The organism is Pseudomonas sp. D1-36, assembly GCF_051132205.1.
In the GTDB taxonomy this organism is placed as follows: domain Bacteria; phylum Pseudomonadota; class Gammaproteobacteria; order Pseudomonadales; family Pseudomonadaceae; genus Aquipseudomonas.
Genome location: NZ_CP071674.1, coordinates 57,672 through 114,262 on the forward strand (window position 1 = coordinate 57,672; position 56,591 = coordinate 114,262).

Sequence of the window (56,591 nt, forward strand, 5' to 3'; positions counted from 1 at the left end):
GTGTCTGGAGTCGTTATAACCCCACTGCTCTTGTGGCGAGGGAGCTTGCTCCCGCTGGGCGCGCGAAGCGGCCCTAAAAATCTTGCGGTCGCTGCGCAACCGAGCGGGAGCAAGCTCCCTCGCCACAAAAGCCTTCGCGCCGGCCTGCTGTTATAGGGCGAACGGCAACAACGCATGAACCGTCTGCCGCTGCGCCAAGCGCTGCTGGAACTCCATGGGATCGTGAATCAACACATCCTGCCCGGCAAACGATTCGGCGGCGATCAACCGCGACAACCAGAACCGCACGCACGCCACGCGCAGCATGGTCGGCCACAGCTGCGCCTCGGCGGCGGTGAACGGCCGTAGCGCGGCGTAGGCCCCCAGCAGTGCTCTTGCCCGGGGACCGTCGAGCACGCCGTCATCGTCCGAACACCAGTCATTCAAGGCGATGGCGACGTCATAAAGCATCGGCCCGGAGCAGGCGTTGTAGAAATCGATCAATCCGGTCAGGTGCGTGCCTTCGAACATCGCGTTGTCGCGGAACAGGTCCGCGTGGATGTTGGCGCGAGGCAGCGCGAGGATGCCGACCTTTTGCAGCGAGATCTCGTCCAGCGCTGTTTCCAGCAGCCGATGGGCTTCGGCATCGAGGCGCGACAACAGCTTGGCACCCTCCTCCTGCATCCAGTCGAGGCCGCGATCGGTCTTGCGCTTGATCATTTTGTCGCGTGTCGCCAGGTGCAGGTGTGCGAGCAATTCGCCGACCTGCGCGCAATGCTGCGAATTGGCCTGCTTGATGTGCTTGCCGGCCAGGCGCGGTTGCAGCAGTGCCGGTTTGCCGGCCAGTTCACGCAACGCAACGCCGTCGGTGGTGCGCAGTGCGTAGGGCACCGGCAGGTTGGCGTCGTGCAGCACGTCCAGCAGCTCGATGAAGAACGGCATTTCCTGCACCGGGCCGCGCTCGACCAGGGTCAGGACGAATTCGCCCCGCTCAAGGCTGATGAAAAAATTGGTGTTTTCGCTGCCAGCGGCGATCCCCTGGAAGTCAAGCAGGCGGCCGAGCCCGTAAGGGGCGAGAAAGGTTTCCAGCTCGGGCCGAGCCAGGGGCGTGAACACAGACATGGTTAAAACTGCCAGTACGGGCGCTCTGCAGCGAGCGCCGGTTGAAGTCGAGAGCGGCATTACCACTCAAAGATTTTCCACGAAGGGATCAGCATATCCGGCTGGTCCGAGCGGATGAAATTTGCATCGGTGCCGTCGGCGCGTACCAGGAAATAAGGCTTGCCGTTCTTGGGCGTGACCTTGATCGCGTACAAAAAGCCGTTTTGCCGATATTCCTGGATGGTTTTATCGCCTTCGGTGCGGATAGTGACATCCGGGTCCGCCGAGGGAGCGTCATCCGCTGCCATGACGGCTATCGGGGTGAATGCAAACAAACCAGCGAGTAACAGGCGATTTAGTGTACGCATGATAACCTTGTCCCTTTGTCGTCAACGGTCCCGCTATTCTAGCCCCGGACCCGCCGAAAAGGTTGATCCTGCTCATGAGCCAAGCCCCCCTCGTCCTGGTGGACGGTTCTTCTTATCTGTACCGCGCCTTTCACGCGCTGCCACCGCTGACCACCTCCAAAGGCCTGCCGACCGGTGCGGTCAAGGGCGTGCTGAACATGCTCAAGAGCCTGCGCAAGCAGTATCCGGACAGCCCATTCGCGGTGGTATTCGACGCAAAGGGTGGGACATTTCGCGATGCGCTGTACGCTGAATATAAAGCCAACCGCCCAAGCATGCCCGACGACATGCGCGTGCAGATCGAACCGCTGCACGCCAGCGTCAAGGCCCTGGGTTTCCCACTGCTGTGCGTGGACAACGTCGAAGCCGACGACGTGATCGGCACCCTGGCCCGTAGCAGTGCCGCCGCCGACCGGCCTGTGGTGATCTCCACTGGCGACAAGGACATGGCGCAACTGGTCGATGGGCACATTACCTTGGTCAATACGATGACCGGTAGTGCGCTGGACGTGGCTGGCGTGAAGGAGAAGTTTGGCGTCGCTCCAGAGCAGATCATCGATTACCTGGCGTTGATGGGCGATTCTTCCGACAACATCCCGGGCGTTCCGGGTATCGGACCGAAGACCGCGTCCGGCCTGTTGGTAGGCGTCAACGGCGGCCTGACCGAGCTGTATGCGCAACTGGACATCGTTGCCACGCTGCCGATTCGCGGCGCCAAGACGTTGGCTGCCAAGTTGGAAGAACACAAGGAAATGGCGTTTCTTTCCTACGAACTGGCGACCATCAAGACAGACGTGCCCCTGGATATCGGCCTTGACGACCTGCAGATGGGCTCGCCGGATCACGAAAAGCTCGCCGAGTTGTATACGCTGCTGGAATTCAAGAGCTGGTTCGAAGAGAACCAGCGCGACGCCAAGCGTGCCGGCCAGGATATCGTGGAAGTCAACGAAGAGCCGGCGGCGGGTATCGAGAAGAAGTACGAGGTCATCCTTGATCAGGCCAGCTTCGATGCGTGGCTGGCGAAGCTGGAGCAGGCGCCGCTGTTTTCCCTGGTGACACAAACCAATGGTGGGGATGCGCAGCACTCTCAACTGGTGGGGTTGTCGTTCTCCGTGGCCCCTTTCGAGGCGGCCTACATCCCGCTGACCCATTCCTACATGGGCGTGCCGGAGCAATTGGATCGTGACACAGTGCTCAAGGCGCTCAAGCCTTTGCTGGAAAATCCGCATAAGCTCAAAGTCGGTCAGCATGCCAAGTTCGAAACCAACATCCTGGCTAATTGCGCCATCGATGGCGACCAAAACAACGGCATCCTGGTGCAGGGCATCGTCTTCGACACCATGCTGGAGTCCTACGTACTGGATTCCACGGCGACCCGTCACGATATGGACAGCCTGGCGCTGAAATATCTGGGGCAGAGCAAGACCGATATCCAGGACATCGCCGGCAAAGGCGTCAAACAGCTGAGCTTCGACCAGATTTCACTTGAGCTGGCGGGCCCGTACGCGGCCGAAGACGCCGACGTGACCTTCCGCCTGCACCAGGCCTTGCAAGAAAAACTGGCCGTCACGCCAAGCCTGGGCAAGGTGCTCAACGAGATCGAAATGCCGTTGATGCCGGTCCTGGCGCGCATCGAGCGCCAAGGGGCGCTGGTGGATGCCAACCTGCTCGGCGTACAGAGTGTCGAGCTGGGTGACAAATTGGTGGCGCTGGAGCGTGAGGCGTTTGCCATTGCCGGTGAGGAATTCAACCTGGGCTCGCCCAAGCAATTGGGCGTGATCCTGTACGAAAAGCTCGGCTTGCCGGTGCTCAGCAAAACCGCCAAGGGCCAGGCATCGACCGCCGAAGCAGTGCTTGCCGAGCTGGCGGAGCAGGATTACCCGCTGCCCAAGGTGCTGATGCAGTACCGCTCGTTGAGCAAGCTCAAGAGCACCTACACCGATCGCCTGCCGGAGCAGATCAACAGCCGCACCGGACGCGTCCATACCAACTACCAGCAGGCCGTCGCCGCGACCGGGCGTTTGTCATCCATAGACCCGAACCTGCAGAACATTCCTATCCGCACCGCGGAAGGCCGTCGGATTCGTCAGGCATTCGTCGCGCCCAAAGGCTACAAGCTGTTGGCGGCGGACTACTCGCAGATCGAGCTGCGGATCATGGCGCACCTGGCTAAGGATGAAGGGTTGCTCCATGCCTTTCGCAACGACCTGGACGTGCACCGCGCCACTGCTGCCGAAGTATTCGGCGTAGAGCTGGAGGCGGTGACCCATGATCAGCGACGCAGCGCCAAGGCAATCAATTTCGGTTTGATCTACGGCATGAGCGCCTTCGGCCTGGCCAAGCAGATCGGTGTCGATCGCAAGCAGTCCCAGGCTTACATCGATCGCTACTTCACCCGTTATCCCGGTGTGTTGGAGTACATGGAGCGCACCCGCGCACAGGCCGCCGAACAAGGTTTCGTCGAAACCATTTTCGGTCGCCGGTTGTACCTGCCGGACATCAACGCGAAAAACCCGGCCCTGCGCAAAGGCGCCGAGCGCACCGCCATCAACGCGCCGATGCAAGGCACGGCGGCCGACATCATCAAGAAAGCCATGGTTGCCGTGGATGGCTGGCTGAGCGCGTCAGGGCTGGATGCGAAAGTCATCCTGCAGGTCCACGACGAACTGGTTCTGGAAGTGCGTGAAGACCTGGTCGACCAGGTGAGTGTGGAAATCCGCCAGCACATGAGCGCCGCGGCTAAGTTGGACGTGCCGCTGCTGGTGGAAGTGGGCGTGGGCAATAACTGGGACGAGGCACACTGATTCTTTCGTGCTGAGACCTCCGAGCTCTTGTGGCGAGGGAGCTTGCTCCCGCTCGGCTGCGCAGTAGTCGTAAACCGGGCGATGCGGTCTACTGGAAAATGCACGGGCCTGCGGCGCAGGCCAGCGGGAGCAAGCTCCCTCGCCACAGGGGATTGGTGTCAGGATAGGGATATGGCTATCGCGAGCAAGCTCGCGATAGCGTCAGCCCAGGCAATCGATACCGCATTGCATCACCGCAAACCCAGGCGTGGCCTCGTTAGCTCTGAAATTTCCTACAGTTATTTCCAAAATAATCTGAACTAAAGTTGTGAATTACCACTCAGAGATTCTGAATGGCTGGTGAAGCCCTTCAATGCTCCTATGTTGTGTTAAGTGTTGGCAGATATCTGGACCCCGCCCTAGCGGTCCGGAACTTGGACCCCGAACTTCCCCCTCCCCATACGAAGTCCGGGGTTTTTTTTGCCTGCGATTTGGCTATTCAGCCGCCTCGCCGCCCTTGTCCGCCAGCTCCATCCAATCGGCCAATACCGTGTAGGCCTCTTCCAGCCCCATGCGCTTGGGGGCAGAGAACAACTGGATAGTAATCGTGTCGCCCCAACCCTTACGGATCTCCGATTGCACTTTGAGAAGGGTGTTCTTTGCCGCGCCGTAAGTGAGCTTGTCGGCCTTGGTCAGCAAGATGTGCATCGGCATGCCGCTGGCAACGGCCCAATCGAGCATCAGCAGGTCGAAGTCGGTCATCGGATGGCGGATATCCATCATCAGAATCAGGCCTTTCAAACTCTCGCGGCTACCCAGGTAAGCTTCCAGGTGACGTTGCCAGTGCTGTTTGAGCGGGATTGGCACCTTGGCATAACCGTAGCCCGGCAGGTCGACCAAACGGCGTTCATCGTCTAGCTTGAAGAAGTTCAAGAGCTGCGTGCGACCTGGGGTTTTCGAGGTGCGCGCCAGGCTTGCATGGGTCAGGGTGTTCAGCGCGCTGGACTTGCCAGCGTTGGAACGTCCGGCGAAAGCCACTTCGAAACCTTCGTCGTCAGGGCATTGATCGACTTTGGCAGCGCTGAGCATGAAGGTGGACTGTTGGCACAGGCCAAGGATGGGGTTCTTCAGTTGCATGGGATTTCCGATGTGGGCGGCGTCGGGAATGGACGCGGCAAGCTGTGTCGTTTCCGTTTCAGTGACGCCAGTATATAATGCCGCAGATTTTGTGTGCGCTTTGTCCCAGCGTAGGATGAAGCTCACGGGAGCGATAGAACTGAATTGCGCATCAGAACGCAGCTCGTTCCCAACCCTGAAAAGGTCGTTTTATGACGAAATGGCTGCTAGCTGCCGGTGTCTTGATGCCGCTTTACAGCGCTCAGGCTACACAGGATCCGGAAGCTGTGTACAACCGTGTTTGTGGTGCCTGTCATTCCGGCCAACTACCCATGGCGCCTCGCAAGGGTGACCAGGAAGCTTGGACGCCGAGGTTGGCGAAAGGTATGGGGACGCTGGTGCAACACGTGACCCAGGGTTTCAAGGCGATGCCGCCGCGTGGTTTGTGCATGGACTGCAGTGCCGAGGATTACCAAGCCATCATCCAGTGGATGAGCGAGTAAGCCCGGTCCATAACTCTTAACCCTTAGCCGTAGTTGGATTAGCTGATGAACAAACTGATCGTGAGTCTGCTGTTGACCTTGGGGATATCCGGCGTAGCCCACGCCGCTGGCGATGCCGCCGCCGGTCAGGCGAAAGCGGCCGTATGCGGGGCCTGCCACGGTCCGGATGGCAATAGCATGGCGCCCAACTTTCCAAAACTGGCGGGCCAGGGTGAGCGCTACCTGACCAAGCAGCTGAAGGAAATCAGGGATGGCAAGCGTGTCGTCCTGGAAATGACCGGCCTGCTGAACAACCTGAACGATCAGGATCTGGCGGACCTCGCGGCGTATTTCGCCAGCCAGAAGGGCAGCGTTGGCGCCGCCGATCCAAAACTAGTGGCTCGCGGCGAAGCGCTGTTCCGCGGTGGCAACCTGGAAAAAGGCCTCCCAGCCTGCACCGGGTGCCACTCCCCTGACGGCAAGGGCAACGCCGCTGCCGGTTTCCCACACCTGGGCGGCCAGCATGCCCAGTACATCACCAAGCAACTCACCGATTTCCGCAAGGAAGAAGGTGGTCGCGCCAACGATGGCGACGCGATGACCATGCGTACGATTGCTCGCAAGCTGAGCGACGAAGACATCGCGGCCGTTTCCAGCTACATCCAGGGCCTGCACTGAGGCCGTTGCAAGGGGGACATCTCTTGCAACGTTAACGCCCGATTAATCTATCGATGCAAAAATCAAAAGGGTGGCTTTGGCCGCCCTTTTTTGTGGCCGCTGCCGTTACACTAGCGAAACTGAACCCGCCGGGCCCTGTCTGAAAAACACGCCTCGCGAGGCCACCTCATTTGTCCAGGAGTAAAGCATGCGTAATCTGATCATCAGCGCCGCGCTCGTCGCCGCCAGCCTGTTCGGCGTGACTGCCCAAGCAGCTGAAGCACCCGCCGCGCCTTATGTCGAATTGGCCAACCCCGTGCCGGTAGCAGTGCCTGGCAAGGTCGAGGTCGTGGAGCTGTTCTGGTACGGCTGCCCGCATTGCTACGCATTCGAGCCTGTGATCAATCCATGGGCTGAAAAGCTGCCTTCGGACGTGAATTTCGTGCGCATTCCCGCCATGTTCGGCGGCCCATGGGACGCTCACGGCCAGATGTTCCTGACCCTCGAGGCCATGGGCGTCGAGCATCAGGTTCACGCTGCAGTGTTCAACGCGATCCAGAAAGAAGGCAAGAAGCTCACCAAGAAAGAAGACATGGCTGAGTTCCTCGCAACCCAGGGCGTCGACAAGGATAAGTTCCTGGCCACGTTTGATTCCTTTGCTATTCAGGGACAGATCAAGAAGGCCCGTGAGCTGGCGAAGAAATACGAAATCACCGGCGTACCGACCATGGTCGTCAATGGCAAATACCGCTTTGACATCGGCTCCGCTGGCGGCGCGAACGAAGCGCTGCAACTGGCGGACACGCTGATCGCCAAAGAGCGAGCGGCCACCAAGGCTGCTGCCAACTAAGCCCGGCCCACGGCCATGGCCCGCTGGAGTACCGAGCGCATCGTTGGCCTGCACGAACCGCGGGTCAACGAGCACCATGTCGCCTCCACGGGCCTGCCGGCGGACAGCCGCCTGCGGTTGCTCAGTTTTAATATCCAGGTCGGCATCAGCACCGAGCGCTACCGGCACTACCTGACCCGGGGCTGGCAACATCTGCTACCCCATACGGGACGCGCCGGTAACCTGCAAAAGATAGGCGACCTGCTGAAAGACTTCGACCTGGTTGCCTTGCAGGAAGCCGATGGCGGAAGCCTGCGCTCCGGCTACATCAATCAAGTCGAACACCTTGCCCATCTTGGTGCGTTCCCCTACTGGTACCAACAACTCAATCGCAACCTCGGCCGGCTCGGCCAGCACAGCAACGGCGTGCTGAGTCGCCTGCGACCGTGGGCGATCGAAGACCATCCGCTACCAGGCCCCAAGGGGCGTGGAGCGATCCTGGCGCGCTTCGGCGAAGGTCCGGAGGCGCTGATTGTGGTGATGATGCACTTGGCTCTCGGGGCTCGCACCCGAACGATGCAGTTGGCCTACATTCGCGAACTGATCGGCGGCTACAAGCACCAGGTGCTGATGGGCGACATGAACACCCACGCCAATGACTTGCTCCAGACGTCGCCACTGCGCGACCTTGGCCTGCTCGCCCCGCAGCTCGAAGCCACGTTTCCCAGCTGGCGCCCCCAGCGCTGCCTGGACCATATCCTGCTGAGCCCGACCTTGACCCTCGAACGCGTCGAAGTATTGGCCCAGCCCATTTCCGATCACCTGCCGGTCGCGGTCGAAATACGTCTGCCGGGTTCGCTCACGGCCGACGCATTCCCTGCGCTGAGTCCTTCCCCTTGCGGACCCGATGAATGAGCGACGACGCCGAACGCTGGAGAGAGAAGTACCTCAAGAGCATCGAACAACAGGAAAAGCTTGAGCGCCGCTGGGACGCTCGGCTCGACTTGCTGCGTCGAGGCCTGGTGCGCAGCACCTTGGCCGCCGAGGGTACCGACCGGGCCGTAGACCAGTGCATGAAAGAGATGCGCGAGGTGGTGCGCACCGACGACATGGACGCCGCCCTCGCCGCCTTGCTGCCGCGCCTGGAGAAAGCCGTACTCGATTCCGAACAGCGCCGCGAGACGCGTGTGGACCAAATGAGCGCCGCGTTGACCGCGTTGGTCGCCCAGTTGCAATCCTTGCCGCTGCCGAAGGAAGTCAGCCGGCCATTGAAGAAGTTCTCCAAGCAATTGGATGCCCGGGTCGGCCAGGCGCGGGAAATCCCATTATTGCTCAGCGAATTGAGCGGCTTGCAGGGCAAGGCGCTGAGCGCGCTGGAAACGCCGGATCAGCCGAGCCGGCCCGGTCTGCTGCAACGGCTGTTCGGTGGGCACGGTCACGATGAGGTGCCCGTCCAGCCCCAGCCGTCCGAGCCGGCCCGGTCCAGCCCGACGCCTGAGACGGATGCCGCGGCGCTGGCGCCTGCGCAACCGGCAGTCGAGACGGTATCCATCGCACCTGCCCCCACCCCATTAGCGGAGCAAGACCACGCAGCCACCGTGCCAGAAACGGGGCCGGTCGCGGTAACGGAGCCGGCAGATGAACCGCAAGACGAGCCTGCACCGCAGCCCGAGCCGGAAGCCAGCACCCAGGTAGCCCAGGCCGCCGTCGAACCATCCCCGGTCCTCGCCGAGCACGCCGAACCCGGTACCGTGCTGGAAAACCCGGACGAGCTGGTGCCAGAGGCGTCAACGCAGCCGCTTGAGGAAATACCCCTTGCTGTCGAAGAGCCCGTCGAGCTCCCCGCATCGGTCGATCCCGATGAGGCTCATTACGCCCTGCCAGACTCGCCGGAACCCTCCTACAGCTCGGTCGCCAGGCATATCGAAGACACCCTGCTGGGCTTGCTTGGCGATCTGACGTTGCCCGAGCGTCATCGGCCCCAGGCGGAAGCCATGCGAGAGCGTTTGCGCAACGGTTTGAACTGGTATGAGTTGTTGCCGATCCTCGACGATCTGGCGGTGCTTATGTTGGCGATCACTGACAGCGGCCAGCACGAGTTTGAAGCTTATCTGCAACGACTCAACGATCGTCTGGAGTCATTCCAAAGCACGCTGCAAGCCGCCAGCGATGACCATGCCGACAATCTTTCGGCCTCCAGGGAAATGGACTCCCAGATCCGCGAGCAAGTGGATGGCCTGCAGAGCAGCATGCAGCAAGCCGATGACCTGGAAGGCCTCAAGCAAGTGCTGGAAAACCATTTGGAAGGGCTGCTGGGTACGATGGATGAACATCGCAAGCAGCGTGACCAGCGTGAGAAGGACGTTTCGATTCGCCTGAAAAGCCTGGCCGAGCGCGTTGCGTTGATGGAGCAGGACGCTCTGATCGTGCGCGAGAACCTGGAGGAGCAGCGGCAAAAGGCCTTGATCGATCCGCTGACCGGCCTGCCCAACCGCGCAGCCTGGAGCGAGCGTCTCGAACGGGAAGTCGACCAGTGGCAGCGGCACGGCAATAGCCTGTTGATCGCCATGCTCGACCTCGATCACTTCAAGCGGATCAATGACAACTACGGTCACTTGGCCGGCGACCGGGTACTCAAGCTCATTGCCTCGGTCCTGCGCAAGCGTATCCGCGGCAGTGACTTCATCGCCCGCTTTGGCGGCGAGGAGTTCGTCCTGCTGGTGCCAGACACACCTCTCGCGGCCGGCGCAAAACTGGCCGAGGTATTGCGCGCGGCCATCGAGGCCTGTCCGTTTCATTTCAAGGGCGAGCCAGTGACAATCACGGTGTCGATGGGCATGACGGCCTTCAAGCCGGGGGAACGCAGCGAGCTGGTGCTCAAACGAGCCGATGAGGCGTTGTATCGGGCAAAAAATGCCGGGCGTAACCGAGTGGAGCTAGGCTGAGCAATTGTTCCATTTTATTAAGGGCATCGGATCATCCTAGGTGATACGTTACACTGTTGCATTATCTTCCTGCGTGCATGTTCTTTGCCATGAAACTTATCCCGCTTCTTGCTTCGCTGCTCCTACTGGCCGGTTGTGCGAGCGGCCCCCGGCTCGATACCAGCCACCCATCGGTCAACCACGACAGCCGTGCCCAATACATCGTGGTGCACTACACCTCGGCTTCGCTTGAACGTTCGTTGTCCCTGCTGACCCACGGCGAAGTCAGCGCTCACTACCTGATAGGGGACGATAAGGACGCGACCATCTACAAGCTGGTGGACGAAAACCGGCGCGCCTGGCACGCCGGGGAAAGCGAGTGGCAAGGCCGGACCTGGCTCAACTCCAGCTCCATTGGGATCGAGATCGTCAATCCGGGCTATATCGACACGGCCACCGGCCGCCTCTGGTACCCCTACAGCGAAGCTCAGGTGCAATCGTTGATCGCCTTGCTCAAGGATATTACTCGGCGTAACGCGATCAACCCGGTCAATATCATTGGCCATAGCGACATTGCCCCCAACCGCAAGCTGGATCCCGGTCCGTTGTTTCCCTGGAAGCGACTCGCGCAGGCAGGCCTGGGCGTCTGGCCGGACGAGGGGGCGGTCGCGCGCCAGCAGGCTGCCTATGGCGCTGAGTTGCCGGCCGCCAGTTGGTTCCAGGCCGAGCTGGCCCGCCTTGGCTACCCGACACCCCGCACCGGTGAATGGGATGTCGCCACCCACCAGGTACTGGCCGCCTTCCAGATGCGCTACCGGCCGGCCCGGTTCGATGGCTCGCCAGACGCGCAAAGCGCGGCGATTTTGCAGGTGCTCAATCAGACAAAATAATGACGCTCGTCTGACTAATCGAACCAAATCCAAAACAGAAGCTATAACTCATTGGTAACTTTCGGATTACTGATGATGACGGCTGCGCGCGAAACCCTGCAGAGCTGGCTCCATCGCCCTATTTTCCTGGCGATGACGGCGGCTGCCCTAAGTACCGTGTTGTTGCTGGCGGGCAGCCTGTTTGTCGTCATGCAACAGATCCAACAGCGTGAAAGCGATCAGATGAATGCCCAAGGCGAGCGTTTCCTGCAGCGCCTGGAACAACTTTTCGGCCAACTGCGCGAAAGCCTCGATGACCTGCAGGCACAACCGCTGCGTGGCTGTAACGACGACATGATCGCCACCTTGCAGCAGGTGAGTTTCAATTATCGGTTCGTCTACGAGGCGGCTTATATCGACAGCTCCGGCATGTGCTCCAGTCGTCCGCGCCAGAGCGCTTTGTCGCTGGCACGAGCGCCTGACTTGCGGGGCCCCGCCTACAGCTATTGGCTCAATACCACCACGGAGCCCGACGAGAACCGTGCTGCGTTGATGTTGGGGCGCGGAAATTTCCGAGTGGCAACGTCTCGCGGCCACCTGACCGATGTGGTCGACCTGCCGCCGGGCAGCAGCCTGCTCGTCGTCCTGGATGCTGGCGAGCGGGCCATTCCAGTCCTAGGCACCGAACAGCGCTGGCCACCGACGGAGCCGTGGCCACCGAAAAGCAAAAACGCTTTGCAAGTCACCAAGCATCGGTTGATCTACCGAATGCCGACCGATAACCCGGAATACCAATTGGTGCTGATTGCGCCCCGTAACGGCGTACGCATTCCGGCCAACGCCTGGTGGATGCTGCCTATCAGCCTGGTGCTGGGGCTGGGCATTGGTTTCCAAGTCTTTTTACTCGCGCGCCAGCGTCAGTCCATGGATGCCGAGTTGCACGGTGCTATCCGACGCGGCGAGTTGCAGGTGCTCTATCAACCGATCTTCGATCTACACAGCCGCAACTGCGTAGGCGCCGAGGCCTTGCTGCGCTGGCGCCGGCCGGACGGCACCCTGACCAGCCCGGATCTGTTTATTCCGATGGCGGAGGACACCGGGCAGATCCGCCAGATCACCGATTTTGTCCTCCAGCGGTTGTTCGACCAGTTGGGCCAGCTGTTGCGGGCCAATCCGCACCTCTACATTTCCGTGAACCTGGCAGCCTGCGACGTGATGGTGCCGCGTATCGGCGATGTGATCGCCCGGCTGCTGGCGATGCATCGTGTGTCGGCGCACCAGATTGCCTTCGAAGTCACCGAGCGTGGCCTGGTCGACGTGCTCGTCGCTCGCGATAACCTGCAATCGTTGCGCGACGTAGGGCATCAGGTATTGATCGATGACTTCGGCACCGGCTATTGCAGCCTGGCTTACTTGCAGACACTGCCGGTGGACTGCCTGAAGATCGACAAGGCGTTCATCGACGCGTTGGGGCACGACGCCGCCAGCAGTGGCGTGGCCCCGCACATCATCCGCATGGCCCACGCGCTGGAGCTCAAGGTCATCGCCGAAGGCATCGAGCACGAGGCACAGGCGTCTTATTTGAGCAGCGAGGGCGTGAAGTTCGGTCAGGGTTGGTTGTTTGCCCACGCGCTCAGCGCGGTGCAGCTCATCGAGTTGATCACTCGCGGTCGCCGTCTGGTCGGGCGACGCATGGATGACGAGGCGTGAAGCGCCCTCAGACCGTCAGGGCCATGTAGAACTGGGTGCCCTGCCCTGGCCTTGAGTACACGCCCATGCGTCCTCCGTGAAGCTGGACGATCTCCTTGCACAGGGCCAGGCCGAGGCCGGCGCCGCCCTTTTTGCGCCCAACCTGGACGAAGGGCTCGAAGATCCGTCCTTGCTGGCCATAAGCAATCCCCTCGCCGTTATCTTCGACGCTGATGATTACCCGTTCGCCATGGCGTCGGGCTTGCAATCGGATCTGGCCGTCATCGTTGGTGTGGCGCATCGCGTTATCGATGAGGTTGTCCAGCACTCGGTCCAGTTGCGCCGCATCGGCATGCAGGCGCGGCAGCGGACCCTGGATCTCGACGAGTAATTCGATACCTTTCGCTTGCGCTTGTGCGGCAAAGCGCATCCTGGCGGCTTCCAACAGTTCTTCGATGGAGCATGGCGCCAGGGTGAGTTTCTGCAAGCCGTTCTGGTAGCGAGAGAAGTTGAGCAAGTCATTGATGAGCTGCATCAACCGCTGCATTTCTTCGTTGACGGTATTGAGTAGATCCGCTTCACGGGACTCTCGAGGAAAATGCATGCGCTCCTGCAGCAGTCCGAAGGCCATGTGCATGCCCGTAACGGGGGTGCGCAATTCGTGGGAGGCCCGCAGGACGAATTCACTGCGCACCCGTTCGAAGGCGCGTTGCTCGGTGACGTCATGCAGCACCATCACCGCGCCGAGAATCTGCCCTTGGGTATGGATGACCGGCGTGAGGCTGTAGGTCAGCACACGCGACTCGCCATCGACTTCGATGCTCAGGTCGTCCGGCGCCCGCTCTTGTGTGCCGCCGCGCAGGACCAGCTGCAACTCGTCGTCCAGCTCGACCCGTCCAAGCGCTTCCCCGAGCCCTTGTCCCAGTCGCTCCTGGTCCCAGCCCAATTGGCGTTGCGCCACGGGGTTGAGATGCTCGAGCCGACCTTGGCGGTCAATCATCAACAAGCCATCGTCAATGCTGTCGAGTACCGCTTGCAGGCGTTGCTGGCCGGCGAGTAGCTCCTCCACATTGGTCGCCTGATGTTCGCGCAGCGCCTGGGCCATGATGCCGAAGCGCCGGCTCAGCAAGTTCAGCTCCGCCGCCGAGGAGATTGGCAGCGTCACCTCGAAATTGCCTTGACCTATATCGTCAGCCGCCGCGACCAACGCCTCGATCGGCGCGCCAAAGCGCCGGGCGATGCCATGGGCCGTCACGAAGCCGATGATCAGCACCGCCAGCCCCACCAGCCCCAGCAGGCCTGAAATCAATAGGGCACGTTCGCGGGCGCGGTCCTGGGTTTCGCTGATTTTGTTCAGGGCATGGCGATAGCCCTCGATCAAGCCTCCACGTAATACGTTGAACTTATCGGTGAGCGCCTGAATGTTGGCAAGATGTTTGGGTTGCTGCAGAGAAGCATCGAAAGCCGCGAGAAAGCTGATGTAGTCGGCTCTGGCGCGGCTGAAGCTGGTGGCGGGTTCGTCCGATCGCTGTTCCTGAGCGATGCCTTCGTCCAGCAACTCGAAATACTGGCGCTTGGACGCTTCCAGCGCCGCCAGGTTGGGGGTTTCGTCGAGCATGATCATCAACTGGTCGCCCAGTGTCTGACGGAGCTTGAGGCCCAGGTCCAGCAGCACGAAGTTGTCGCGAACGGATTGTTCTTGGGTGTTGGCCATCTGCATTACGCTGACCAGTCCCAGCAATAGCCCTAGCAGCGCCACTGTGATCAGCGCCGAAATGCTGAGGAACAACCGTGTGCGCAGCTTCATCGCCAGTTTCATAAGGTGCTGCTCACAGGTTGTATTGCTTGCGTTTGCGATACAGCGTGGACGCGTCGATGCCCAGGGTCTTGGCGGCCTGGTCAAGGGTGTCGGCAGTGGCGAGCACTGCACCGATGTGCGCCTTCTCCAGTTCGTCGAGACTCAGCGCGGCACCGATACGCGGAGCGTTGTTGATCGGTTGCTCGGCCATGCCCAAGTGACTGATTTCAACCTTCTCCTGAGGGCAGATGATGCTGGCGCGCTCGACCACGTTGCGCAGCTCGCGAATGTTGCCCGGCCAGCGGTAGCCTAGCAGCGCTTCGCGTGCCTCATCGCTGAAGCCCCGTGCCGGACGGGCGTATTCTTTGACGAAGCGCGCCAGGAAGCGATCGGCGAGGGTCAGGATGTCCTCGGCGCGTTCGCGCAGGGGTGGCAGGTGCAGGGTAATGACGTTCAGGCGGTACAAGAGGTCCTCGCGAAACCGTCCATCGCGCACCATGTCCTCCAGATTGAGGTTGGTGGCGGCGAGGATGCGGACGTCGGCACGTCGGGTCACCGGATCGCCAACCCGCTCGTATTCCTTGTCTTGGATGAAACGCAGCAATTTTGGCTGCAACGCGAGGGGAAAATCGCCAATTTCATCAAGAAACAGCGTGCCGCCGTCCGCTTGGTTGACCCGCCCCAGCGTGCTTTCGCTGGCACCCGTGAACGCGCCGCGGCTGTGGCCGAACAACTCGCTTTCCATCAGTTCGGTGGTCAGCGATGGGCAGTTGATGGTGACGCAGGACTTCTTCGCGCGCTTGCTCCAGCCGTGGATCGCCCGCGCCAGTTCGCCCTTCCCGGTGCCGGACTCGCCGAGGATCAGGATATTGGCGTCCGTGCTGGCAACCTGCCGAGCGGTTTCGAGGACAACCTTCATCGCTGGGCTGTGGGAGTCCAGGCCGTCCTTAGGCTTACGCATTTCTCCTTCCAGGGCTTCGAGCCTGGCGGACAGTTGGCGTACCTCCAGTTGCTTGGCGGTCGCCAGCCGCAGTTGGTCCGGGCTGCAAGGCTTGACCAGATAATCGGCGGCGCCGGCCTGGATCGCGTCGACGGCCGTGTCCACGGCGGAATGAGCTGTCACGATAACGACGCGCATCCAGGGTGCCTGGATTCGCATCTGTCCCAATACGTCGAGACCGTTGTCTTCGCCCAGGCGCAGGTCCAGGAAGCACAAGTCGAATACCTGGCGTTGCAGCAAGGCTTCGGCCTGTGCGGCACTGTTGGCGGTAGCGACGCTATAGCCCTCGTCTTCCAGGCAATAACGGAAGGTACGCAGGATGGCGGACTCGTCGTCTACCAGCAGAATGCGGCCTTGATGCTCGGTGGCGGATTCCATCTTTCCTACGCTCCTTAATGAATGATGATGATTAGTGTCAGAAAAATCGGGCAAGTTGCATGGTCCATTCTGATCGAATATTACCCACCGAATCGGAATCTGTGGACCTCCTTCGTCTAAAAGACTGATTTTCGGCCAATTTTTAGCGCTGCCGGCGACAACGGTTCGGCTCGCTCATTCCGACATCCGTTTCCGACCCGCAATTCAAAAAAGAAATCGGCCGCAGACCTTTATCTCAATTCGTGCATAACGCACGACGCTCGCCAGGCCCATCGTGCAGGATGCGCTCCCGCAAATGGTTGCCGTCTTACTAACTTATTGATTTGAAAGGGTTTTATTGTGATAAAAAATCTGGCATGCCGGCTGCAATGTTCTGGTCAACGTGGCGCTGAGGGCGCCTCAACCAGATCACCGCTAGGGTGGGGAGGAGTTTCAGGATGAATCGTCAAGTTGCCGCCCAATTTCGCATTACCCGCCTGCATATCCAGCAGGGGCTGTGGGCTTTTGTCGCGTTGCTGGTCACGCTTGTAGCGGGTCAGCAATTGATGCTCTGGCATGAAAGCCAGAAGCCGGAAGCTCCACTGGTATCCACCTACCGTGCCCCGCAAACCCATTTCAGTGCCGCCAGTACGCTGGCGCAGGAATCCGCTTCGATGCGGATGATGGAAGTTGACCAGGCGCAGCCTCTCTCGGAAATGCCTCGTGAAGAGCGCTGGGTGTTCTGATTCGAACCGGTCGTCCGTTGCACCGGAACCATCATTGCCAGATTCGTTACTAAATAGAAAAGCGTAAGGAGAATCACCATGTTGAGCTGGGCTATTACCTTCCTGATTATTGCCATCATCGCCGCTGTATTGGGCTTCGGTGGTATCGCAGGCACCGCCACGGGCATCGCCAAGATTCTCTTTGTCGTGTTCCTGGTGATGTTCATCGCATCGTTCTTCTTTGGCCGTCGTGGCCGAGGCTGACATGAGCGTGACTCTTAAAGGACTGGCCGCCGCCCTGCTGTTGGGCGGCAGTGCCATGGCAATGGCTGCCAACGACGGTCAAATGCGGGTCAACCAATTGCTGCAGTCGGACACGCAATATCGCGAGACTTGGCAGCAGGTCGTCAAGAAGGAAGAACGTCTGCCCGAATGGGTGATGAACCTGACGGGCGATGCAGAGCAAATGAACGCGGTCGAAGAGGACGGCGACAAGTATCTGGTCGGGCCGTTGTGCGAGACTCAGGCCACTTGCAAGAGCAAACGCCTGTTCGTCGCCTTCAGCTTCGATAAAGACGAAGCTTATGCCCTGTTGGTGGAGGTGCCCGCAGGCCTGCCGGCCGATAAGTCGCCGACCCGTCACGCGGACTATCGCTTTCTTGGCAATCCCGATGAAGGTATGCAAGAACTGTTAATGGAACAGCTCAAGAAAGATCCTAACTGGTACTGATTTCTTGAAGCGGGAAGAGCAACGCTGCTTTTCTCTCTGCGAAGCCCGAGGAGGGCCGAAGCATGACCAGGGGGCTGGGACGTTCTGACCATACAGGGTCGGAGTGACCTACGGGCACAAGGGGTGCCTGCGAAAGGGCCGGGTCAGGTAAAAGCTGCGACGCAAGTTCGCGAAGTCGTGACGGCTTGGCGAACTTGCGTAGAGCTTATCCCCACGCTAGAGCGTCTCGCTGCTCTTGCGCCAATATCCGCGATCCGGCCGCGACACATTGTCCTGTTTGTTCCCCACGAGCTCGAACCGTTACCGTATATCGGAGAATGAGTGCCAGGGTTCTTGTCTCCGACCGGAGCTTCGACCCGCTCCATCCATCGTCTTTCCAAGCAATCCGAATAACGCCCGGCTACGCTGAAATGGCCGCATCACGGCACTTTTGCCTGCTCCAATGGCGTATTCGAACTGTTTGGGACGCACGTTTCGTTTTGTAAAACTCATGCCGATTCGGCATAGGGTAGGCGTTTACGGCATTAGACGATCCCCCCTTGCATCGCAATAGTTGCGCCTTTTTTCGCCTGCTGGTGAGCTGCCTTTGGCGCTCAGGGTGACCTTATACGGGGCAGCGGCATGGGTTCGAACCGCCGTCTGGCGGTCCGTTGATGTGGCTGTCCGAGTCAAACTGAAGTAAGGGTAATGATATGAAGAAGGCAAAACTAAGCCTCGCCTGGCAAATCCTCATCGGTCTGGTGCTCGGGATTGCAATCGGCGCGCTGCTCAACCATTTCAGTGCCGAAAAGGCCTGGTGGATCAGCAACGTGCTGCAACCGGCAGGCGATATCTTTATCCGTCTGATCAAGATGATCGTGATTCCCATCGTGATCTCCTCGCTGATCGTTGGCATCGCCGGCGTAGGCGACGCCAAGAAACTCGGGCGGATCGGCTTCAAGACCATCGTCTATTTCGAGATCGTGACCACCATCGCCATCGTCGTCGGCCTGCTCTTGGCGAATTTCTTCCAGCCGGGCAACGGCATCGACATGAGCACCCTGGGTACGGTGGATATCTCCAAGTACCAGGCCACGGCGGCCGAGGTCCAGCATGAGCATGCGTTTGTCCAGACGATCCTCAACCTGATCCCGTCGAACATTTTCGCGGCCGTCGCTCGCGGCGAAATGTTGCCGATCATCTTCTTCTCCGTCCTGTTCGGCCTTGGTTTGTCCAGCCTGCAATCGGACCTGCGCGATCCTCTGGTGAAGATGTTCCAGGGCGTGTCGGAGAGCATGTTCAAAGTCACCCACATGATCATGAAGTACGCGCCGATCGGTGTGTTCGCCCTGATCGCCGTGACGGTGGCCAACTTCGGTTTCGCTTCCCTGTTGCCGCTGGCGAAGCTGGTGATCCTGGTTTATGTCGCCATCGCCTTCTTCGCCTTCGTGGTGCTGGGCCTGATCGCTCGGGTGTTCGGCTTCTCGGTGATCAAGCTGATGCGCATCTTCAAGGATGAGCTGGTGCTGGCCTACTCCACCGCCAGTTCCGAAACGGTGTTGCCGCGGGTTATCGAAAAGATGGAAGCGTATGGGGCGCCAAAGGCTATCTGCAGTTTCGTGGTGCCTACCGGCTACTCGTTCAACCTTGACGGTTCGACGCTGTACCAGAGCATCGCCGCGATCTTTATCGCCCAGCTCTATGGCATCGACCTGTCCATCGGCCAGCAGTTGATGCTGGTATTGACCTTGATGGTGACCTCCAAGGGCATCGCTGGTGTGCCGGGCGTGTCCTTCGTGGTGCTGCTGGCCACACTGGGCAGCGTTGGCATTCCACTGGAAGGCCTGGCGTTCATCGCCGGTGTCGACCGCATCATGGACATGGCCCGTACGGCGCTGAACGTGATCGGAAACGCCTTGGCCGTGTTGGTCATTTCCCGTTGGGAAGGCATGTACGACGATGCCAAGGGCCAGCGCTACTGGAATTCTTTGCCGCACTGGCGCAGCAAGGAGCCGTTGCCGGCAGGGGAAACTTCCAGCCGCTGAGGCATGACTTAAGGCCCCATCGCGAGCAGGCTCGCTCCCACAGAGATCACTCAATCATTGTGGGAGCGAGCCTGCTCGCGATGGTGGCGGCACATGCAACATCAAGCCAACCAGACCCCGGAGAAATCCGGGGTTTGTCGTTTCGGCCAGCCCCGCTATCATTCGCCGCATCTTCCGGGGGACTTAACCGATGCTCAATGGCCTGTGGCTTGGCTTCTTTATCGTGGCAGCCGTGTCCGCACTGGCGCAGTGGCTGATTGGCGGCAACGCCGGGATCTTCGCCGCCATGGTGGAAAGCATCTTTGCCATGGCCAAGCTGTCGGTGGAAGTCATGGTCCTGCTGTTCGGCACCCTGACCCTTTGGCTGGGGTTCCTGCGCATCGCTGAAAAAGCCGGCATCGTCGACTGGCTCGCCAAGGCCCTCGGGCCGCTGTTTCTTCGTTTGATGCCGGAAGTCCCAGCCGGTCACCCGGCGATTGGCCTGATCACCCTCAATTTCGCGGCCAATGGCCTGGGCCTGGACAACGCCGCCACGCCCATCGGCCTCAAGGCCATGCGCGCCCTGCAGGATCTGAATCCCAGCCCGACCATCGCCAGCAATGCGCAGATTCTGTTTCTGGTGCTCAATGCATCGTCGCTGACCCTGCTGCCGGTGACCATCTTCATGTACCGCGCCCAGCAAGGCGCGCCGGACCCGACCCTGGTGTTCTTGCCGATCCTGCTCGCCACCAGTGCCTCGACCCTGATGGGGCTGCTGTCCGTGGCATTCATGCAACGTCTGCGCCTGTGGGATCCGGTGGTCCTCGCCTACCTGGTCCCGGGCGCGCTGGCGCTGGGCGGCTTCATGGCGCTGCTGGCCACGCTTTCGGCCACGGCGCTGGCGGGGCTGTCCTCGATCCTCGGGAACCTGACTTTGTTTGGCTTGATCATCCTGTTCCTGGTGGTGGGCGCGCTGCGCAAGGTCAAGGTGTACGAAACCTTCGTTGAAGGCGCCAAGGAAGGGTTCGATGTTGCCAAGAACCTGCTGCCGTACCTGGTGGCGATGCTGTGTGCCGTCGGTGTGCTGCGGGCCTCCGGAGCGCTGGATTTCGGCCTGGACGGTATTCGGCACCTGGCCCAGTGGGCTGGCTGGGACACGCGTTTCGTCGATGCGTTGCCCACTGCCATGGTCAAGCCGTTTTCCGGCAGCGCCGCCCGGGCGATGCTGATCGAAACCATGAAGACCTCTGGGGTAGACAGCTTCCCTGCCCTGGTGGCGGCGACGATTCAGGGCAGCACCGAAACCACTTTCTATGTGTTGGCGGTCTATTTCGGCGCGGTGGGCATCCAGCGAGCGCGCCATGCGGTGGGTTGTGCCCTGCTGGCGGAGCTGGCCGGTGTGGTGGCGGCGATCGGGGTTTGTTACTGGTTCTTTGGCTGACCTGTGCAAGCGAGCCTGCTCGCGATAGGGCCTGACGAGCCCTTTATTCCGTCACCTTGAACCGCAGCACGCCGATCATCTGGCCATTCTCGGTCAGCACCCGCACTTGCCATTTGCCTGTCGGGTCGCCGGGGAAATTCTGCTTGTGGGTCCAGGCGCGATAGCCTTCCTTGCGCCCTCCGTGAATGTCCAAAGCGATGCGGTCCACTTCTTTGCCGTTGAATTGCCAGACATGGTAGATCCGCTCGTCCAGGCCTCGCGGCGCATTGATGGCGGTGTAGGCGTACAGGCCATTGCTGCGAATCTGGGCGGCGCTGACTTCCTTGAGGCTGGCGCCAGGCGTGCGATCTTCCACTTGGGTGCTGATCGCCACCTCGGTCATCCAGAGCGTGGCGGGCGGTACCCAGGAGCGCAGCACCCAACCGGCGGCGCCAATGCCCAAGGTGATGCACAGGATGGCCAGGGCGTTGCGCACGGTACGGATTGGAAAGATCGAAGCCAGGCTCGGGAATGACAACAGCATGGCGATGCCCAATGCCAGCTTGAAGCTCTGGTCGGTGGTCAGGTGCAGGATCACTGGCAGGGCGGTCAGCAACGCCGCGAACAGCGTCAGGGTGTGCAACGCCAGGAAAGCCCATCGCCGCGGCGCCAGCCATTTGTAATACAGGGGGTCGGTGATCGAGACCAATGCCGCCGCCGCGAGCAGGCCAGTGAAGATCAGTTGGCTGCTGTTCCAGGTGGTGGTGATGAAGAAAAACGGCAAGACAAAAAACAGGCTTTCCTGATGAATCATTTGCGTGGCGTAACGCAACAGCGGCTGGGGAATTTCCCGTTTGAAAATCCGTGTGAACAACCGGGTCAGGCTGTTCTCCAGCATCAGCCAGAGCCAGCTCACCAGCATCATGATGGCGATCCAGGTCGCCAGGCCTTGCTGGCGATCCACCAGCATGAAACTGCCGACCCCGGAAATGAAGCCGCCGAGCGCGATGACCCCTGGGTAGCGCTTCATCAGTTCGATAATGCGCTGGATTAAATGAGTCAGGTTCGGCATTCGGCAGGTTCACGCTAAGTCGTAGGAAAAATCCCTGACAGGGTACCACTGTGAATTCATTCCGGGTCCCGTCGATGCCTGCGCCGTATCAGCCAGGCCACCAGCCCCAGCAGAACCGCCACCAACCCGCCGAGTGTCCAGACAAGTTCGTCATCGCTGAGCAGCGGCTTCTCGATGCGCAAATAGCCTGGGTCCTTGAGCAGCTCACGCAGGGCCAGGTTGGCCTGTTCCAGGCTGACTGCCTGCAGGCGCTCGGCTGGGTTGGCGAAGCGGCCGTCTTCGTAGTCGCCCAGGGCGCTCCAGTAATAGTCGGCCAGTGCGCTGTTGCCTTGGACCGCCCAGGACTGATGGGCAATGGCGGCACGCTTTATCCGCACGAAACTCTCGGGGTCCAGGCCGTCCCTCAACAACGTGTTGCGCAGCGTCTCGAGCGCGTGTTCGGCCGGGGGCAGGTCCTCGCGGGCCAGGTCGGCGTTGAGGCTCAGGAAACCGACGCCGCCGAAGACGTCCCGCTCCACCCACGGGCCATAGGACAGGCCGTCAGCCAGGCGCAGTTGCCGGTAGAGCGCCCAATCCAGGTAATCCTTGAGCAGGTCGAAGGTTTCATCATGTTGTTGCTCCAGCACCGGCTCCGGGAACAGCCAGTGAAGCTTGGCGCTGTCGCCGACCAGCCCACGAATCAGGTTGCGCTTGGTCACCGCGCTGTAGCGGATCTGCGCCAGCGGTTCATGGACGCTGGGTTCGACCGGTTCGAGCTCGCCGAAGGCGCGTTCCAGATAGGCCGGCAGCAATCGATCGAGGTCACCTACGACGATCAACGTCATGTTATTGGGCGCGTACCAAGCCTTGCGCACCTGTTCCAGTTGGGCGACGGTAAAGCGTTCGACCTCGGCCCGTTCCGCACAACGCAAGCCCAGTTCCACGGCCAGTTGGTTGCTGGCTTTGTGGCCCAGGTCCTGGCGGTCGAGCCAGCGTTGCAGATGGGTGTAATGGCCGCCATCCTCGCGCTCTACCACCCGTTTGGCCGCTTCCAGATTCTTTGCGTCAATTCGGGTACGGGTCAGCAATGCCAGCAACAAGTCCAGGACTTTGCGTTGATTGCGCGCTGGCGCCTCGATGACAAACGTCGTGTCGGCGTTGCTGGTGAAGGCGTTCCATTCGCCACCCAGCGCCTGCATGCGCTCTTCCAGGCCGCCCTCGCCGGTATCGTCGACGCCGCTGAACAGCACATGTTCGAGCAGGTGTGGCAGTTCCTTGTCGGCGCAGCTGAAATCATCGAGGCCCACGCCGACCACCAACCGAATCGCCACATGTCCACGTTCCGTGCCGGGCTTGAGCAACAACTGCATGCCGTTGGGCAACGTATATCCCTCGACCTGGAAGCGATCCTGGGCAACGACGGGTAGGGAACCGAACAAAAGCAGGACGAGTAGCAGACAACGCATGGCGGGCTTCCTGGCGGCTTGTAAATCCATGGTCCGGGGACACACTTGTTGACTGGCCGAGACGCCAGTCGTTCAAGGCGAATGGGTGATGTCGGACATTTCGTCGGCGGACAGGGCGCCGATCTCGGATGTTTCCAGCACCACATAGGCGCTGCCGCAGAACAACGAATTCAAGCGCCGCATGTCGGCGATCAGTTCCAAGTGAAGGGAACTCGTCTCAAGGCTTTGCACTACTTTGCGCTGCAAGCGGCTGACATGGGCGTGGGCCATCCGTCGTTCCTGCGCGCGAAAGCGCCGTTTCTCGCGCAGCAATTGGCGAGCACTTTCCCGATCGGCACTGAGGAAGACCGACAATCCCAGGCGCAGGTTAGCGATCAGATGGCTGTGCAGTCCCGCCAATTCTTCCAGGCCCACGTCAGAGAATGAGCGGCGTTGGGAGGTCTTCTGCTGCTGGACCTTGCGCAACATGCGTTCGATGAGGTCACTGGCCAGTTTGAGGTTGATCGCCAGCTCGATGATTTCCGCCCAGCGGCGACTGTCCTGTTCACTAAGATCTTCACGAGGCATTTGCGCCATGTAGAGCTTGATGGCGCTGCACAGCGCTTCGACGTCATCGCTCATGCTGCGCAGTTGTTGAGTGATCGCCGTTTGCTCGCCTCGTAGCACGCCGAGCATGGCCTCGAGCATGTTTTCGATCAGGTCGCCAATGCGCAGGGTTTCCCGCGCGGCGTTCGCCAGCGCCAGGCTTGGTGTGGCGAGGGCGGCGGGGTCCAGGTGCCGTGACGTGGCTTTGCCATTGGCTTGCGGTCGTTCCGGCAGCAGCCAGGCACAGAGCCTGGCCATCGGTCCGACGCTGGGCAACAGCACCAGGCAACGCACGGTGTTATAGAGCAAATGAAAGCCAATGACGGTTTCCTGGGGGCTGAAATCCAGGCCGTCCAGCCAACCCACCAGCGGGTCGAGTACCGGAATGATCAGCAGCAGGCCGATCAGCTTGTACAACAGGCTGCCCAGCGCCACCTGGCGTCCGGCGGCGTTCTGCATGCTGGTGCTGAGGAACGCCAGCACGCCGCTGCCGATATTGGCACCGATCACCAGGCCGATGGCGACTGGCAAGCTGATCACCGCAGCGCCGGCGAGGGTCGCGGTCAGCAAAACCGCCGCCAGGCTGGAATAGGAAATCATTGCGAACAGCGCACCCACCAAGGCATCGAGCAGGATGTCGCCGGTCAACGAGGCGAAAATCACCTTCACGCCCTGGGCCTGGGTGATCGGCGCGGCGGCTTCGACAATCAATTGCAGGGCCAGGATGATCAGGCCCAGGCCGATGGAGACCCGGCCCATCTGGCCGACGCGGGTCTGTTTGCGCGAGAGGAAAAAAATCACTCCGAGGAAGATCAGCAGCGGCGACAGCCACGACAGGTCCAGGGTCAGCACCCGGGCCATCAATGCGGTGCCGACGTCCGCACCGAGCATGGTCGCCAGGGCAGGGGTCAATGCCATCAGGCCCTGGCCGACGAAGGAAGTGACGAGCATCGCCGTGGCATTGCTGCTCTGGACCATGGCCGTGACCATGATGCCGGCGATGAACGCCAGCCAGCGCCTGGACATGTTCTGGCCAATGACATGGCGCAGGTTCGAGCCGTAGACCCGCAAGATGCCGGTCCGGACGATATGCGTGCCCCAGATCAGCAAGGCCACGGCGGAAAGTAGATTCAGCAGGGTCAGCATGAGGAGCCCCCTGTTAGCGTCCCAGATGGACAAATTGACGGTGCCACATCGTTTTACTTCTTGTACTTAAGCTGTAGTTGCCGAATGGTCCGGGCGCCAGCATTGCACAGCTGAAGATGGGTTTGAAACAAAACTGTCATAAAACAGTTTCCTCGAAAACACCCCGCCCCCTGTAGGAGCGAGCCTGCTCGCGATGGCGGCAGCACATCCAAAATCTTTGTTCCAGGCGATCGCTTTCGCGAGCAAGCTCGCTCCCACAGGTTTTGCATTCGAGCGTTTTTTGCAGGCATGAAAAAGGGGCTCACAAGAGCCCCTTCGTTTCACTGCCCTACATCTTTACTGACCCGGGACATCCTTGCGCAGTTTCACCGGATCCTGTTGCTTGCGCTTGCGAGCAATCGCTGTGCGCATCTTGATGTTGATCGCTTCCACTGCCAGCGAGAACGCCATGGCGAAGTAGACGTAGCCCTTGGGCACGTGCACGTCGAACGATTCGGCGATCAGCACGGTACCGACCACCAGCAGGAACGACAGCGCCAGCATCTTCAGCGACGGGTGCTTGTCGATGAACGTGCTGATGGTGCCCGAAGCCAGCATCATCACCAGGACGGCAACGATGATTGCCGCCACCATGACCGGTACGTGGGAAACCATGCCCACGGCGGTGATGACCGAGTCCAGGGAGAACACGATGTCGATGATTGCGATCTGGATGATGGTGTAGATGAAGTTGCCACCCTTGACCGACGGCTCATCGCTGCTTTCTTCCTCGCCTTCCAGCGCGTGGTACATCTCCTGGGAGCTTTTCCACAGCAGGAACAAGCCACCGAAGAACAGGATCAGGTCACGACCGGAGATGCCCTGGCCGAACACTTCGAACAGATCGGCGGTCAGGCGCATGACCCAGGTGATCGACAGCAGCAACAGGATCCGCGTGATCATCGCCAGCGCCAAGCCGAAAATCCGGGTGCGCGCCTGCATGTGCTTGGGCATGCGGCTGACCAGGATCGAGATCATGATGATGTTATCGATGCCCAGGACAATTTCCAGGGCGGTCAGGGTAAAGAAGGCAACCCATATTTCCGGGTTGGTCAGCCATTCCATGTGAGTTCCTTTGAGCGAGTGTTAGGCCGCGTCGCGCCTTCGGTTGACCGATAGGGGCGACGCAGCGGGCATTGCTTTTATAGAGTGCTGAACAGCGGAAAAATCCCCATCAGCAAGGCGGCGAACATTATGCACAGGCAAACCAGTACTGCCCACTTCAAGGTGAAGCGCTGGTGATCGCCGAATTCGATACCGGCCAAGGCTACCAGCAGGTAAGTCGACGGAACCAGCGGGCTCAGCAGGTGGACGGGCTGGCCAACGATGGAGGCACGGGCCATCTCGACGCCAGTGATGCCGTAATGGCTGGCCGCTTCCGCCAGAACTGGTAACACCCCGTAATAAAATGCATCGTTCGACATGAAGAAAGTGAACGGCATGCTCACCAGCGCGGTGATGACCGCCAGGTACGGGCCGAGGAAGTCCGGGATGACCGCCAGCAGGCTCTTGGACATGGCGTCGACCATGCCGGTGCCGGACAGGATGCCGGTGAAGATCCCCGCCGCGAAAATCAGCCCGACCACCGCCAGGACGCTGCCGGCGTGGGCCGCGACGCGGTCCTTCTGCTGCTGCAGGCACGGATAGTTGACGATCATCGCAATACTGAACGCCACCATGAACAGCACGGGCAGCGGCAACAGGCCGGCGATCAGGGTGCACATCAAGACCAGGGTCAGCGCGCCGTTGAACCAGATCAGCTTCGGACGGCGGGCGTCCGGGAACTGGGAAACGCTGATTTCGCTGTGGTCCATTTCGTCGCCCGCCAGGTGCAATTCACCCAGGCGCGCACGCTCGCGTTTGCCGTACATGTAGGCAATCGCCAGGATCGCCACGACGCCGGCCAACATGGCGGGAATCATCGGCACGAAGATGTCGGACGGATCCACATGCAGCGCACTGGCCGCCCGGGCGGTCGGGCCGCCCCAGGGGGTCATGTTCATCACGCCGCCGGCGAGGATGATCAGGCCAGCCATGATCCTTGGACTCATGCCGATGCGGCTGTAGAGCGGCAGCATCGCGGCCACGCAGATCATGTAAGTGGTCGCGCCGTCACCATCAAGGGAAACGACGAGCGCCAGAACGGCGGTACCGACCGAAACTTTCAACGGGTCGCCCTTGACCAGCTTGAGGATCTTGCGAACGGCCGGGTCGAACAGGCCGGAGTCGATCATCAGGGCGAAATAGAGAATCGCAAACATCAGCATCACCCCGGTAGGGGCGAGCTTGGTGATGCCTTCGAGCATCATCGGGCCGATCTTCGGTGCAAAACCGCCGAACAGGGCGAACAGGATCGGGATGATGATCAAGGCGATCAGCGCGGAAAGGCGCTTGGTCATGATCAGGAACATGAACGTGATGACCATGGCAAAGCCAAGGAAAGTCAGCATGGGAAATACTCCAGGCGTGGCGCGGCGGGCAAAGGCGAACCGGTCAGGTCAGCGCAGGATGCAAAGCACGGGGCGGACGGATGGAGTGGGCGCAACGGGATGGGTAGCAGCGGACATCAGAATCACCATTGTTGTTGTTAAAAAGGCCGCACGAGCATCAGCAAGCTCGTTGTAGGCCACCGGTCTGTTGCCGGTAGGTGAGGCGATCCTAATCGCGCAAGCTTTCAGCAGCCTTTCGCAGGCCGACCGTGTGACCAACGCATGAAGTTACTTTGTGGCGGGGGATTTATTCCCGTTGGACTGCGAAGCAGGCCCAAAAGAGCAGACCGCATTCTTTCGAAATTTCGCAATGACAGGTTTCAGGGCCGCTTCGCGCCCAGCGGGGATAAATCCCCTCGCCACAAAAGCAATCAGCGTTTCACTTTGAAGGCTGAAAGATTCAAATACACGTGGGCGTGGTAGCCCTTGATCCGTTGCATCGGTCAATCCTTAATAAAGAGGCGAACCCTCTTGGTTTTCCGCGGGTCAGAGCCTTTACACGCGGGAAAAAAGGAACGCCAGCCATGAAAAACGCGGAAACCCCGGTTATCAAAGTGGTGCTTTATGGTGCCATGAGCAGCCTCGGCAGTGCGTTGATGGCTGAACTGCTGCGACGACAGCATGAAGTCATCGCCATTCTGGATGACCTTACCGCCCTGGCCCCACGCCCGGGACTGCGGGCCAAGACCGGCGATCTGTTCGACCCGGAGCGGGTCAAGCAAAGCGTCGCCGGTGTCAGCGCCGTCGTATGCCTGTTGAACGCACCAGGATTGCCGATGAACAGCGAGCAGGTGGAGCGCACATTGATTCCCGGCCCGGTGGAGCAAGTCCTGGCGGTGGACGCGTTGATTGCCGGCATGCAAGCGGTGAACATTTCACGGTTGTTTTTGGTGGGTGACTTTGCGGTGCTCGACGAAGAACAAGCCGACGACGACTTGCAGCGCCATGCCGCCGAAGAAGTGCTTGATGCTCTGAAGAACAGCACGCTGCAGTGGACCCTGATCAACGCGCCCTATGCCGCGCCAGGCTTGGGCATCGAACACTTCAGCCAGGTCAGTACCAGCCTCGAGCCGGGCCTGGCCGAAACCCTGGAGCGGCTCAACCGCGTGGCCGTCGGCATCGCCGATGAGCTGCGCTTGAACCTGCATGTGGGCGAGCACGTCAGTTTTGTCACGGCCGTGTAGGCCTATCAAACGGCGATGGAAGGCAGCGGCAAGCCAGTGAGCGACTCGGCGCTGTTGGCCTGTTCTTCCATCAACCAATCCACGAACAACTTGATAAGAACACCGCGGCGCTTGCGCTGGGGCAAGACCACGTAATAACCCAGCCGGGACAGCACCGTTTGGGCGATCGGACGACACAACAATCCTTGGGCCAGCAAGTTATCCACAAGGTGTCGCCAGCCGATGGCGACGCCCTGGCCGCCGATCGCCGCCTGGATGAGCAGCGTGTAATTGTCGAAGCGCAACTGCCCGGGCGCTGGCGGCGAGTTGATGCCTAATTCGCGAAACACACCACTCCAGTCGAACCAGTTGCTGCTGTTGCCCGCGCGCAGGTGCAGCAACGGGAATTCCGCCAAGGCCTGGGCGGGCAAGGGCAGGGGACGTTCTCCGAGCAGCAGCGGACTGCATACAGGGAAAACTTCTTCGCTGAACAGCCAGCGACTTTCGCCTTGTTTGAAGCGCCCATCGCCGAACAACACTGCAACGTCAATATCGGTACGGAGCATGTTGTGGTTGCGCTCGCTGGTCACCAGGCTCACATCCACCTGGGGATTGGCTGCGTGAAACCGATGCAGCCGAGGCATCAGCCAATAAGCGGCAAAGGCAAAGTCCGTCGCCACTTGCAGCACTTCGTGCTGGTGCTGGGCGGTGATCGCATTCAGACCCGCATCGATGCTTTGCAAACCGGTCTGGACTTGCTCGAACAGCAGCGTGCCGGCTTCAGTCAGCTCGATGCCTCGATAGATGCGGTCAAACAGCCGCGTGCCCAGCTGTTCTTCCAAACGTTTGATCTGCTGGCTGATGGCCGGCTGCGTGGTGCCCAGCTCGATTGCGGCCGCGGTGAAGCTTTGCTGGCGAGCCGCTGATTCGAAGACACGGAACAGGTCCAGGGAGAGGTCACCCAAGGCTTCATACATAAGCTGTGCTTATCCTAGTCATTGTCTCGCATGGGCTTTACCCCAAAACTCAGGGGCTACATGCTCAATCGCAGCACTATCGCATAACTGCCTACTATGGAATGCCGCGAATACATGAAGCGCAAGAACATTCTTTTCATCATGGCCGATCAAATGGCCGCGCCAATGTTGCCGATCTATGGTCCGTCGCCCATCAAGTTGCCGAACCTGTCCCGCCTGGCCGACCAGGGCGTGGTGTTCGATGCCGCGTATTGCAACAGTCCGTTGTGCGCGCCGTCACGCTTTACCCTGGTGAGCGGCCAGTTGCCAAGCAAGATTGGCGCCTACGACAACGCGGCGGATTTCCCAGGGGACGTTCCGACGTATGCCCACTACCTGCGCCGCCTCGGCTACCGCACGGCGTTGTCTGGCAAGATGCATTTTTGCGGACCGGACCAGCTGCACGGCTACGAAGAACGTCTGACCAGTGACATCTATCCTGCCGACTACGGCTGGGCCGTGAATTGGGATGAGCCGGATGTGCGGCCGAGCTGGTATCACAACATGTCATCGGTGTTGCAGGCCGGCCCGTGCGTACGGACCAATCAGCTGGACTTCGATGAAGAGGTGGTGTTCAAGGCCCAGCAATACTTGTTCGACCACATCCGCGAGGACGGCGACCAGCCGTTTTGCCTAACGGTATCGATGACACACCCACACGATCCGTACACGATTCCCAAGGCATTTTGGGATTTGTATGACGACAACGAGATCCCACTGCCGCAAACCCCGGCGCAGGCTGAACTCGATCCGCATTCCCAGCGCCTGCTCAAGGTCTATGATCTTTGGGATAAGCCGCTGCCTGTGGATAAGATCCGCGATGCTCGTCGAGCGTATTTCGGGGCGTGCAGCTACATCGACAGCAATGTCGGCAAGTTGCTGCAAACCCTGGAGGACACCGGGCTGATCGACGACACCATCGTCGTCTTCTCCGGCGATCATGGGGATATGCTCGGCGAAAAGGGGCTGTGGTACAAAATGCACTGGTTCGAAATGGCCGCTCGGGTACCGTTGTTGATCAGTGCCCCGGGGCAGTTCGCCAATCGCCGTGTCGGTGCGGCTGTGTCCACCGCCGACCTGCTGCCGACCCTGGTTGAACTGGCCGGCGGTACGCTGGAGCCAGGTCTGCCACTGGACGGCCGTTCGCTGGTGCCGCATCTGCAAGGGCAGGGCGGACATGATGAGGTCTTCGGCGAATACATGGCTGAAGGCACGATCAGTCCGTTGATGATGATCCGTCGCGGCCCGTGGAAATTCATCTATAGCGAGGATGATCCATGCCTGCTGTTCGATCTACGCAACGATCCCAAGGAGCAGCAAGACCTCAGCCAATCGCCCGAACATCAGTCACTGTTTGCTGATTTTCTCGCCGAAGCGCGGGCCAAATGGGACATTCCGACGATTCATCAACAGGTACTCGCCAGCCAGCGACGTCGACGTTTCGTCGCCCATGCGCTGACCCTGGGCAAACTCAAGAGCTGGGATCACCAGCCGCTGGTGGACGCCAGCCAGCAGTACATGCGCAACCACATCGATCTGGACGATCTGGAGCGCAAGGCCCGTTATCCACAACCCTGCCAATAAACCAATAACGTAAGGGGAAGCACATGCAAAAGTTATCCACAGTACTGGCCGCCGGGCTGTTGGCGTTGAGCAGTGTTTCGGCGTGGGCCGAGCAAAGCTGCGAGACGGTCAAAATGGCTGACCCGGGCTGGAGCGACATCGCTGCGACCAACGCCATCACCGGTTTCCTGCTGGAAGGCATGGGTTACAAGCCCAAGGTCGATACGCTTGCCGTGCCGATTACGTTTGGCGGCCTGAAAGATGGTCAGGTCGATGTGTTCCTGGGTAACTGGATGCCGGCGCAGCAGGGCTTCTATGACAAATTCGTGGCCAACGGTGATGTTACGCAACTCGCCAAGAACCTTGATGGCACTGAATTCACCCTGGCGGTGCCCGATTATGTCTGGGACGCAGGCGTGCATAACTTTGCCGACCTGAACAAATTCGCGGACAAGTTCGACAAGAAGATCTACGGCATCGGGTCCGGTGCCCCGGCCAACCTTTCCCTGAAAGAAATCATCAAGACCAACGATTTCGGCATGGGCGAATGGAAGCTGGTGGAGTCCAGCGAACAGGCCATGTTGGCGGAAGTCTCCCGGGCGGTGAAAAAACAGAAGTTCGTGACCTTCCTCGGCTGGACCCCGCACCCGATGAACGTGCAGCTGAAGATGCACTACCTCAAGGGCGGCGAGAAATATTTCGGCGACACCGGCAGCGTGTACACCTTGACGCGCAAAGGTTATGCACAGGCCTGCCCGAACGTTGGCAAACTGCTGACCAACCTGAGCTTCACCCAGGAAATGGAAAACAGCATCATGGCTGAGGTGGTGACCAAGAAAGTCAGCAACGCCGACGCGGCCAAGGCCTGGATCAAGGCTAATCCAACGGTGCTGGATAAATGGCTGGATGGCGTGAAGACCGTTGACGGTAAGGACGCGCTGGCGGCGGTGAAGGCCAAGCTCTGACAGCTGCGCCGGGCCCTTGTGGCGAGGGAGCTTGCTCCCGCTCGGTCGCGCAGCGGCCGCAGAATCGGGCCTGCTGCGCAGTCCAGCGGGAGCAAGCTCCCTCGCCACGTTGGTTCACCTGATACTCTTGCGCCAAACCCCATTCTTGAGGCCCCATGGCAATCCCCACGCGCCATTCGCTGTTTCCATTCCTGAGCTGGCTACCCCGGCAGACGCGCGCCAGTGTCGGCCGTGACCTGGTTGTCGGCCTCAGCGGTGCGATCCTCGCGCTGCCGCAGTCCATTGCCTACGCCCTGATTGCCGGATTGCCACCCGAGTACGGACTGTACGCGGCGATCGTGCCGGTGCTGATCGCCTGCCTGTGGGGTTCGTCGTGGCATTTGATCTGCGGTCCTACGGCGGCGATCTCCATTGTCCTGTACGCCACGGTCAGTCCCCTGGCCGTTCCGGCAACCCAGGACTACATCACGCTGATCCTCTTGCTGACGGTCTTGGCGGGTATTTTCCAATGGCTGCTCGGGTTGTTGCGGTTCGGGGCGCTGGTCAATTTTGTCTCGCATTCGGTGGTGCTGGGTTTCACCTTGGGCGCAGCGGTGGTCATTGCCTTGGGGCAACTGCCGAACCTGCTGGGCCTGGACCTGCCGAACGAAGCCACGGCGTTGAAAAGCTTGCTTATGTTGTTCAACCACATCGCAGCTGTGGATAAGCCTTCGCTGTTGTTGGGACTGGGCACCCTGGCGCTGGGCATTGTGCTCAAGCGCTTGCTGCCACGCTGGCCAAGCCTGTTGATAACTTTGGTCATCAGCAGCCTGGTGGTCTGGGTGTGGCCGGCGATGTTCGGGCATGTGGCGTTGGTTAGCGCCTTTGTCGGGCGCCTGCCGCCGTTCACACCGCTGCCGCTGGACCTGGAATTGATCTTGCGCCTGTTGCCCGGTGCCGTGGCGGTGGGCATGCTCGGGCTGGTGACCAGTCTGTCCATTGCCCGGTCGCTGTCGGTCCGCTCCGGGCAGTTGCTCGATGCGAATCAGGAGGTGAGGGCGCAGGGTCTTTCCAATATTGTTGGAGGTCTTTTCGCAGGATCGTTGTCAGCCGGTTCCTTCACTCGCTCGGGCCTCAGCTACGAGGCTGGCGCCTGCTCGCCCCTGGCCGGGATGTTTTCGGCATTGTGGGTAGCGCTGTTTGCCGTTGCCGGCGCGAAATTGATCGCGCACATTCCGATTCCCGCCATGGCCGGCAGCATCCTGCTGATCGCCTGGGGCCTGGTGGACCATCGCGGCATCCGGGCTTTGTACCGGGTGAGTCGCTCCGAATTCCTGGTCATGGGCCTGACCTGCCTGGCCACGCTGTTGCTGGAATTGCAAACCGCTATCTACGCCGGCGTGCTCGCCTCGCTGTTTTTCTACCTCAAGCGCACCTCCCAGCCACGTGTATACCATAGCCGCGAAGGCGAGGCGGACATCTTGCGGGTGGGCGGCTCGATCTTTTTCGGCGCCAGTCATTATTTGCAGGTGCGTTTGCAGCGTATGCAGGCGCAACGGGTGGTGATCGACGCCCAGCAGATCAACTTCATCGATTATTCGGGCGTGGAAATGCTCCATCAGGAAGCCCGGCGGTTGCGCGGCCAGGGGCGTAGCCTGACCTTGCGTGGGGCAAGACCGCAGGTGGTGGAGGAACTGCTGAAACTGGAAGGAGCGCAGGCGTGCCCGATTCACTTCGAAGAATAGGACACAAGGCAGACATACTCAGTGGCGAGGGAGCTTGCTCCCGCTGGGCTGCAAAGCAGCCCTAGAGGGTCTGTCAGTCTTATAGCGCCAACTGACGACGCAACTCGGCCAGCACCGGCGCCGTATCCGGGCGTACCCCGCGCCACAGGTAGAACGCTTCGCCCGCCTGCTCGGCCAGCATGCCCAGGCCGTCCATCGCCACCGCCGCGCCATGTTCTCGGGCCCAGCGGCAGAAGGATGTCGGCTCCTTGCTGTACATCATGTCGTAGCAGAACGTCTGGCCCGGCTCGATCAGGCTTGCGGCAATCGGCGGTACATCGCCCGTCAGGCTGGCGGACGTGGCGTTGATGACCAGGTCTACCGGCTCCTTCAACCAATCAAAACCACTGGCCGAGACCGGGCCCAGGTCGGCGAACAGCTCAGCCAGCAACTCGGCTTTTTCCACCGTCCGATTGGCGATGATCACCGACGCCGGTGCTTCGGCCAGCAGCGGTTCCAAGGCGCCGCGCACCGCACCGCCGGCGCCGAGCAAGAGGATGCGCTTGCCCTTGAGGCTGAAACCGGCGTTGACGGTCAGGTCCCGCACCAGCCCCGCACCGTCGGTGTTGTCGCCCAAGAGGCGGCCGTCGACCAGTTTGCTCAAGGTGTTGACCGCCCCGGCGCGCTGCGCCCGGTCGGTCAAGCTGTCAGCCAGGCGGAAGGCGTCTTCCTTGAACGGCACGGTGACGTTCGCCCCACGGCCCTCGCGGAAAAATTCCCGGGCGCAACCGGCAAAATCCTCCAAGGGTGCCAGCAACGTGCTGTAGTCCAGCACCTGCCCGGTCTGCTCGGCAAACAGGCGATGGATCATTGGCGACTTGCTGTGGCCGATCGGGTTACCCATTACAACGTAGCGGTCCATTGATAATCCCCGTTCAGACCGTGGCCAGCCAATCGCGATCCTGCAGGAAGTACTCGGTCAGGCGAGCCTCTTCGCTGCCCGGTTCGGCTTTCCAGTCATAACTCCAGCGGACCTGCGGCGGCAGGGACATCAGGATCGACTCGGTACGCCCGCCCGATTGCAGGCCAAACAGCGTGCCTCGGTCATAGACCAGGTTGAATTCCACGTAGCGTCCACGGCGGAACTCCTGGAATTCCCGCTGCTTGGCCGTGAACTTGTCATCCTTGCGACGTCGCACGATTGGCAGGTACGCATCGATGTAGGCATCGCCAATGGCGCGCATGAAGGCGAAGCTGGTGTCGAAGTCCCACTCGTTCAGGTCATCGAAGAACAGGCCGCCGATGCCCCGGGGCTCGTTGCGGTGCTTGATGTGGAAGTAGCTGTCGCACCAGGCCTTGTAGCGCGAATAGATATCCGGGCCGAACGGTTCGCAGGCTTGCTGGGCAATGCGGTGCCAATGCACGCAATCTTCTTCCACGCCGTAATAAGGCGTCAGGTCGAAGCCACCGCCAAACCACCAGACCGGCTCCTCGCCTTCCTTTTCGGCGATGAAAAAGCGCACGTTGGCGTGGGACGTCGGCACATGGGGGTTGTGGGGGTGGATAACCAGTGACACGCCCAGGGCTTCGAAGCCGCGCCCGGCCAGCTCAGGCCGGTGGGCACTGGCTGACGGTGGGAGACCGCTGCCGAAGACGTGGGAAAAGTTGACGCCGCCCTTTTCGATCACCGTGCCGTTTTCGATCACTCGCGTACGACCGCCACCTCCGGCTGGCCGGGTCCAGGCGTCCTCGACGAAGCGAGTGCCACCGTCCTCGGTTTCCAGTGCCGCGCAGATGCGGTCTTGCAGGTCCAGCAGATAGGCTTTCACGGCCTCGGTGCGAGTAGTCATGACATCACCTTGATCAGGGCTACGCTGCTCGGCGTACAAGGCCGCCGGCAAAATGGGCGCACAGGATAACACCGCATCCGCCCACACCACAGTTGACGTGGATCAAGCTTAGGAGTCCGATAGCAGGCTTGGTAAAAGTCACACAATAAGGAGAAAGTGAAGATGGCCAAACGCATCCAGTTCAGTTCCCACGGCGGCCCAGACGTACTTGAGTTCGTGGATTACCAGCCCGCCGAGCTCGCTCCGCAACAGGTCCGCGTGAGCAACAAGGCCATCGGCCTGAACTTCATCGACACCTATTACCGCAGTGGCCTTTATCCGCCACCGGCCTTGCCGTCGGGGCTCGGTGCGGAGGGCGCGGGTGTGGTCGAGGCCGTTGGTTCGGACGTCACGCGTTTCAAGGTCGGTGACCGCGTCGCCTACGGCAGTGGTCCGCTGGGGGCGTACAGCGATGTCCACGTATTGCCCGAGGCCAATCTGGTCCACTTGCCCGAGGCCATCAGCTTCGAACAGGCTGCCGGGGTAATGCTCAAAGGCCTGACCGTGCAATACCTGCTGCGTCAGACTTACGAGCTCAAGGGCGGCGAGACTGTTCTGTTCCACGCCGCCGCCGGTGGCGTGGGCTCCTTGGCCTGCCAATGGGCCAAGGCTTTGGGCGTAAAACTGATCGGCACTGTCAGCTCGGCGGAAAAAGCCGCCATCGCCAGATCCCATGGCGCCTGGGAAGTCATCGACTACAGCAAGGAAAACGTCGTACAGCGCGTGCTGGAATTGACTGACGGCAAGAAAGTCCCAGTGGTGTACGACGGGGTTGGCAAAGACACTTGGCTGACGTCGTTGGATTGCACGGCGCCGCGTGGCCTGGTGGTGAGCTTCGGCAATGCTTCTGGTGCGGTGGACGGCGTGAACCTGGGGATTCTCTCGGCCAAGGGCTCGCTGTACGTCACCCGCCCGACCCTGGCGACCTACGCCAACAATGCCGAAAACCTGCAGCGCATGGCCGATGAGCTGTTCGGGATGATCGCCAGTGGCAAGCTCAGCGTGGATATCAATCAGCGATTCCCGCTGGCTGAAGCGGCCAAGGCGCATACCGAATTGTCGGCGCGGCGGACGACGGGGTCGACGATCCTCCTGCCCTGATCCAGTGGCCGCTAAAAGACCGGTGGGAGCGAGCTTGCTCGCGATAGCGGTGTATCAGTCAACATCTATGCTGACTGACCTGACGCCATCGCGAGCAAGCTCGCTCCCACAGTTGCTTTGTTCATAAATACTGCGTGAACACAAAACCCTGTGGGAGCGAGCCTGCTCGCGAAAGCGGTGTATCAGCCAACATCGATGCTGGCTGACCTGACGCCTTCGCGAGCAGGCTCGCTCCCACAGTTGATTGTGTGCTGACAATAAGTCAGTCCGGGCGCACCACCTTGCCCGTCGCCAAATCACGAATCACGCTCGGGTTCTTGCGCCCGCCCAGGTTACCGCCCAGCACCAGATCGAGCTGGCCGCGGAAATACTGTTCGACGCGGATGCGCGTGCGCGCCGCCGGCCGGCCTTGTGGGTTGGCCGACGTGGAGACCAGCGGGCCGATCAACGAGCACAAGTCACGGACGATTGGATGATCGCTGACCCGCAGCGCAACGGTGTCATGCACGCCGGTGATCCACTCCGGCAACAGATCCTGGTGCGGCACCAGCCAGGTATTGGGCCCCGGCCAGGTGCTGGCCATGCGGTCCATCCAGGTTTCGGGGAAGTCTTCGAACAGAAAGTCGAACTGGCGAATGTTGTCAGCCACGAGTATCAAGCCCTTGTCGGGCCTTCGGGACTTGATAGCCAACAGACGCTCCACCGCATCCTCGTTCCACGGATCGCAACCCAGGCCCCAGACCGCTTCGGTTGGATAGGCAATCACCGCCCCGGCGCGAATTTCTCGCGCGGCTTGTTGCACACGCCAACTGTTGACCATGAAACATTCTCCGCAACGCAAATAAGGCTGTGGGCAGTTTACCGATCTTCCCCATAAAACCTAGCGTGCGAACCAACGACCGCTGTCACAAATGGCGCGTCCCTCCATTTCCAGCTCGGTCAACGCCGCCAGCACCTTGGGCAGACCCCAGCCGCTGGCGTCGGCCAACGCCTCGCTGCTCAGCGGTGCGGCATGCAGCAGGCGCAGCAGCGGATGGGTCACGGGCACAGCCTCGGCGGCCAGCGGCAGCCGCTGCCAACCGCGCAACGCTTCGAGAATGTGCTCGACAGTTTCCACCAGCGCCGCCCCGTCGCGGATCAGTTGGTGACAACCTCTGGCCCCAGGATGATGAATCGACCCTGGAATGGCATACACCTCGCGACCCTGTTCCGCCGCCAGCCGGGCGGTGATCAGCGAACCGCTCGCGACACTGGCTTCGACCACGAGCACGCCGAGGGATAAGCCGCTGATGATCCGGTTTCGACGCGGGAAGTTGCCGGCGTTGGGCGCTGCGTCCAGCGGAAACTCCGATATCACCGCGCTGCCCTGGGCAATCATTGCCTCCGCCAGCCGTCGATTGCGCTGTGGATAAAAATTTTCGAGGCCGGTGCCCAGCACGCCGATGGTTTGCCCGCCGACATCCAGTGCCGCTTGATGGGCAGCGGCGTCGATGCCCAAGGCCAGGCCGCTGGTAATGACAAAACCGGCGCCGGCCAGGCTTCGAGAAAATGCCGCCGCCGTATCCATGCCCGGGCGGGATGCCCGGCGACTGCCGACCATGGCCAGCTGCGGTTTTTCCAGGATCGAGGCGTCGCCCGCGACCATCAGCAGCGGGGGCGCGTCGCTGATCTGAGCGAGCAAAGCGGGGTAGTCAGGCTGGTCCCACATCAATAAATGCTGGGCCGGACCGTCTAGCCAGGCCAGTGCGTGGGCGGCACCGTCGCGTATTTGCGGGGCGCGTCGGGCCTCGGCGCACGTGGCCGGCAACCCCAGCGCCCGCCATGCGCTGGCCGGTGCGCTGATGGCTTTGGACGCTGGGCCAAAAGCCTCCATCAGGGTCATGAAACGTTTAGGCCCCAGTTCCGGCAAGCGATGCAAGCGCAGACGGGCCTCTAGTTCCGCAGGCGGAACCGAAGCAGATTCAGGCAATGGCATGTGATCAATCCTTGATCGTTATAGCCCCGTTCAAGCGGGAACAAGCTGTGGATAACTCTGTTGGTAACTTGTGAGACACGTTACGGATTGCGCACCTTGTCGAGTATCGCCAGCGATCGCGAGGCGTACAGCACCAGGCCATAACTGAGTTTGTCGTAGGTGCGGAATACCATCAGCAGGCCGGCGCGTTCGTCCGGGATTTTTACCGATGCACCGGTAATACGGTCACGCACGGTTTCGCCGGTCTTCATCACGGCCAGAACGTTGCCCTCAACCAGCCCGTCGCGCCGCCCCTTGTTCAGCGTCACCACGTCCATCGCGCCGATCTGCGTTACGCCACGGGGTACGTCGAGGATGAGCCCCTGGATGTCCGATTTCGGCGCGCTGGGCATGAAAGTCGAATTGATCGAGCGCTCTTCGCCGCTGAACAGGCGATCGCCCAGGCGTACCTCTTGCGTGGTCCGTCGCAGGGCCAGTGTCGTGACATCGCCTTCGGTGGCAACGATTTCACCGCTGCCGATGTCATCGGCATTGATGCCCAGAAACTCCTTGGTCTCGGGATCGGTGTAGACCTTACCCTGGCGGAAGATGCCGTAGGCCGGCTGGCTTGTGTCGAAGTTGCCGCGGGCGAAGATCCGGTCGCCGGTGCCGCTGAGCACTCGTTCGGCGTCGCCTGCAACGACGTAGGGTGCCTTGTTGAAATCTTCCGCCGTGTCAACGATGCGGTTGCTCAGCAAAAAACTGTTAATGGCCTGCAGCGGAATGCTCGGGATCGCGTCAGCCACCGGTGAACTGCGAATGCGAGGCGACAGCTTGATGGTGCCGCGTGAGGTGCCGCGATTGAGGGTCAGGCGCGGCTGGCCGTTGATGTAGACCAGCGACAGGGTGTCGCCGGGGTAGATCAGGTTGGGGTTTTCGATCTGCGGGTTGGCCTGCCACAGCTCGGGCCATTTCCATGGTTCGCGCAGGTATTTGCCGGAAATGTCCCACAGCGTGTCACCCGTCACCACTGTGTATTGCTGGGGAAAACCTTCCCGAAGTTGCACTTGCCCGTGCGCGATACCGGCCGAAGCCAGGAGCAGCAGGGCGAGTAGTGATTTCCTCATGCGGTGAATCCCTTTATTATGTGCGTACGCGTAAAACGCCAGAGCCCCCGTGGCTCGCTCTGTTTCAAGAGCAACGTTTTACAACGGTAGCCTGCATCCCAATACACGCCAGGCAAGCCACCCGACTTTACTTCACACGTGCATTTATCAAGCTTATGGCCATTTTGAACATTCTCGAATTTCCGGACCCGCGCCTGCGCACTATCGCCAAACCGGTGGCTGTAGTGGACGACGAAGTGCGTCAGCTGGTCGATGACATGTTTGAAACAATGTATGAGGCGCCAGGCATCGGCCTCGCCGCGACCCAGGTCAACGTGCACAAGCGTATCGTCGTCATGGACCTCTCCGAAGACCGCAGCGAGCCCCGGGTGTTCATCAACCCCGAGTTCGAAACGCTCACCGACGAGATGGAGCAGTACCAGGAAGGCTGCCTTTCGGTGCCGGGCTTCTACGAAAACGTCGACCGTCCGCAGAAGGTCAAGATCAAAGCCCTGGACCGCGACGGCCAGCCTTACGAGTTGATCGCCGAAGGCCTGCTGGCGGTGTGCATCCAGCATGAATGCGACCACCTCAACGGCAAGCTGTTCGTCGATTACCTGTCTAATCTCAAGCGTGACCGGATCAAGAAAAAACTGGAGAAGATCCATCGCCAGAACGCTTGATGCCCCTCTTCAAAGGCTTGCCGCGGCAAGCCTTTTTCTTTTTGCGACTGCTTTGTAACTGAGAGCTTCCCATGACTGAGCCACTGCGCATCGTCTTTGCCGGCACTCCCGAATTTGCCGCCGAACACCTCAAGGCCCTGCTGGCCAGCCCCCATGAAATTGTCGCGGTCTATACCCAGCCGGATCGTCCTGCCGGTCGCGGACAGAAACTGATGCCCAGCCCGGTCAAGCAGCTTGCCTTGGAGCACGGCTTGCAAGTCCTGCAACCGCCGACCCTGCGCGATGCCCAGGCCCAAGCAGAACTGGCGGCGCTGGAGCCGGATTTGATGGTGGTGGTTGCCTACGGCCTGATCCTGCCGCAAGTGGTGCTGGATATCCCGCGCCTGGGTTGCATAAACAGCCACGCCTCGCTGCTGCCGCGCTGGCGCGGTGCCGCGCCGATCCAGCGCGCCGTGCAGGCGGGCGATGCCGAGAGCGGCGTGACCGTCATGCGCATGGAAGCAGGCCTGGACACCGGGCCGATGCTGCTCAAGGTCAGCACCCCCATTGGCGCCGAAGACACCGGTGGCAGCCTGCACGACCGCCTCGCGCTGATCGGCCCGCCAGCGGTGGTCCAGGCCATTGCCGGCCTGGCCGCCGGCACGCTGGAAGGCGAAGTGCAGGATGACAGCCTCGCCACCTACGCGCACAAACTGAACAAGGACGAAGCCCGCATCGACTGGAGCCGCCCGGCCGTTGAGCTGGAACGGCTGGTGCGCGCCTTCAACCCTTGGCCGATCTGCCACAGCACCTTGAACGGCGAAGCCCTGAAAGTGCTGGCGGCCAGTTGCGCCGAAGGGAAGGGCGCACCGGGAGAAATCCTCAGTGCCAGCAAGGACGGCCTCGTTGTCGCGTGTGGCGATCAAGCATTGTGTCTGACACGTCTGCAATTGCCCGGCGGCAAGGCGCTGGGCTTCAGCGACTTGTTCAACAGCCGTCGTGAGAAATTTGCCATCGGCACCGTCCTCGGCCAAGCGGCGGACGCTTCATGAATCCCCGTTTGGCTGCCGCCAAGGCACTTGCCGCTGTACTCAGCGGGAAAGCCTCGCTGAACAGTTCCCTGCCGGCGCAGCTGGACAAGGTTGAGGACCGTGATCGCGGTTTCACCCAAGACCTGGCGTTCGGCACCGCCCGTTGGCAGCCGCGGCTGTCGGCCCTGGCTGCCAAGCTGTTGCAGAAGCCGTTCAAGGCCGCCGATGCCGACGTCGAAGCGCTGCTGCTGGTGGGGCTCTATCAACTGCTCTACACCCGCGTCCCCGCCCACGCCGCCATCGGCGAAACCGTGGGCTGCGCCGACAAGCTGAAAAAGCCCTGGGCCAAGGCCCTGCTCAATGCCGTGCTGCGCCGCGCCCAACGGGAAAGCGAAACTCTGCTGGGTGAACTGGAACACGACCCGGTGGTGCGCACCGCCCACCCGCGCTGGTTGCAGAAATCCCTCAAGGCCTTCTGGCCCGAGCAATGGGAAGCCATCTGCGCGGCGAACAATGCCCACCCGCCGATGATCCTGCGGGTCAACCGTCGCCACCATACCCGCGATGCCTACCTGGCGTTGCTGGGCGAGGCGGGCATCCCGGCCATCCCGTGCCAGTACAGCCGCGACGGCATCGTGCTGGAAACTCCCGGCGATGTGCGTGCACTGCCGGGCTTCGCCGAGGGCTGGATCAGCGTCCAGGACGAAGCCGCGCAATTGGCCGCCGACCTGCTGGAGCTGGCGCCCGGCCAACGGGTGCTGGACGCCTGTTGCGCGCCGGGTGGCAAGACTTGTCACATCCTCGAGGCCGAGCCGAAACTGGCCGGCGTGGTGGCCGTGGACCTGGAAGCCAAGCGCCTGGTGCGAGTGAAGGAAAACCTTGAGCGCCTGGGCCTGGACGCCGAACTATTCGCCGCCGACGGTCGCGACACGGCTGCGTGGTGGGACGGCAAGCCGTTCCAGCGCATCCTGTTGGACGCACCTTGCTCGGCCACCGGCGTGATCCGTCGCCATCCGGACATCAAGCTCACCCGGCAGCCGGACGACATTGCCGCATTGGCCGTGTTGCAAGGCGAACTGCTTGATGCCATGTGGTCGACCCTGGACGTGGGCGGCATGCTGCTCTACGCCACCTGCTCGACTTTGCCGACGGAAAACACCGAAGTGATCGAAGCATTCCTCGCTCGCACGCCGGGTGCCCGTGAGCTGGACATTGCCACCCAGGCTGGCATCAAGCAGCCCCATGGCCGGCAGTTGTTGGCCCAGGACGGCGGGCACGACGGGTTCTATTACGCCAAGCTGATCAAAATCGCCGCCGCACGCGGTTAAAACCGATTCGATAGGAGTGACTGGATGAAAATCATCATCCTGGGTGCAGGGCAGGTTGGCGGCTCGCTGGCGGAACACCTCGCCAGCGAGGCCAACGACATCACCGTGGTCGACACCGACGGCGAACGCCTGCGCGACCTCGGCGACCGTCTCGACATTCGTACGGTACAAGGGCGCGGCTCCTTGCCGACGGTATTGCGCCAGGCCGGCGCCGACGACGCCGACATGCTGGTGGCGGTGACCAACAGCGACGAAACCAACATGGTCGCCTGCCAGGTCGCCCACACGTTGTTTCACACCCCGACCAAAATCGCCCGGGTTCGCGAAGGGGCCTACCTGACCCGCGCCGACCTGTTCGACAACGAAGCGATCCCGGTGGACGTGCTGATCAGCCCCGAGCAGGTGGTGACCAACTACATCAAGCGCCTGATCGAACACCCCGGTGCCCTGCAAGTGATCGATTTTGCCGAGAGCAAGGCGCAACTGGTGGCGGTCAAGGCCTACTACGGCGGACCGCTGGTGGGCCAGCAACTGCGCCAATTGCGCGAGCACATGCCCAATGTCGAGACCCGCGTGGCAGCGATTTTCCGCCGTGACCGGCCGATCCTGCCCCAGGGCGACACCGTGATCGAAGCCGATGACGAAGTCTTCTTCATCGCCGCCAAAGCGAATATTCGCGCGGTCATGAGCGAAATGCGCCGCCTCGACGAAAACTACAAACGCATCGTCATCGCCGGCGGCGGCCAGATCGGCGAACGCCTGGCCGAAGCCATCGAAAGCCGCTACCAAGTCAAGATCATCGAGATGAACCCGGCACGCTGCCGCTACCTCTCCGACACCCTCGACAGCACCGTGGTGCTGCAGGGCAGCGCCTCCGACCGCGACCTGCTGCTGGAAGAAAACATCGCCGACGCCGACATCTTCCTGGCCCTGACCAACGATGACGAAGCCAACATCATGTCCTCGCTCCTGGCCAAGCGCCTGGGGGCCAGGAAGGTCATGACCATCATCAACAACCCGGCCTACGTCGACCTGATCCAGGGCGGCGACATCGACATCGCCATCAGCCCGCAACTGGCAACCATCGGCACCTTGCTGGCCCACGTGCGCCGCGGCGACATCGTCAGCGTCCACTCCCTGCGCCGCGGCGCGGCCGAAGCCATCGAGGCGATTGCCCATGGCGACGCCAAATCCAGCAAAGTCATCGGCAAAGCCATCCGCGACATCGGCCTGCCGCCCGGCACCACCATCGGCGCCATCATCCGCGACGAAGAAGTGCTCATCGCCCACGACGATACCGTGATCCAGACCGGCGACCATGTGATCCTGTTCCTGGTGGATAAGAAGCACATTCGTGATGTGGAGAAGCTGTTCCATGTGGGGTTGAGCTTTTTCTGATCCAGGCTGTGCGGTGGCAGTCATGGCCTCATCGCGAGCAAGCTCGCTCCCACAAGGGTTCGCTGTCGTTCACAAATATTGTGATCGACCGAGATCCACTGTGGGAGCGAGCCTGCTCGCGAAAGCTATCTAACTCCCAGCAGATCCATCACTGACACAACAGATAAGGACGCCCCATGCTCGACTCCCTGGAAAAAATGCTCGCCAAGGGCATGGACAGCGCCCTCCTGCGCTTCGGCCTCGGCAAAGGCTACCTAGACCTAGGCGAATTCCCCCGCGCCGCCGAACACCTCCAACGCTGCGTCGAATTCGACCCGAAGTACTCCGCCGCATGGAAACTACTGGGCAAGGCCCACCAAGGCCAAGGCGACGCCGCCGCAGCCCGCCAAGCCTGGGAACAAGGGTTGGAGGCCGCACGGGCTCATGGCGACAAACAGGCTGAAAAGGAAATGACCGTGTTCCTCAAAAAACTGGATCGCCACTCCTGAATCCACACAAAACTGCTTTTGTGGCGAGGGAGCTTGCTCCCGCTTGACCGGGCTGGCGCTCCAGTGCGCAGCACTCACAAAAAAGCCTGCCGCGTTCTCAATACCAGCCCATCAAGCAGCCAACACGATCTGTCTGGCTGCTTACTGACAGGCTTTCACCGCTTCAGCATCGGCCCCCAACGCACCCTCTCGATACTGATCACCAAGACCTGACCGGAGACATACATGTCCGAAATTACTCAATTGGCCATTGCCTTGGTGGTGTCCTTTCTGCTTGATCGATTCCTCAAGCCCTATCTGCTACGCAAGTGGCTAGGCGTGGTGTTGATGGCTGCGGGTGCGGTTGGCTGTTTTGTGGCAGGTCAGACCCGTGTGTTGGGATTTGATCTGGGGTTGCTGTCGGTTTTTGCCGTGGTGATAGGGATGGGGTTGTTCATGAAGCGGCGGCGGTTTGAGGAGGTTGGCTGAGGGGGGATGACGGATGGATTAATATCAGGTAATAAATCCGTTCCCTTAAGTGGTCCCTGTGTATGCGCATTGCAGTGTTGGCCCTGGTCCTCACGCTGTTCGGCTGCGCTAGCGCGTCGGACCCGCCGAGGGGCGAGGGTGGCGGTTGGCGGTCCTTCTATGTGGTGAATCATGGCCTGCATACTGGGTTGGTGATTGCGCGCTCCGATCTGCTTCAAGTGCTTCCCGCACTGGTCGAAGCATTCAGCGAAGGCGACTTCGTTGAGTTCGGCTGGGGTGACGAGGATTTCTACCGAGCCCCACAAGCCACCTTGAGCCTCGCCCTGGGAGCCTTGTTCGGGTCGACGGCAACCGTGCTGCATGCGGTCAAAATTGACGGGGACCCGAGGCGGCGTTTCACCGCAAGCGAGGTCATCGAGGTGCGGGTGACGGAGGACGGCTACCGACGACTGCTCGCGTTCGTGGCCGGGACCTTCACCCGCTCAGCGACGGGCACCTTGGTGGTGCTCGGGCCTGGCCTGTATGGAGAGAGCCGGTTCTACCAGGCCGAGGGTCACTATTCGCTGTTTTATACCTGCAATACCTGGGTCGCAGAGGCGCTGGCCGCGAGCAACTGCCCAATGTCGCCCGTAGCGGTGATTACGGCGGGGAACGTCATGTCGCAGTTGCGCCGAGCGACAGCGGTCGGCGCTTTTTGCGGGCTCGCCCCCACAGTGGGCGGCGTTGGGCTCGGTGTTCGGTTCGACACATCCCCCCTCGCGTGGAAGTGAGAGCAAATTTCCCCTTCCTGATAGCCAGTCCCTGTGGCGATTCAGGCGCTTGATGCCGACAGAACCGCTTCCAGATCTTTATAGCATCGTGTCAGTTGGTATGGATAATCTATCTGCGAATCATTAGCATTAGCGGCATTGGCCGTTTCCCCGCAGGTACTCACTCATGCTATTTCCATTTCGCCTTACGTTGCTCGCTGCGTGCTGCTCAGTCAGTTTTCTTGCCCAGGCGGCAGCGCCTATTGAATTGGGCGTGACCGACGTTACTGCCGATGCGATTAAAACCAATTCCAACACGTTATCGGCGCCCTATGCGGGGGGGCAGGTGGCGAGGGGAGGCCAGATGGGGGTGCTGGGCAATCAGGACAACATGGATGTCCCGTTCGTGATGACCAGTTACACCTCGCAGTTGATTGAAGATCAGCAAGCGGAAGACGTGGGTGATGTGCTGCTCAATGATCCGTCGGTGCGTCAGTCCTATGGGTTTGGTAACCAATCCCAGGTGTTCGTGATTCGAGGCCTGCCGCTTGCCAGCGACGACATTTCCTACAACGGGCTGTACGGCGTTTTACCGCGCCAAATTCTGTCGACGGATGTGATCGAGCGCGTCGAGGTGTTCAAGGGGCCCAACGCGTTCATCAACGGCGTCAGCCCGACGGGTTCGGGTCTTGGGGGCGGTGTCAATTTGCAGCCCAAGCGCGCGGAGGATGTCCCGACTCGTCGCTATACGCAGGACATCAGCACCGATGGCCGCATGGGCGAGCATTTGGATATCGGGCAGCGGTTCGGCGAGGACAATCGGTTTGGCGCCAGGTTGAACCTGAGCCAGCGCGAAGGTGAAACAGCGATCGACAACCAGGATCAGCGCGCAAAGTTGTTCGTTGCTGGCTTGGACTATCGAGGTGACGACTTCCGCGTTTCCACCGATTTCGGCTACCAGAAACAGCGTATCAATGGACTGCGTAACTCTGTAAACATCGGCAACGCCACGCGCATTCCCACGGCTCCGGATGCGAGTCACAATTATGGACAGGACTGGACTTACTCCGAAACCGAAGACACCTTCGGCATGGTTCGTGGCGATTGGGACTTGAACGAAAACTGGACCGCCTACCTGGCTGGCGGTGTAAAGCACACCCGAGAAACTGGGGTATACGCCACACCGACGCTGGTCGGCAATAACGGTGTCGCGACGATCGGTGGCTCAGAAATTCCACACAACGAAGACAACACATCGTTCAGTGGCGGGCTGAACGGGCGCTTCAACACGGGACCTGTTTCCCACCAGGTTGCGATCGGCGGCTCAACTATCTGGACCGAGCAGGAAAACGCCTACACTTTCTATCGTCCCGTTACCGGCAACAGCAATCTCTACGACACCCCAACGCTACCCAAGCCGACCGCGGTGTCCAGCACCGGCGGTGAAATGGGCGATCCCGGGGTGACCGGCAAAACCCGCAACCGTAGCCTAGCGATTTCCGACACGTTGGGCTTGTTCGATGACAAATTGCTGGTCACTTATGGTGTCCGTCGTCAGCAGTTGCGTGTCGAAAACTATAAGTACGATGGCACCACCTCAAACGGTGTAGCCAATCCAGCAAACGACGGCAGCCGTAGCACGCCCTACGATGAAGCCGTTACCACGCCTGTCTACGGCATTGTCTACAAGCCTGTGGAGAACGTGTCGCTCTACGCCAACCGAATCGAAGGCCTTGCAAAAGGGCCAGTGGCTTCCGGTTCAGGCATCACCAACCTGGGCCAAGCCTTTCCCCCGGGCCGCACAAAACAGTTGGAAGCGGGCATCAAGCTGGACATGCAGACCTTCGGTGCCAACGTGGGTGTTTTCCGTATCGAGAAACCTTCCGATGGCTACGTCGACAACGCGCAGAACCTCTATGTGCGTGACGGTGAGCAGGTCAACAAAGGGCTGGAGATCAGCGTATTCGGCGAGCCCATCGAAGGTCTCCGGTTGATGGCCGGCGGCACCCGAATGACGTCCGAACTCAAAAAAACTGCGGGCGGTTTCAACGATGGCAACCACGCCATTGGCGTGCCAACGTTCCAGCTCAATGCCAGCGTGGATTGGGATGTCCCAGGCCTCGAAGGCGCCGCGCTCAGCGCGAGGATGTTGCGCACGGGCGGGCAGTACGCGGATCAGGCTAACAACTTGAGCTTGCCGACCTGGAACCGGTTCGACGCGGGCGCACGTTATAAGATGAAATTCGTAGAGAAAGACCTGACGTTGCGCGTCAATGTGGAAAACATTACCGACAAGAACTACTGGGCCTCGGCGAACGGCGGCTATCTTTCGCAGGGTGATCCGCGCTTGGTGAAGTTTTCTGGGACTATTGATTTCTGATCAGAAGCGGAACGTGGAGCGTCCCTGGCGACGTCCATGGGAGCAAAGCTTGCTCGGATAGTGGAGACCAGCCAAACCTGTATCGACAGACCTGCCCCAATCGCGAGCAAGCTTTGCTCCCACAGATTTCGGCATTTCTTCAGGTAAACCGCATCGTCTGGTTTTGCGACTGCTGCGCCCGAGACGTCGGACCGGCCGAGCGGGAGCAAGCTCCCTCGCCACGGGCGGTGTCTGGGCTGGCGTCATCGCGAGCAGGCTCGCTCCCACAGGGGATTGAGGCTGTTGCAGATACTCTGTTCACCGCCGCCCGGTGTGGGAGCGAGCTTGCTCGCGAAGAGGGTGTCACATTCAATATTGATGCAAGCTGACCCGCCGCTTTCGCGAGCAAGCCCGCTCCCACAGTACGTGGCGTTGGGCTGGATGTTCGGATCGACACTAACCCCTGTGGCGAGGGAGCTTGCTCCCTCTGGCCTGCGCAGCAGGCCCCTGCATTTCCTCAGGCAAACCGCATCGTTCGGTTTTGCGGTCGCTGCGCAACCGAGCGGGAGCAAGCTCCCTCGCCACGGGGAGATGCATTATCAGGAAGCAAGTGGCCTCGCCTTGGCTTCATTTGCGCTTGAGCATCTCCGGCAACTGCGCCACCAACTTCTGGTTATTCAACGGCGCCCGAATAAACCCGCGTTGCTTGCCGTCCGGTCCAATCACGGCAAGGTTGCCGCTGTGATCGACGGTGTAGTTGGGTTTGCTGGTGTCCGCCGGGATGAACGGGATGCTCACCGCATTCGCCAGTTTCTGCAGGTCTTCCACCGATGAAGCGGTCAAGCCTTTGAATTGCGGATCGAAGTAACCCAGGTATTGCTTGAGTTGCTTGGGGGTGTCGCGGTTCGGGTCGACGCTTACCAATACGACCTGCAACTTGGCCACAGCCTCGGGCGGCAGTTCGCTTTTGATCTGGCGCAGTTGGGCGAGGGTGGTTGGGCAGATGTCCGGGCAGAAGGTGTAGCCGAAGAACAGCAGGCTCCACTTGTCTTTCAGCCCATCCATCGCCACGGGCTGGCCGTCCTGGTCGGTCATTTTCACATCCGGCAGGTTGCGGCTTTGCGGCAGCAGGATGATGCCGGCGTCGATCAATGCGGTCGGGTCACCCTGGCCTTTGCTGGACAGCACCTTGTTGATGGTCAGGCCGAGGATCAGTGCGATCACGGCCGCGAGGATGAAGACGGTTTTCTGGGTTCGAGTCATAGGCTCAACAGTAAGTAGTGATCAACGAGCAGGGCGATGAACAGCAGGAACAAGTACCAGATAGAGTACTTGAACGTATTGATCGCCGCGTGCGGCCGACTGCCACGGTACAACACCACGGCCCATTGCAGAAACCGGGCACCCAGCACTAGCGCACAAACCAGGTAGATCAACCCGCTCATCTGGATCACGAACGGCATCAGGCTCACCGCCAGCAGCACCAAGGTGTACAACAGGATGTGGATCTTGGTGTAGTGCTCGCCGTGGGTCACCGGCAGCATCGGGATGTCGGCCTTGGCGTATTCCTCCTTGCGATGAATCGCCAGGGCCCAGAAGTGCGGCGGCGTCCAGGCGAAGATGATCAACACCAGCAACAGCGGTTCGGCGCTGACGTGTCCGGTGGCCGCCACCCAGCCCAGCAGCGGCGGAGCGGCGCCGGCGAGGCCGCCGATGACGATGTTCTGCGGCGTTGCCCGCTTGAGGAAGCCGGTGTAGATCACGGCGTAACCGAGGAGCGAGGCGAGGGTCAGCCAGGCGGTCAGTGGGTTGGTAAAGATCAGCAACATGGCTTGCCCGGCGACGGCCAGCGCCAGGGCGAAGGTCAGTGCAGCGGCGGGCGAGACCCGCCCTTCGGCCAGCGGCCGCTTATGGGTGCGGGCCATCACCGCGTCGATACGCCGATCCACCACGTGGTTCACCGCGGCCGCGCCACCTGCGCACAGCGCGATGCCCAGGTTGCCGAATACAAGGACCGTCCACGGCACTCCGGCGCGGGTCGCGAGAAACATGCCGACCAGCGAGGTGATCAGCATCAATACCACTACTTTGGGCTTGGTCAGCTCCAGGTAATCGCGCCAGATCGCCTGGCTGTGGCGTTCACCGGTCAAGGTTGCCATGGCATCTCTCCTTTAATCGTAATGGGGGCGACGCCGTGTTTGGGCGGATTGAAGCGCCAGCGCAGCGGGACGTGGTGCCGTACCCGGACCAGGCTGGTGCGGGCGTGATAATTGACCAGCACCAGGGTCAGCAGCAGGGCGGCGCCCCCGGCGTTGTGGGCCACGGCCACCGGCAGCGGCAGATGAAACACGACGTTGCTTATACCTAATGTAATTTGCGCGACCAGCGCGGTGAGGACCAGCCCCGCCAGTCGGGTCATGCCCACCGTTTTCAGTTGCCAAGCCAGCCCAAGCAGCACCACAGTCACCAGTAACGCGCCGATGCGATGGGTCACATGGATGGCGGTACGGGCGTCGCTGTCCAGTTGCCCGCCCAGGTAGTTCGGGCCGATGTGCTGGGTCAGGTGAAAGCCGTTGGCGAAATCGGCGGGCGGCATCCATTCACCATGGCAGGTGGGGAAGTCGATGCAGGCCACCGCGGCGTAGTTGGAACTGACCCAGCCGCCCAAGGCGATCTGGCCGATCACCAGCAGCAGCCCGGCCGTGGCCCAATGTTGCAGGCGCTTGGGCACGGTCAGCGCCGGCAACACGCCGGACAATCTCAGGGTAAGCAGAAACAACAGGCTCAACGTCGCGAACCCGCCCAGCAGATGACCGGTGACGACTTGAGGCCAGAGCTTCAACGTCACGGTCCACATGCCGAACGCCGCTTGCGCGAACACAACGGCGAGGAGAAACAGTGGCAATTTCAATGGCAAGCCAGGGTGACGACGGTTCGTCCAGGCCCGGGCGGCCAGCGCGGCAATCATCAGCGCCAAGGCACCGGCGAAATACCGGTGGACCATCTCGTTCCAGCCTTTATGGGCCTCAACCGGGGCGTCGGGGAAATGCAATTCGGCATGGGCCAGTTGGGCTTCGCCCTTGGGTACGCTGATGAATCCGTAGCAACCCGGCCAGTCGGGGCAACCGAGGCCGGCGTGAGTCAGGCGGGTGTAGGCGCCTAACAGTACGACAATCAATGCCAGCAACGTGGCGAACAGCGCGAGGCGAAATCCAGGCTTGGCCATGTCGATGTCCTCATCCGATGTTCGACAGTTTCAGCAGGTGCCGCAGGTCGTTGAGCAAATCCTTGCCCTTGACCCGGGCGTCGTAGCGCAGCACTAGGTTGCTGTGGGGATCGATGATCCACAGCTGGGCGCCGCCGGAACCCTGGGCGCCTTTCTGATAGGCAGGCAGATCCAGTGGGTAGCGTTGCAGCTGGGGATATTCGCGCTGCAGCTGGGCGTCGTACTCGCTGTCCAGTGGTTGCGCGATGGCCAGGGCATGGCTGGCGCGGCCGGCTTCGCGGCCCAGGCCGATCTGCACTTGCCGGGCCAGGTAGACCAGCTGGCGGCAGTCCACCGAGCACTCTTGAGGGGCCGTCACCAGGATCTGCCAGCGCTGCTCGTCGGCCTGCACGCCGATGTCGGCGCGAGACTGGCCGTTGCCGATCAACTCGCCGTGGTAGCTGCGGCTGTCGGGGACCCAGAACTGGAATTTGTACATGCCGGTGGCGAGGATCATCGGGCCGATCACGCCCAGCACAATCAACAGCAATTGCACGCGGCCCTTGCGGCGGCTGCGTGCATCGGGCGCTTCAGACGTGTTGGTTGGATTCATGGTGCTTCCCATGGTGTCTCCCTGCGTTGTGCCATCCGAGATAGAGGAAAAGGCCGAACAGCGCCGCCGCCATGGCGAACCACTGCACGGCATAGCCGAGGTGTTTTTCCGGACCCATGGCAACCACCGGCCAATCGGTCCGGTAGGCGCCGGGGCCGCTTTGTTGTCTTAGTTCGTAAGCGAAGCCGCCACGGTCCAGTTCTGCCCAGAGTTTCTGCGGTTCGATGGTGGTGACCAGCCGCGGCCACGGTGCGCTTGCCGGGTCGGCGTGAAGTTGGAACGTGGCGCCGGGTGCGACGTAGACCCAGGCTTGAAGGTCGACAGTCTGTTCAGGTGTGCTGAAGACTGGCGGGGTGCGGCGATCCGGCCAGGGCAGCCAGCCACGATTGACCAGCAGCCAAAGCCCGCTGGCGTGATCGAGGAACGGCTGCAGCAGTTCGACGCCCACCTTGCCGTCGTGCTGGCGGTTGTCCAGGAGCAGGCTGTGATCGGCGTCGAATTGGCCACGCAGGCTGACCGGTCGAAAGGCCGGATCCGTCGTATCCGAAAGCTCGACGCTGTCCATCGGCTTGGCCACGCGGCGCTCGGCATAAGTGTCCATGAGCACACGTTTCTGTTCGCCCCGGCTCATTTGCCAGAACCCCAGGCACACCATCACCGGCACCAGCACGGCCACCACGAGTGACGGCACGATGCCCGGCCGGAAGCCTTTCATGGCGCCGCCCTAAGGCTAATGAACGGGATAGCTATACTCACGTGCATCGCGTCCCCCCGGAGTGTTTCCAATGCTCAAAGCAGCCATCGCCCTGATGCTGATCGCCACGGTTGCCAGCCTGTTCAGCGGCTTGTTTTTTCTGGTCAAGGACCAAAGCGATTCCAATCGCCTGGTCATCGCCCTGGCAATTCGCGTGGCCTTGGCCGCTGTGACCGTCGGCTTGATTGCGTGGGGCTTTTTCAGCGGCCAGTTGGTGTCGCATGCTCCTTGGTAAAGAGTCGCCCTGATAACGGCTGCCTCAGAGTATGTAGACGAAGAAGAACAAGCCGATCCACACCACATCGACGAAGTGCCAGTACCAGCTCGCGGCCTCGAAGCCGAACTGATGCTCGTTGTCGAAGTGCCCCCGCATGATGCGCATCAGCATCACGAACAGGATGATCGTGCCGATGGTGACGTGGGCGCCGTGGAAACCGGTGAGCATGAAGAACGTCGCGCCGTAGATCCCCGAGCCCAACGTCAGGCCCAGCTCTTTATAGGCGTGGATGTATTCCTCGGCCTGGAAGCCCAGGAACGCGCAACCCAGCAGCACGGTGATCGCCAGCCACACCTTCAATGCGCCGCGATGGCCTTTCTTCAGGGCGTGGTGGGCGATGGTCACGGTGACGCTGGAACTGACCAGCAGGATGGTATTGAGCAGCGGCAAGCCCCAAGGGCTGATCACGTCCTTGGGCGGTGGGAAGAGTTTGGGATCCGGGTTGTTCAACAACGGCCAGACGTATTCGAAGTTCGGCCACAGCATCTCCGACAAACCCTTGCTGCCTTCACCGGCCAGACCGGGCGCCGACACCACTCGTACGTAAAACAACGCGCCGAAGAACGCCACGAAGAACATCACTTCGGAAAAGATGAACCAGCTCATGCCCCAGCGAAACGAGCGATCGAGCTGCGCGCTGTACAGCCCGGCGCGGCTTTCCTTGATGACGGCGCCAAACCAGCCGAACAACATGTAGGCCACCAACAGGCCGCCGACGAAAAAGATCAGCGGGCCGTTGGAGTCCGGGCGTGCCGCCTTCAGGTCGTTGAACCAGGTCGCCAGCCCATACACCGTGACGAACATCCCGACCGTGGCGATGATCGGCCATTTGCTCTGGGCCGGAACGTAGTAGTGCTCATGAGTTGCCATTTATTGTTCTCCTTATCGGGCACGCTATCGGTCAGTGTTTAGAGCCACCGGAGGATGACGAGCAGTGATATCGAACAGCGTGTAGGACAGCGTCAGATGCTTCACTTCCTTGGGCATGTCCCGGTCGACGATGAAGCGCATGGGCATCTCGATGCGTTCGCCGGGTTGCAGCACTTGCTGGGTAAAACAAAAACATTCGGTCTTGTGGAAATACGCCGCCGCCGTGCTCGGCGAGATGCTCGGAACTGCCTGGGCGCTCATCGGCCGGTCGGTGGGATTGTGGGCGACGAACACCATTTCGTTCACTGCCCCCGGCTTGACCACCAGTTGATCGCCCTTGGGGTAGAAATCCCAGACCATGTCCACTGCGTTGGTCGACAGGAATTGCACCCGCACCTGCCGTGATTCATCCACCGTCTGCACGCCTTCGTACTGCCCACCGGTCTTGCCGTTGATGCCGAACGCCTTGCACATCACGTCGTAGATCGGCACCAGGGCAAACCCGAAGATGAACATGGCCACCACTACCAGCAGCAGGCGGGTGACCAGTTTCTTCAGCGAGATTGAATCAGCCATGGTTCCCGCTCCTCCCCGAGAACCCTGTGGGAGCGAGCCTGCTCGCGATGGCGGCGACTCGGTGTGTCATACACACCGCTATCGCGAGCAGGCTCGCTCCCACACAAGGCCCCGGTGTCATCTATTTCACTTCCGGCGGCGTAGTAAACGTGTGATAGGGCGCCGGCGACGGCACGCTCCACTCCAGCCCTTCGGCGCCATCCCACGGCTTGGCCGGGGCTGGCTCGCCGCCGCGGATGGTCTTGATCACGATGAACAGGAAGAAGATCTGCGTGGTGCCGAACATGAACGCGCCGATGGACGAAACCATGTTGAAGTCGGCGAACTGCAGGTTGTAGTCGGGAATCCGCCGGGGCATGCCCGCCAGGCCCACGAAGTGCATCGGGAAGAACGCCATGTTCATGCCGATGAACGAGAGCCAGAAGTGCAGCTTGCCGAGGGTTTCGTCGTACATGTGGCCGGTCCATTTCGGCAGCCAGTAGTACGCCGAGGCGAAAATCCCGAAGATCGCGCCGGGCACCAGCACGTAGTGGAAATGCGCGACCACAAAGTAGGTGTCTTGGTACTGGAAGTCCGCCGGGGCGATGGCGAGCATGAGCCCGGAGAAGCCGCCGATTGAAAACAGGATCACGAACGCCACGGCGAACAGCATCGGCGTCTCGAAGGTCAGCGAGCCCTGCCACATGGTGCTGGCCCAGTTGAACACCTTCACCCCGGTGGGCACGGCGATCAGCAGGGTCGCGTACATGAAGAACAACTCGCCCACCAGCGGGATGCCGACCACGAACATGTGGTGCGCCCAGACGATGAACGACAGGAACGCAATGGCGGCCGTGGCGTAGACCATCGAGGTGTAGCCGAACAGTGGCTTGCGCGAGAACGCCGGGATGATCGAGCTGACGGCACCGAAGGCCGGCAGGATCATGATGTACACTTCGGGGTGGCCGAAGAACCAGAACACATGCTGGAACAGCACCGGGTCACCGCCGCCGGCGGCACTGAAGAAGCTGGTGCCGAAGTGGATGTCCATCAGCATCATCGTCACGCAGCCGGCCAGCACCGGCATGACTGCGATCAGCAAAAACGCGGTGATCAGCCAGGTCCAGACGAACAGCGGCATTTTCATCAAGGTCATGCCGGGGGCGCGCAGGTTGAGGATGGTGGCGACCACATTGATCGCGCCCATGATCGAGCTGATGCCCATCAGGTGGATGGCGAAGATGAAAAACGTCACGCTTTCCGGCGCATAGGTGGTGGACAGCGGCGCATAGAATGTCCAGCCGAAATTCGGCCCACCCCCCGGTGTGAACAGCGTCGAGACCAGCATCAGGAACGCCGCGGGCAACAGCCAGAAACTGAAGTTGTTCATGCGTGGCAGGGCCATGTCCGGCGCGCCGATCATCAGCGGCACCATCCAGTTGGCAAGGCCGACGAAGGCCGGCATCACCGCGCCGAAGACCATCACCAGGCCATGCATGGTGGTCATCTGGTTGAAGAACTCCGGCTGTACGATCTGCAAACCGGGCTGGAACAGCTCGGCGCGGATCACCATGGCGAACGAGCCGCCCAGCAGGAACATGGAGAACGCGAACCACAGGTACAGCGTGCCGATGTCCTTGTGGTTGGTGGTCAGCACCCAGCGCATCAGGCCCTTGGCGGGGCCGTGGGCGTGGTCGGCATGACCGTGGTCATCGATCACAGCACTCAT

Annotated in this window: 52 protein-coding genes (1 of these 52 only partly in view); 28 read left to right on the plus strand and 24 right to left on the minus strand. The window is 60.9% G+C overall.

What is annotated here, in order from left to right; translation table 11 throughout:
- Positions 1-19, plus strand: partial view of a zinc ABC transporter substrate-binding protein ZnuA gene (gene znuA / locus J3P76_RS00285; RefSeq protein ID WP_434675623.1) — the 3' end only. 914 nt of this gene lie to the left of the window's left edge; only the last 19 of its 933 coding nucleotides appear in the window; its start codon lies beyond the left edge, outside the window; it ends in the stop codon at positions 17-19.
- A 131-nt stretch (positions 20-150) separates the two neighbouring features.
- Here znuA and J3P76_RS00290 read toward each other — a convergent pair whose 3' ends face one another.
- Together J3P76_RS00290 and J3P76_RS00295 are read right to left on the minus strand one after the other, a co-directional pair.
- Positions 151-1,101, minus strand: a complete 951-nt coding sequence (locus J3P76_RS00290) for a homoserine kinase (protein WP_434675624.1) — start codon at positions 1,099-1,101, stop codon at positions 151-153.
- Positions 1,102-1,160: 59 nt separating this feature from the next.
- Positions 1,161-1,448 (minus strand): DUF2782 domain-containing protein, encoded by a 288-nt coding sequence (locus J3P76_RS00295; RefSeq protein WP_030138994.1) that lies wholly within the window; start codon positions 1,446-1,448, stop codon positions 1,161-1,163.
- A gap of 74 nt (positions 1,449-1,522) precedes the next feature.
- Between J3P76_RS00295 and polA the strand changes: the two genes are divergently transcribed.
- Positions 1,523-4,291 carry a DNA polymerase I gene (polA, locus tag J3P76_RS00300; protein ID WP_434561456.1) on the plus strand — a complete coding sequence of 923 codons (2,769 nt, stop codon included), beginning with the start codon at positions 1,523-1,525 and terminating at the stop codon, positions 4,289-4,291.
- A gap of 474 nt (positions 4,292-4,765) precedes the next feature.
- Here polA and yihA read toward each other — a convergent pair whose 3' ends face one another.
- Positions 4,766-5,407, minus strand: a complete 642-nt coding sequence (gene yihA / locus J3P76_RS00305; RefSeq protein WP_420766023.1) for a ribosome biogenesis GTP-binding protein YihA/YsxC — start codon at positions 5,405-5,407, stop codon at positions 4,766-4,768.
- Positions 5,408-5,598: 191 nt separating this feature from the next.
- On the opposite strand from yihA, the gene J3P76_RS00310 reads away from it, so the two are divergent.
- From J3P76_RS00310 to J3P76_RS00340, 7 genes are all read left to right on the plus strand, one after another.
- Positions 5,599-5,889, plus strand: coding sequence for a c-type cytochrome (locus J3P76_RS00310; protein WP_420766022.1), 291 nt, complete (start codon positions 5,599-5,601; stop codon positions 5,887-5,889).
- A 45-nt stretch (positions 5,890-5,934) separates the two neighbouring features.
- A complete protein-coding gene (locus J3P76_RS00315; protein WP_434608656.1) occupies positions 5,935-6,546 on the plus strand; it encodes a c-type cytochrome in 612 nt (203 codons plus the stop codon).
- A gap of 187 nt (positions 6,547-6,733) precedes the next feature.
- Positions 6,734-7,375, plus strand: a complete 642-nt coding sequence (locus J3P76_RS00320; protein ID WP_420766020.1) for a thiol:disulfide interchange protein DsbA/DsbL — start codon at positions 6,734-6,736, stop codon at positions 7,373-7,375.
- Between the two features lie 15 nt (positions 7,376-7,390).
- Positions 7,391-8,269, plus strand: a complete 879-nt coding sequence (locus J3P76_RS00325) for an endonuclease/exonuclease/phosphatase family protein (protein WP_420766019.1) — start codon at positions 7,391-7,393, stop codon at positions 8,267-8,269.
- Entirely contained in the window at positions 8,266-10,299 is a 2,034-nt protein-coding gene (locus J3P76_RS00330) for a diguanylate cyclase (RefSeq protein ID WP_434608652.1), read from the plus strand. Before J3P76_RS00325 ends, J3P76_RS00330 begins: the two co-directional genes overlap by 4 nt.
- 89 nt (positions 10,300-10,388) lie before the next feature.
- Positions 10,389-11,168 (plus strand): N-acetylmuramoyl-L-alanine amidase, encoded by a 780-nt coding sequence (locus tag J3P76_RS00335; RefSeq protein WP_434701386.1) that lies wholly within the window; start codon positions 10,389-10,391, stop codon positions 11,166-11,168.
- A 75-nt stretch (positions 11,169-11,243) separates the two neighbouring features.
- On the plus strand, positions 11,244-12,857 hold the full coding sequence (locus J3P76_RS00340) for an EAL domain-containing protein (RefSeq protein WP_420766122.1): 1,614 nt from the start codon (positions 11,244-11,246) through the stop codon (positions 12,855-12,857).
- A gap of 7 nt (positions 12,858-12,864) precedes the next feature.
- Here the strand turns inward: J3P76_RS00340 and J3P76_RS00345 are convergent, their stop codons facing one another.
- Together J3P76_RS00345 and algB are read right to left on the minus strand one after the other, a co-directional pair.
- A complete protein-coding gene (locus tag J3P76_RS00345; RefSeq protein ID WP_434608648.1) occupies positions 12,865-14,655 on the minus strand; it encodes an ATP-binding protein in 1,791 nt (596 codons plus the stop codon).
- A gap of 10 nt (positions 14,656-14,665) precedes the next feature.
- Positions 14,666-16,012 (minus strand): sigma-54-dependent response regulator transcription factor AlgB, encoded by a 1,347-nt coding sequence (gene algB / locus J3P76_RS00350; RefSeq protein ID WP_420766015.1) that lies wholly within the window; start codon positions 16,010-16,012, stop codon positions 14,666-14,668.
- 437 nt (positions 16,013-16,449) lie between these two features.
- Between algB and J3P76_RS00355 the strand changes: the two genes are divergently transcribed.
- From J3P76_RS00355 to J3P76_RS00375, 5 genes are all read left to right on the plus strand, one after another.
- Positions 16,450-16,737, plus strand: a complete 288-nt coding sequence (locus tag J3P76_RS00355) for a hypothetical protein (RefSeq protein ID WP_420766014.1) — start codon at positions 16,450-16,452, stop codon at positions 16,735-16,737.
- Between the two features lie 78 nt (positions 16,738-16,815).
- On the plus strand, positions 16,816-16,980 hold the full coding sequence (locus J3P76_RS00360; protein ID WP_003177151.1) for a DUF1328 domain-containing protein: 165 nt from the start codon (positions 16,816-16,818) through the stop codon (positions 16,978-16,980).
- 1 nt (position 16,981) lies between these two features.
- Complete coding sequence (locus tag J3P76_RS00365; protein ID WP_434608645.1) at positions 16,982-17,446, plus strand: inhibitor of vertebrate lysozyme family protein; 465 nt, start codon at positions 16,982-16,984, stop codon at positions 17,444-17,446.
- 692 nt (positions 17,447-18,138) lie between these two features.
- Positions 18,139-19,470 carry a glutamate/aspartate:proton symporter GltP gene (gene gltP, locus J3P76_RS00370; protein WP_420766012.1) on the plus strand — a complete coding sequence of 444 codons (1,332 nt, stop codon included), beginning with the start codon at positions 18,139-18,141 and terminating at the stop codon, positions 19,468-19,470.
- A 190-nt stretch (positions 19,471-19,660) separates the two neighbouring features.
- The gene (locus J3P76_RS00375) at positions 19,661-20,890 is read left to right on the plus strand and encodes a nucleoside recognition domain-containing protein (RefSeq protein WP_420766011.1); all 1,230 of its coding nucleotides are present in this window, start codon (positions 19,661-19,663) and stop codon (positions 20,888-20,890) included.
- A gap of 43 nt (positions 20,891-20,933) precedes the next feature.
- Here J3P76_RS00375 and J3P76_RS00380 read toward each other — a convergent pair whose 3' ends face one another.
- The 5 genes from J3P76_RS00380 to J3P76_RS00400 all read right to left on the minus strand — a co-directional run bounded on the left by J3P76_RS00380 (position 20,934) and on the right by J3P76_RS00400 (position 27,606).
- Positions 20,934-21,941: a DUF5924 family protein gene (locus J3P76_RS00380; RefSeq protein ID WP_420766010.1), complete on the minus strand. Its 1,008-nt coding sequence runs from the start codon at positions 21,939-21,941 to the stop codon at positions 20,934-20,936.
- Between the two features lie 56 nt (positions 21,942-21,997).
- The gene (locus J3P76_RS00385) at positions 21,998-23,386 is read right to left on the minus strand and encodes a M16 family metallopeptidase (RefSeq protein WP_434608643.1); all 1,389 of its coding nucleotides are present in this window, start codon (positions 23,384-23,386) and stop codon (positions 21,998-22,000) included.
- 72 nt (positions 23,387-23,458) lie between these two features.
- Positions 23,459-25,117: a Na/Pi cotransporter family protein gene (locus J3P76_RS00390; RefSeq protein ID WP_420766008.1), complete on the minus strand. Its 1,659-nt coding sequence runs from the start codon at positions 25,115-25,117 to the stop codon at positions 23,459-23,461.
- Positions 25,118-25,453: 336 nt separating this feature from the next.
- A complete protein-coding gene (locus J3P76_RS00395; RefSeq protein WP_420766007.1) occupies positions 25,454-26,221 on the minus strand; it encodes a TerC family protein in 768 nt (255 codons plus the stop codon).
- Between the two features lie 77 nt (positions 26,222-26,298).
- Positions 26,299-27,606, minus strand: a complete 1,308-nt coding sequence (locus tag J3P76_RS00400) for a CitMHS family transporter (protein WP_039593443.1) — start codon at positions 27,604-27,606, stop codon at positions 26,299-26,301.
- Positions 27,607-28,169: 563 nt separating this feature from the next.
- Between J3P76_RS00400 and J3P76_RS00405 the strand changes: the two genes are divergently transcribed.
- A complete protein-coding gene (locus tag J3P76_RS00405) occupies positions 28,170-28,829 on the plus strand; it encodes an NAD(P)-dependent oxidoreductase (RefSeq protein ID WP_434561436.1) in 660 nt (219 codons plus the stop codon).
- 5 nt (positions 28,830-28,834) lie between these two features.
- Here the strand turns inward: J3P76_RS00405 and J3P76_RS00410 are convergent, their stop codons facing one another.
- Positions 28,835-29,785: a choline sulfate utilization transcriptional regulator gene (locus tag J3P76_RS00410; RefSeq protein WP_434675629.1), complete on the minus strand. Its 951-nt coding sequence runs from the start codon at positions 29,783-29,785 to the stop codon at positions 28,835-28,837.
- A gap of 114 nt (positions 29,786-29,899) precedes the next feature.
- Here J3P76_RS00410 and betC point away from each other — a divergent pair, with 114 nt between their 5' ends.
- The 3 genes from betC to J3P76_RS00425 all read left to right on the plus strand — a co-directional run bounded on the left by betC (position 29,900) and on the right by J3P76_RS00425 (position 34,076).
- Entirely contained in the window at positions 29,900-31,408 is a 1,509-nt protein-coding gene (gene betC / locus J3P76_RS00415; RefSeq protein WP_434675630.1) for a choline-sulfatase, read from the plus strand.
- 23 nt (positions 31,409-31,431) lie between these two features.
- Positions 31,432-32,352: a choline ABC transporter substrate-binding protein gene (gene choX / locus J3P76_RS00420; RefSeq protein ID WP_434561432.1), complete on the plus strand. Its 921-nt coding sequence runs from the start codon at positions 31,432-31,434 to the stop codon at positions 32,350-32,352.
- Positions 32,353-32,507: 155 nt separating this feature from the next.
- Complete coding sequence (locus J3P76_RS00425) at positions 32,508-34,076, plus strand: SulP family inorganic anion transporter (RefSeq protein WP_434701387.1); 1,569 nt, start codon at positions 32,508-32,510, stop codon at positions 34,074-34,076.
- 79 nt (positions 34,077-34,155) lie between these two features.
- Here J3P76_RS00425 and aroE read toward each other — a convergent pair whose 3' ends face one another.
- Entirely contained in the window at positions 34,156-34,977 is an 822-nt protein-coding gene (aroE, locus tag J3P76_RS00430; protein ID WP_434561428.1) for a shikimate dehydrogenase, read from the minus strand.
- Positions 34,978-34,990: 13 nt separating this feature from the next.
- Entirely contained in the window at positions 34,991-35,905 is a 915-nt protein-coding gene (gene hemF, locus J3P76_RS00435) for an oxygen-dependent coproporphyrinogen oxidase (RefSeq protein ID WP_420766000.1), read from the minus strand.
- Positions 35,906-36,067: 162 nt separating this feature from the next.
- Between hemF and J3P76_RS00440 the strand changes: the two genes are divergently transcribed.
- Positions 36,068-37,045, plus strand: coding sequence for an NADPH:quinone reductase (locus J3P76_RS00440; protein ID WP_434561426.1), 978 nt, complete (start codon positions 36,068-36,070; stop codon positions 37,043-37,045).
- Between the two features lie 262 nt (positions 37,046-37,307).
- Here the strand turns inward: J3P76_RS00440 and J3P76_RS00445 are convergent, their stop codons facing one another.
- From J3P76_RS00445 to J3P76_RS00455, 3 genes are all read right to left on the minus strand, one after another.
- Positions 37,308-37,865, minus strand: coding sequence for an L-threonylcarbamoyladenylate synthase (locus tag J3P76_RS00445; RefSeq protein WP_434561424.1), 558 nt, complete (start codon positions 37,863-37,865; stop codon positions 37,308-37,310).
- A 60-nt stretch (positions 37,866-37,925) separates the two neighbouring features.
- Entirely contained in the window at positions 37,926-39,020 is a 1,095-nt protein-coding gene (gene dprA, locus J3P76_RS00450) for a DNA-processing protein DprA (RefSeq protein ID WP_434701388.1), read from the minus strand.
- Positions 39,021-39,100: 80 nt separating this feature from the next.
- A complete protein-coding gene (locus tag J3P76_RS00455; protein WP_434701389.1) occupies positions 39,101-40,126 on the minus strand; it encodes a LysM peptidoglycan-binding domain-containing protein in 1,026 nt (341 codons plus the stop codon).
- Between the two features lie 155 nt (positions 40,127-40,281).
- On the opposite strand from J3P76_RS00455, the gene def reads away from it, so the two are divergent.
- The 8 genes from def to J3P76_RS00495 all read left to right on the plus strand — a co-directional run bounded on the left by def (position 40,282) and on the right by J3P76_RS00495 (position 48,609).
- Positions 40,282-40,788, plus strand: a complete 507-nt coding sequence (gene def, locus J3P76_RS00460; protein WP_053126951.1) for a peptide deformylase — start codon at positions 40,282-40,284, stop codon at positions 40,786-40,788.
- Between the two features lie 71 nt (positions 40,789-40,859).
- The gene (gene fmt / locus J3P76_RS00465; RefSeq protein WP_434608621.1) at positions 40,860-41,819 is read left to right on the plus strand and encodes a methionyl-tRNA formyltransferase; all 960 of its coding nucleotides are present in this window, start codon (positions 40,860-40,862) and stop codon (positions 41,817-41,819) included.
- On the plus strand, positions 41,816-43,126 hold the full coding sequence (gene rsmB / locus J3P76_RS00470; RefSeq protein WP_434608619.1) for a 16S rRNA (cytosine(967)-C(5))-methyltransferase RsmB: 1,311 nt from the start codon (positions 41,816-41,818) through the stop codon (positions 43,124-43,126). The genes fmt and rsmB overlap by 4 nt, the downstream gene beginning before the upstream one ends.
- A gap of 24 nt (positions 43,127-43,150) precedes the next feature.
- Complete coding sequence (gene trkA / locus J3P76_RS00475; protein WP_420765993.1) at positions 43,151-44,524, plus strand: Trk system potassium transporter TrkA; 1,374 nt, start codon at positions 43,151-43,153, stop codon at positions 44,522-44,524.
- Positions 44,525-44,700: 176 nt separating this feature from the next.
- Complete coding sequence (locus tag J3P76_RS00480; protein WP_434701390.1) at positions 44,701-45,012, plus strand: tetratricopeptide repeat protein; 312 nt, start codon at positions 44,701-44,703, stop codon at positions 45,010-45,012.
- 225 nt (positions 45,013-45,237) lie between these two features.
- A complete protein-coding gene (locus J3P76_RS00485; RefSeq protein ID WP_434701391.1) occupies positions 45,238-45,480 on the plus strand; it encodes a hypothetical protein in 243 nt (80 codons plus the stop codon).
- 62 nt (positions 45,481-45,542) lie between these two features.
- Positions 45,543-46,250, plus strand: a complete 708-nt coding sequence (locus J3P76_RS00490; RefSeq protein ID WP_434608613.1) for a DUF2459 domain-containing protein — start codon at positions 45,543-45,545, stop codon at positions 46,248-46,250.
- Positions 46,251-46,416: 166 nt separating this feature from the next.
- Complete coding sequence (locus J3P76_RS00495; protein ID WP_434701392.1) at positions 46,417-48,609, plus strand: TonB-dependent receptor; 2,193 nt, start codon at positions 46,417-46,419, stop codon at positions 48,607-48,609.
- A 606-nt stretch (positions 48,610-49,215) separates the two neighbouring features.
- On the opposite strand, the gene J3P76_RS00500 is transcribed toward J3P76_RS00495, so the two are convergent.
- Genes J3P76_RS00500 through J3P76_RS00520 form a run of 5 tightly spaced genes read right to left on the minus strand, consistent with a single transcriptional unit; the run spans position 49,216 to position 53,121 of the window.
- Positions 49,216-49,851: an SCO family protein gene (locus J3P76_RS00500; protein WP_434561406.1), complete on the minus strand. Its 636-nt coding sequence runs from the start codon at positions 49,849-49,851 to the stop codon at positions 49,216-49,218.
- Positions 49,848-50,747 (minus strand): heme o synthase, encoded by a 900-nt coding sequence (cyoE, locus tag J3P76_RS00505; protein WP_420765987.1) that lies wholly within the window; start codon positions 50,745-50,747, stop codon positions 49,848-49,850. The genes J3P76_RS00500 and cyoE overlap by 4 nt, the downstream gene beginning before the upstream one ends.
- Positions 50,735-51,814 (minus strand): COX15/CtaA family protein, encoded by a 1,080-nt coding sequence (locus tag J3P76_RS00510; RefSeq protein WP_434701393.1) that lies wholly within the window; start codon positions 51,812-51,814, stop codon positions 50,735-50,737. Before J3P76_RS00510 ends, cyoE begins: the two co-directional genes overlap by 13 nt.
- A gap of 10 nt (positions 51,815-51,824) precedes the next feature.
- Positions 51,825-52,418 (minus strand): hypothetical protein, encoded by a 594-nt coding sequence (locus tag J3P76_RS00515; RefSeq protein WP_434675638.1) that lies wholly within the window; start codon positions 52,416-52,418, stop codon positions 51,825-51,827.
- Complete coding sequence (locus J3P76_RS00520; protein ID WP_434701395.1) at positions 52,384-53,121, minus strand: SURF1 family protein; 738 nt, start codon at positions 53,119-53,121, stop codon at positions 52,384-52,386. The genes J3P76_RS00515 and J3P76_RS00520 overlap by 35 nt, the downstream gene beginning before the upstream one ends.
- A gap of 70 nt (positions 53,122-53,191) precedes the next feature.
- Here J3P76_RS00520 and J3P76_RS00525 point away from each other — a divergent pair, with 70 nt between their 5' ends.
- Positions 53,192-53,395: a twin transmembrane helix small protein gene (locus J3P76_RS00525; RefSeq protein WP_420765983.1), complete on the plus strand. Its 204-nt coding sequence runs from the start codon at positions 53,192-53,194 to the stop codon at positions 53,393-53,395.
- Positions 53,396-53,419: 24 nt separating this feature from the next.
- Here J3P76_RS00525 and J3P76_RS00530 read toward each other — a convergent pair whose 3' ends face one another.
- The 3 genes from J3P76_RS00530 to ctaD form a co-directional block, all read right to left on the minus strand.
- Positions 53,420-54,307, minus strand: a complete 888-nt coding sequence (locus J3P76_RS00530) for a cytochrome c oxidase subunit 3 (protein ID WP_420765982.1) — start codon at positions 54,305-54,307, stop codon at positions 53,420-53,422.
- 24 nt (positions 54,308-54,331) lie between these two features.
- Positions 54,332-54,883, minus strand: coding sequence for a cytochrome c oxidase assembly protein (locus J3P76_RS00535; protein WP_420765981.1), 552 nt, complete (start codon positions 54,881-54,883; stop codon positions 54,332-54,334).
- Between the two features lie 121 nt (positions 54,884-55,004).
- The gene (gene ctaD / locus J3P76_RS00540; RefSeq protein WP_420765980.1) at positions 55,005-56,591 is read right to left on the minus strand and encodes a cytochrome c oxidase subunit I; all 1,587 of its coding nucleotides are present in this window, start codon (positions 56,589-56,591) and stop codon (positions 55,005-55,007) included.

Coding starts and splice junctions, on each gene's coding strand:
- J3P76_RS00525 (WP_420765983.1), top strand. CDS start 53,192: ATGCTCAAAGCAGCCATCGCCCTGATGCTGATCGCCACGGTTGCCAGC.
- cyoE (WP_420765987.1), bottom strand. CDS start 50,747: ATGGCAACCTTGACCGGTGAACGCCACAGCCAGGCGATCTGGCGCGAT.
- J3P76_RS00520 (WP_434701395.1), bottom strand. CDS start 53,121: ATGAAAGGCTTCCGGCCGGGCATCGTGCCGTCACTCGTGGTGGCCGTG.
- ctaD (WP_420765980.1), bottom strand. CDS start 56,591: ATGAGTGCTGTGATCGATGACCACGGTCATGCCGACCACGCCCACGGC.
- betC (WP_434675630.1), top strand. CDS start 29,900: ATGAAGCGCAAGAACATTCTTTTCATCATGGCCGATCAAATGGCCGCG.
- J3P76_RS00440 (WP_434561426.1), top strand. CDS start 36,068: ATGGCCAAACGCATCCAGTTCAGTTCCCACGGCGGCCCAGACGTACTT.
- J3P76_RS00310 (WP_420766022.1), top strand. CDS start 5,599: ATGACGAAATGGCTGCTAGCTGCCGGTGTCTTGATGCCGCTTTACAGC.
- J3P76_RS00295 (WP_030138994.1), bottom strand. CDS start 1,448: ATGCGTACACTAAATCGCCTGTTACTCGCTGGTTTGTTTGCATTCACC.
- J3P76_RS00360 (WP_003177151.1), top strand. CDS start 16,816: ATGTTGAGCTGGGCTATTACCTTCCTGATTATTGCCATCATCGCCGCT.
- J3P76_RS00325 (WP_420766019.1), top strand. CDS start 7,391: ATGGCCCGCTGGAGTACCGAGCGCATCGTTGGCCTGCACGAACCGCGG.
- polA (WP_434561456.1), top strand. CDS start 1,523: ATGAGCCAAGCCCCCCTCGTCCTGGTGGACGGTTCTTCTTATCTGTAC.
- J3P76_RS00390 (WP_420766008.1), bottom strand. CDS start 25,117: ATGCTGACCCTGCTGAATCTACTTTCCGCCGTGGCCTTGCTGATCTGG.
- J3P76_RS00395 (WP_420766007.1), bottom strand. CDS start 26,221: ATGGAATGGCTGACCAACCCGGAAATATGGGTTGCCTTCTTTACCCTG.
- J3P76_RS00400 (WP_039593443.1), bottom strand. CDS start 27,606: ATGCTGACTTTCCTTGGCTTTGCCATGGTCATCACGTTCATGTTCCTG.
- J3P76_RS00495 (WP_434701392.1), top strand. CDS start 46,417: ATGCTATTTCCATTTCGCCTTACGTTGCTCGCTGCGTGCTGCTCAGTC.
- J3P76_RS00335 (WP_434701386.1), top strand. CDS start 10,389: ATGAAACTTATCCCGCTTCTTGCTTCGCTGCTCCTACTGGCCGGTTGT.
- J3P76_RS00515 (WP_434675638.1), bottom strand. CDS start 52,418: ATGGGAAGCACCATGAATCCAACCAACACGTCTGAAGCGCCCGATGCA.
- J3P76_RS00445 (WP_434561424.1), bottom strand. CDS start 37,865: ATGGTCAACAGTTGGCGTGTGCAACAAGCCGCGCGAGAAATTCGCGCC.
- J3P76_RS00535 (WP_420765981.1), bottom strand. CDS start 54,883: ATGGCTGATTCAATCTCGCTGAAGAAACTGGTCACCCGCCTGCTGCTG.
- J3P76_RS00345 (WP_434608648.1), bottom strand. CDS start 14,655: ATGAAACTGGCGATGAAGCTGCGCACACGGTTGTTCCTCAGCATTTCG.
- yihA (WP_420766023.1), bottom strand. CDS start 5,407: ATGCAACTGAAGAACCCCATCCTTGGCCTGTGCCAACAGTCCACCTTC.
- J3P76_RS00290 (WP_434675624.1), bottom strand. CDS start 1,101: ATGTCTGTGTTCACGCCCCTGGCTCGGCCCGAGCTGGAAACCTTTCTC.
- gltP (WP_420766012.1), top strand. CDS start 18,139: ATGAAGAAGGCAAAACTAAGCCTCGCCTGGCAAATCCTCATCGGTCTG.
- J3P76_RS00330 (WP_434608652.1), top strand. CDS start 8,266: ATGAGCGACGACGCCGAACGCTGGAGAGAGAAGTACCTCAAGAGCATC.
- J3P76_RS00480 (WP_434701390.1), top strand. CDS start 44,701: ATGCTCGACTCCCTGGAAAAAATGCTCGCCAAGGGCATGGACAGCGCC.
- J3P76_RS00455 (WP_434701389.1), bottom strand. CDS start 40,126: ATGAGGAAATCACTACTCGCCCTGCTGCTCCTGGCTTCGGCCGGTATC.
- J3P76_RS00320 (WP_420766020.1), top strand. CDS start 6,734: ATGCGTAATCTGATCATCAGCGCCGCGCTCGTCGCCGCCAGCCTGTTC.
- def (WP_053126951.1), top strand. CDS start 40,282: ATGGCCATTTTGAACATTCTCGAATTTCCGGACCCGCGCCTGCGCACT.
- hemF (WP_420766000.1), bottom strand. CDS start 35,905: ATGACTACTCGCACCGAGGCCGTGAAAGCCTATCTGCTGGACCTGCAA.
- J3P76_RS00500 (WP_434561406.1), bottom strand. CDS start 49,851: ATGACTCGAACCCAGAAAACCGTCTTCATCCTCGCGGCCGTGATCGCA.
- rsmB (WP_434608619.1), top strand. CDS start 41,816: ATGAATCCCCGTTTGGCTGCCGCCAAGGCACTTGCCGCTGTACTCAGC.
- trkA (WP_420765993.1), top strand. CDS start 43,151: ATGAAAATCATCATCCTGGGTGCAGGGCAGGTTGGCGGCTCGCTGGCG.
- J3P76_RS00315 (WP_434608656.1), top strand. CDS start 5,935: ATGAACAAACTGATCGTGAGTCTGCTGTTGACCTTGGGGATATCCGGC.
- aroE (WP_434561428.1), bottom strand. CDS start 34,977: ATGGACCGCTACGTTGTAATGGGTAACCCGATCGGCCACAGCAAGTCG.
- J3P76_RS00490 (WP_434608613.1), top strand. CDS start 45,543: ATGCGCATTGCAGTGTTGGCCCTGGTCCTCACGCTGTTCGGCTGCGCT.
- fmt (WP_434608621.1), top strand. CDS start 40,860: ATGACTGAGCCACTGCGCATCGTCTTTGCCGGCACTCCCGAATTTGCC.
- J3P76_RS00510 (WP_434701393.1), bottom strand. CDS start 51,814: ATGGCCAAGCCTGGATTTCGCCTCGCGCTGTTCGCCACGTTGCTGGCA.
- J3P76_RS00530 (WP_420765982.1), bottom strand. CDS start 54,307: ATGGCAACTCATGAGCACTACTACGTTCCGGCCCAGAGCAAATGGCCG.
- dprA (WP_434701388.1), bottom strand. CDS start 39,020: ATGCCATTGCCTGAATCTGCTTCGGTTCCGCCTGCGGAACTAGAGGCC.
- J3P76_RS00355 (WP_420766014.1), top strand. CDS start 16,450: ATGAATCGTCAAGTTGCCGCCCAATTTCGCATTACCCGCCTGCATATC.
- J3P76_RS00375 (WP_420766011.1), top strand. CDS start 19,661: ATGCTCAATGGCCTGTGGCTTGGCTTCTTTATCGTGGCAGCCGTGTCC.
- algB (WP_420766015.1), bottom strand. CDS start 16,012: ATGGAATCCGCCACCGAGCATCAAGGCCGCATTCTGCTGGTAGACGAC.
- choX (WP_434561432.1), top strand. CDS start 31,432: ATGCAAAAGTTATCCACAGTACTGGCCGCCGGGCTGTTGGCGTTGAGC.
- J3P76_RS00425 (WP_434701387.1), top strand. CDS start 32,508: ATGGCAATCCCCACGCGCCATTCGCTGTTTCCATTCCTGAGCTGGCTA.
- J3P76_RS00365 (WP_434608645.1), top strand. CDS start 16,982: ATGAGCGTGACTCTTAAAGGACTGGCCGCCGCCCTGCTGTTGGGCGGC.
- J3P76_RS00405 (WP_434561436.1), top strand. CDS start 28,170: ATGAAAAACGCGGAAACCCCGGTTATCAAAGTGGTGCTTTATGGTGCC.
- J3P76_RS00410 (WP_434675629.1), bottom strand. CDS start 29,785: ATGTATGAAGCCTTGGGTGACCTCTCCCTGGACCTGTTCCGTGTCTTC.
- J3P76_RS00385 (WP_434608643.1), bottom strand. CDS start 23,386: ATGCGTTGTCTGCTACTCGTCCTGCTTTTGTTCGGTTCCCTACCCGTC.
- J3P76_RS00340 (WP_420766122.1), top strand. CDS start 11,244: ATGACGGCTGCGCGCGAAACCCTGCAGAGCTGGCTCCATCGCCCTATT.
- J3P76_RS00380 (WP_420766010.1), bottom strand. CDS start 21,941: ATGCCGAACCTGACTCATTTAATCCAGCGCATTATCGAACTGATGAAG.
- J3P76_RS00485 (WP_434701391.1), top strand. CDS start 45,238: ATGTCCGAAATTACTCAATTGGCCATTGCCTTGGTGGTGTCCTTTCTG.